We start from the raw sequence: 57,547 nt of genomic DNA on the forward strand, positions 1-57,547 counted from the left end.
GTTTGCGGACAGGAATTCTGAAGACCCTCGCTGCAGGCGGCTCGCGCCGATGGCATGCTGAAGATCCTTGCCGGTAGCGGCTCTCCGGCCAGCCAATGCAGCAGCTTCCCCTGATCGATCCGCAGCCAATCACCGGCGAGGCTTCTGCCGTATCCACGTTCTGCCAGCTCTCCTGAGCGCCGTCGCAGGCCGGACACAGCGGCAACGACACATGCAACAAGGTTGCAACAAAGAGGCTGATGTGTTGAAATCGGCCCATGCCTGCCTCGCCCGCTGAAGCCTCCACCCAGATCGACCGCATCCACGCCGTGGGTGCGCGCGCCACGCCGGCGCGCATCGCGGTGCTGCGCCTGCTGGAAAGTGCAGAAAGCGCGCTGAGCCACCGCGAAATCGAGGAGGCGCTGGCGACAGGGTTTGACCGCGTGACGCTGTATCGCGTGCTGGACTGGCTGGTGGAGAGCGGGCTGGGGCATCGCATCACGGATGGCGAGCGGGTATTCCGTTTCAGTCTGGCCGCACCGGCGAATGCCAGCCATGCCGAGCACGCGCATTTCCGCTGCGAGTGCTGCGGCAAGATGTTCTGTCTGGCGGACATTCCCGTGCCGGCGCCGGCGCTGCCGGCAGGTTTCTCGGGCAAGGCCGTCGAATACTGCGTCACGGGGCAATGCGCCCGCTGCGAAACCGACGTGAGCTCCGACGAAAGCTGAAACAGGTCCCGGCGTGGGCCGGTGATTTTCTCGAACAAGGATTTTTCATGACGCTTTTGTACATCGTGCTGGCGACTCTGGCCGGTGGCATCCTCAGTCTGCTCGCGGCCATGCTGCTGATTGCCGGTTTTCCGCAACGCTGGCTGCCACGTCTGGTGGGTTTTGCAACGGGTGTGCTGCTGGCGGTGGCACTGCTGGATGTGTTGCCGGAGGCGTTCGAGTCGGGCGTCGAGGCGCATGCGCTGTTCACCACCCTGCTCGCCGGCTTGCTGGCTTTCTACGGCCTGGAGCGCATCGCGCTGTGGCGCCATGCCCACGTCGACGAGGAAGGCCACGACCATCATTGCCCGAGCCACGGCCATCACCACCATCATGCCGACACGGTGGGCAGCCACACGGTGGTGTCGGTGCTGGTGGGCGACAGCTTTCACAATTTCGTCGATGGCGTGCTGATCGCAGCGGCCTTCATGGCGAGCCCGGCACTGGGCTGGAGCACGACCTTCGCGGTGGTGGCGCACGAGATTCCGCAGGAAGCCGGCGACTTCGCAATCCTGCGTGCAGCGGGCATGTCGACCAAGCGCGCGCTGCTGTTCAACGGGGTGTCCAGCCTGACGGCAATTGCCGGCGGTCTGATCGGCTATTTCGCGCTGGGCACACTGGAAGGTCTGCTGCCCTACATCCTGACGATTGCCGCGGCGAGCTTCCTGTACATCGCGATTTCAGACCTGCTGCCGCTGCTGCGCCGCGAAGGCCATCGGCATACCTCGATGTGGCAGACCGGCGCGATGGTTGCCGGCATCGCGGTGATTGCCCTGAGCGCAATCGGTCATGGCCACTGACAAGCGTATTCCGGTCGTCCTGCTGACCGGATTTTTGGGCAGCGGCAAGACGACACTGCTGAATTCCATCCTGCGGGCGCCTGAAATGGCAGGGGCGGCGGTGCTGATCAACGAGGTCGGCGCGGTCGGGCTGGACCATCTGCTGGTCGAGCAGGTGTCGGAAGACATCACGCTGCTGGAGTCCGGCTGCCTGTGCTGCATGGTGCGCGGCGATCTGTCGCGCAGCCTGCGCGATCTGTTCATGCGGCGGCTCCGCCGCGAGATCGGCGCGCTGGACCGGGTGGTGATCGAAACCACCGGGCTGGCCGATCCGGCGCCGGTGATTCATACGCTTCTCAAGGATTTCTTTCTCGCCGAGCGGTTCCGCCTAGAGGGCGTGGTCACCACCGTAGACGTACGCCACGTGCATTGGCAGCTCGGCCAGCACAATGAGGCCGTCAAGCAGGTGGCGATGGCCGACCGCATCGTGCTCACCAAGTGTGATCTGGCCGACAGCCTGATGATTGCCGAGGCGGAAGAGCGCGTCGCGACGCTGAATCCGGCGGCCGAAGTCTGGCAGGCCGAGCCGGGCAAATTGCCACCCGGCCTGCTCGAAGGCATGAGCCTGTACGCACCGGAGGGCAAGACGCCGGACGTGACGCACTGGCTGAACGAGGCGGCAATCCGCGAGCAGCAGCGCCTTGCCGCGCGCCAGGGCGTGTTCGGCGGCCCGGCTCCGGTGCCGCTGCATGCCGCCGGGATTGCCACTCACGTGCTGCATTTCGAGCAGCCCTTCGCCTGGGGCGATTTCGCCCGGGCGCTGGATACGCTGCAATCGGTGGTGGGCGACCGGATCCTGCGCATCAAGGGGCTGGTCGCAGTGCAGGGCGAAGCGGCGCCACGGATGATCCACGCGGTGCAGCACGAACGCTATCCGGACACCACGCTGCCAGCGTGGCCGGACGAGGATCGGCGCAGCCGCATCATCTTCATCGTCAATGATCTCCCTCTCAGCGTGCTGGAGAAGGCCTTCAGCGCTTTCTGCAGCGCCACCCCCTGCTGAAAGGCTTGCTGCAGGCAGCTCTCCAGACACCCTGCCCGCAAATACCCGCCAGATGCGGGTCTGCGAGGGGCACTCTCTGGTGCTAAGCCGATTATTGGTCCGGCCCGATGAAGTTTGAACTTTGTACCCTGAAAACCGTTCGTGCCGAGTGCCGGCCGCAGGCCGGTGTATCGAGGCGTGGGCCCCACCCTCGACTTGGCCTGTCCTGAGCTAGTCGAAGGGCGCCCTGCGGGCGCACTCGGCTCGAACGGACTTCAAACAAAACCTGACCGGGTCGCATCAGGGCAATAAACGTGACTTCCGTCACGCTCTGCAGCACATGACAGCCACGTGCCACTCAGGGACCGCGACCCGTGGCCGGCAACGGGCCGCGCACCCTTACGGGCAGCGGCCTCACGCTCAATTTCCCCGCTCAAGGACCGTCAACCATACTGAACGACGAGCCTGTCTGCCGCCGCTGAAATCCGGCCGGCATGACAGTCACCGCATCAACTCATTCAGGTGGCAGCGCATGAACTTCATGCCCGTGAAGGCCAACAGCAGCGTGGATTACAACCAGCCGGCCCAGTGCCATGCGCTGCTCAAACGCATCAATGTGACCGACCTCGAGGAGGCCGGCAGCCTGCTGGCCGCCCTGCTCGAAGGCATGGCAGTGGCTTCACCGCCGCCGCATGGCCACCTGCAGGTGCTGGAAGAGGTTCGCCCGACGCTGGATTACGTGCTCGGCGAGGTCGCCAAACGCTATGCCTCGCGCCCCTTGCCGCCGTCCAGCACGGAAGACGACACCCTGCGCCAGGTGGTTCGCCTGTGGTCACTGATGGCCACCAACTACGGCTTCGTCGCCCAGCGCTATGCGCTGGAAGGCAGCCCGGCGCTGGATCAGCATCGCGCCCTGCTGCTGCAGCGCCGCCTGCGTTATCACGTGCTGGCCATGACCGAGTATTTCCGCGCTCGCCGCGAAATGCCCGAAAACCTGTGGCTGGATCTGCACAAGCTGTTCCTGTCGGCCGAGCGCGCCGGCGTTTCGGGCACGCGCGTGCCCGATGCCCTGAATGAAACCTGGGGCGCGCAGAGCCCGCTGGAGTGCTACGTCTCCATGCTGCTGGCGGATGCGGCCAGCCCTTACAGCCGCACCCCGCGCGAATTTGTCTGGGTGGTGCGCTGGGCGCAGCGTTTCGCGCCGTATTGCAGCCTGCAGGACGGGGCCGGCAGCAGCGGTGCCAATCTCTATCTGCTGGAGCAGGATTCCGACCACGGCCTGCGTCCGGCCGTTTCGGTGCCGGCCGGAGCACTGGTGCGCAGTCTCGACACCAGCAAGCTCGCCACCCACATCCAGGCGGTGGTGAGTCAGCTCAAAACCGGCGTCAGCGCGGCTTCGCTGGGGCTGGGAGATGACTGCGTGCAGCCGGCCTGCGCGCGCCTGATCGTCTCGCTGTACCGCCCGTGGGGTCTGGCTTCGTCGGGACGCAAGTTCTCCCGCAAGCTGATTCACGGCCAGGTGCAGGTGTGCAGCGATCCGGTCGCGGTGGCCTATTTCCTGACCGGCAAGAAGTTCGAGCAGCCGGAAGATCACCAGATCCACTACAACGATTTCACCCGCACCGAGGCCATGCTGGCCCTGGGCGAGCGTGCCGAGGAGTCTGACCCGACCGACGAACAGCTGGAGGCCCGCGCTCTGGCGCTGGGCTATGTGCAGGAACCCTGGGATGTGCTGGATCAATCCGTGGCCGGCTTCCGCCTGATGCGCCAGCAGGGCGAGAGCCGCCTCGATCATCGCCAGCTTATCGGTGTGCGTCCCAGCCCGCATGAGCACATGCTGCTGGCCGAGATCAGCTGGCTGCAGTATCAGCAGAACGGCAACCTGAGCGCCGGCATCTCGTTGATGCCGGGCCCGCCGGTGGTGGTGTCGGTGCGCCTGATCGTGCCGGAACGTCCGAATGCCCGCGAGCGCTTCCGGCTGGGCTTCATGGTCCCGGGAGTGCCGGCCCTGAAAACCTCACCGAGCCTGATCGTGCCGGCCAGCTGGTATGTGTCCGGGCGTCAGATCGAGGTGCAGGGCGAGTCGCCGTGGATTGCGCGCATGACGCACCTGATCACGCGCGGCGCCAATTTCGACCGGATCAGCTTTACGCGCGAGGATGCACCCGCTTCGGTGAAAACCGGGCGGTAAAGCAGCTGCCCTTGCCGGGTTCGCTGCGGATGTCGAGCTGTGCCTGATGGCGCGTCAGGATGTGTTTGACGATCGCCAGCCCCAGACCGGTGCCGCCGGTTTCGCGCGAGCGGCCGCGATCCACGCGGTAGAAACGCTCGGTCAGGCGCCCGATGTGCTCGGCACCGATGCCGATGCCGCTGTCTTCCACTGCAAATTCGGCAGAGCCATCTGCCTTCACGCCCCAGCGCAGATGAATGCTGCCGCCATCCGGCGTATAGCGCACTGCATTGCTGGCGAGATTCGAGAAGGCGCTGTGCAGTTCCTTCTGGCTGCCCAGCAGGCTGGCCGGCGTGCCCGCGTCCAGACTGATCTGGTGACGCCCGCCGGACAGCACCCGGGTTTCATGCAGCACGCTGCCCAGCAGGGCCTGCACATCCACCGGGTCTTCCTCGGCCGGCTCCGACCCGGCCTGCAGGGACGACAGGGTCAGCAGATCCTCGATCAGGTGCTGCATGCGCGTCGACTGATCAAGCGCCAGGCTGAGATAGCGCTGGCGGTCATCGAGGCTGAACTCGTCACCCCCATCGAGCAGGGTTTCGACAAAACCGTTCACCACCGTCAGCGGGGTTTTCAGCTCGTGTGACACGTTGGCCACGAAGTCGCGACGCATCATGTCCAGCCGCTCCAGCTGGGTGATGTCGCGGGCCAGCACCATTTCCAGATTTTCGCCGAAAGGAATCCGCTGGATCGCCAGGCTCAGCCCGTCCTGGCGCTGGCTGTGCAGGATCAGCGGCTCCATCTGGCCGGCATCGTCGTCGGCCTGCATGTAGCGCACGAAATCCGGCTCGCGAATCAGGGTGGTGATCGCCCGGCCAAGATCAGTCTCGGCATTCAGGCCAAAATAGCCGGCCGCGGCCGCGTTCATCCATTCGATGGTGTGATGCTGCGAGAGGTAGATCACCCCATCCGGCATGGCCTGATTGGCTTCGCGAAAGCGCGCCAGATTACGCGCCAGCAGTTCGCGCCGCTCCTGCGCATCGCGTGTCCGGCGGCTGAGGCAGGCGAAAATGTAATCCCACACCCCGATGGAACCCGGCACCGGCGTGCCCAGTGGCTGTCGCGCCCAGGCCGCCATCCGCGCCATGTTGCGCAGATGATGCAGCAGCAGTCCGAGCAGGAGCACACAGAGTACGGCAGCGGCCGTATCCAGATCGAAAACAGCCCAGCACAGTGCGGCCACCCCCAGCAGGGTCAGCAGCGTAGCCAGCGAAGCCAGCCAGATGTAGCGACCGGAAAGAATTTGTCCTGCTCCCGCAATGAATCAGTTGGCCGGCGTGGTTTCGATCTCGGTCGAGAAGCGGTAGCCACTGCCCCGCACCGTCTGCACCAGACGATCATGCAGGCCCGGCTCCAGCGCACTGCGCAGGCGCCGGATATGCACGTCCACCGTGCGCTCCTCGACAAAGACGTGATCGCCCCACACCTGATCCAGCAGCTGCGAACGTGAGTGTACCCGCTCTGCGTGGGTCATCAGGAAATGCAGCAGGCGAAATTCGGTCGGCCCCAGATTGATCGGCTCGCCCGCCGCGGTGACGCGGTGCGTGGCCGGATCGAGACGCAGGCCACCCAGCTCGACCGCGTCTTCGGTCACCTGCGGTGCCCGCCGGCGCAGCACCGCCTTGATGCGTGCCACCAGCTCGCGCGGCGAGAAGGGTTTGGTGATGTAATCGTCGGCGCCGGTCTCCAGCCCCAGCACCTTGTCCTGCTCCTCGCCACGGGCGGTCAGCATGATGATCGGGATGGCGCGGGTGCGTTCGTCACTGCGCAGGCGGCGGGCAAACTCCACGCCGGACATGCCGGGCAGCATCCAGTCCAGCAGCACCAGATCCGGCAAGGCCTCGCGCACGATGCGCTGGCCGGTCTCGGCGTCACCCGCACGCATCACGGTATGCCCGGCGCGCGTCAGGTTGGCCGCAATCAGCTCCTGGATCGCGGGTTCGTCTTCGACAAGCAGGATATTGGCAGGCATGGCGTTTCCCTCTTCAGGTCAGTGGCGCAAGTCTATTGCCGCAGCGTGACGCTTTTGTGACAGGTAACCATTGTGCAATACAACAGGAGACTCGCCACGGTTCATGCTTTTCGGGGTGCCTGCCGTGAAACCCGCTGCTGATCGGCCTCTCCGCCATGCCTGTCTGGAGAAGTCCGCCAGGCGCGGCTTGGCAGGCATGCCCCGCAGCACTCTCTGCCCACGTTACTCGGCCCCGCTTTTAACGGATAATCACCGCTTCCCGCATCCGCCGCACCCGAACCATGTCTGGCCTGAATCGCGACACCCCCATTCCCACCGCCCTGACCCTGCATCAGCGTGCGCGCACCCTCGAAATCAGTTTCGAGGATGGCGTCACCGCGAATCTGAGCCACGAGCTGCTGCGGGTGTACTCGCCTTCGGCCGAAGTGCGCGGGCACGGCGCCGGACAGGAAGTGCTGCAGATCGGCAAACAGAATGTCGAGCTCATCGACATCCAGCAAGTCGGCAATTACGCGGTCAAGCTGGTGTTCTCCGACGGCCACGACAGCGGCCTGTATTCCTGGGATTACCTCTACGAACTGGCCTGCGGCCACGAAGTGCTGTGGGGCAATTACCTGCAGCGTCTGGCAGAGGCCGGCGCCAGCCGCGACCCGGCCGCACCGGTACCTGCCGCCCTGCAACCCAAGCCCGCCGCCAAGGCTTGCGGCAAACATTGATCGAGAGTCAGGACATGAACGACAAGACCACCCACTTCGGCTTTGAGCAGGTTGCCGAAAGCGAGAAGGCCGGCCGCGTGCGCGGCGTGTTCTCTTCCGTCGCACAGAAATACGACGTGATGAACGACCTGATGTCCGCCGGCATGCACCGCGTCTGGAAGGCCTTCACCATCGAACTGGCGAATGTGCGCCCCGGCGAGCGCGTGCTCGACGTAGCCGGCGGCACCGCCGACCTGTCGCTGGCCTTCGCCAAGCGCGCCGGCAAGAGCGGCCAGGTGTGGCTCACCGACATCAACTACGCCATGCTCGACGTAGGCCGCGACCGCACCCTCGACAAGGGTCTCCTGCTGCCGGTGGCGCAGTGTGACGCCGAGAAGCTGCCGTTCCCGGACAATCATTTCGATCTGGTCACCGTCGCCTTCGGCCTGCGCAACATGACCCACAAGGACATGGCGCTGGCCGAGATGCGCCGCGTGCTCAAGCCCGGCGGCCGCCTGCTGGTGCTGGAGTTCTCGCAGATCTGGAAACCGCTGGCCAAGGCCTACGACGTGTACTCCTTCAAGGTCCTGCCCTGGCTGGGCAAGAAGATCGCCAATGATGCGGCCAGCTATCAATACCTCGCCGAATCGATCCGCATGCACCCGAACCAGCCCACGCTCGCCGGCATGCTGACGGCCGCCGGCCTCAAGCGTGTCGAGTATTTCAACCTCGCCGCAGGCGCAGTGGCGCTGCATCGCGGCTACAAGCTGTAACACCAGCAGCCTGAAGAGCCGCACCGGACGGCCTTCTTCAGGCATCTCCCGGATCGCGCGCGACGAAAAAAGACCGTGGCGGGAGGCCCGGCCACGGTCAAAGGGAGGAGACAGCAATCATGACCGGCCAGACTGGCCGGCCGGGTTTACAGCTCGACCTTCTTCATGCCCGGAGCGAGCAGGTGGAAGATCACGAAAGCAACCAGATACGCGCAGGCGCTGATGGTGAACAGGGCCCAGTAGTTGCCGGTTCTCTCCAGCACCACACCGATCACGGTTGAAAACAGCACCCCGCCCAGCGAACCGGCCATGCCGCCGATGCCGACGACCGAACCGACCGCATGCTTCGGGAACATGTCCGAAGCGGTCGTGAAGATGTTCGCCGACCAGCCCTGGTGAGCCGCCGCGGCCAGACCAACCAGAATCACCGCCACCCACAGGCTTTGCACCACGGTGGCGAAAGCGATCGGCACCACACAGCAGGCGCAGAGGAACATTGCCATCTTGCGGGCACGGCTGGAGGTCATGCCGGTCTTCATCAATGCGCCGGAAATCCAGCCACCGCCGACACTGCCGACCGTCGCAAACAGATACACCGCCACCAGGGGCGCGCCCATGTGGGCGAGGTCGATCTGGCGGGTTTCGTTCAGCCACTTCGGCAACCAGAACAGGAAGAACCACCAGATCGGGTCCGTGCAGAACTTGCCAATGGCAAACGCCCAGGTCTGGCGATGGCCGAGCAGGCTGGTCCATTTCACCGTCGGCGGGACCACACTGTTTTCCTCTGCCGTATTGTCCTGACGGATGTGCGCCAGCTCCTCGGCATCCACGGCCGCCATGGCTTCCGGTTTGCCGAAGAATTTTGCCCAGGGCAGCAGCCACACCAGACCCAGCGCGCCGATGATGATGAAGGCGCCGCGCCAGCCGTAGTTCAGCGCAATCCACGGAATCAGGGCCGGCGCAAACACCGCCCCGATATTGGCGCCGGAATTGAACAGGCCGGTCGCCAGCGCCCGCTCTTCCTTGGGGAACCACTCGGCGGTGGCCTTGATCGCCGACGGGAAGTTGCCCGCCTCACCCAGCCCCAGCAGGGCACGGGCCCCGGCAAAGCCGGCCACCGAGCCCACTGCGGCATGCAGCATGGCCGCGCCGCTCCAGAACAGCATGGCGATGCTGTAACTCAGCTTGGTTCCCAGCTTGTCGATCACCCAGCCAAAACCGAGCAGGCCGACGGCGTAGGAAAACTGGAAGGCGTTGACGATCCAGCTGTACTCCATCTGCGTCCAGCCGATGTCCTTCTGCAACATCGGAGCGAGCAGGCCGAGGATCTGGCGATCCATGTAATTGATCGTCGTGGCCAGAAACAGCAAGGCACAGATTGACCAGCGATAGCGGCTCACAGTGCGGGCCGGCTTGGCGGCAAGGGCCGCAGCAGCAGTATTCATGTTTGGTATTCCTCGAAAATCTTGACGAAACCGGACGCGACAGACTGCCGGCTTGTCAGACAACTCTGAACAAGGCGGAACAGCGTGACGTGCGGTCAGCAGGTCTTGCGTGCAAGAAGATCAGGCCGCGCAGGCCGACCGCGGAACACTCGGGAACGAGCGCATCCGCACGGCGCGAGGCGACGTGATCAGGCCACGGGCGGAGGCGTCGCCCAGGCGAGGAATAGCCCGATACGCGAGCGAGGATGGAATTCGTAAGCGGATCGCTGTACATGCCGCAGCTGTGGCGGAGCCCGGGCCAGCGGGGTGGCATGGGCCAGCGCAGGTTTCTCTTCGCTGGACTCGGCGAACGCCAGAATCGCCAGCAACACGGCATCGTCTTCGCTGCGCTCGTCGGGCAGCACGCTCTGATGCGACGGCCCCTTGCGGGCGGAGGAGGCAGGCTTGGGAGCGGGTGTCGCCGCGGCCTGGCTGCGCGCCGGCCTGGAGGCCGCGGCGGCCTCGGCAACCGCATCGTCCGCTGTCGGACGCGAGCGCAGGGATGTGCGCTCCAGACTCGCCAGAATGCCGTTGCCGCCATAGGCAATGGCCGAGCGGGCGTAGCGGTTGCTATGCGTGGCCGGCAACTGGGCGAACATGGTCACGGTGAGCAAGGCTTTGCCCACCACCATACTCAATGCGAAGATAGCCGCCCTGCGGGACGTGCACTCGCGCGGTTTCACCCTTTGATTTTTCCCGAATTCGCGCCGCCAGAACTTGGCAGCAATGGAATTGATTGTCTGACAAGAAATATCAATAGTCCAGCTTTGTAAGGCAAGTCCACCGCGCGCTTAATCCAGATCATCCGCGCAGACTTTTTGCCAGCTATTGAAACCAATCCCCGGCAGCACCATCTAATCCCTTGCCGCGCATTTGCGCGACGTGAGGAAACAACAAACATGCTGAAAAAACTGATTCTTGCCGTGGCTGTCCTGACCGCAAGCCTGACGCTCACCATCAATGCTGCCGAAGCGGCACGCATCGGTGGCGGTCGCTCCATCGGCACCCAACGCTCCATCGCCCCGCGCCAGGCCACGCCGCCAGCAGCCGCGCCACAACAGGCAGCGCGCCCGGCCACAGCCCCCAACACCCCCGCTGCACCGGCCCAGAGCGGCTGGCGCAAGTGGGCCGGCCCGCTCGCCGGCATCGCCGCTGCGGTCGGTCTGGCCGCCATGCTGTCGCACTTCGGCATCGGTGGCGATTTCGCCGGCATCATCCTGCTGGTGATCGGCGGTCTGGTTGCCTTCATGCTGATTCGCAAGCTGCTTGCCGGCAACCGGCCGGCAGAGCCAGCCATGGCGGGCGTTCCCAACGCCTATGCCCGCGAAGCCGCACCGCAGGCCGCTTTCGGTGGTGCTGCCCCGCAGAATGAGGCTGCAAGCCGCTTTCCGGCCGGCTTTGATGTGGAAACCTTTACCCGTCAGGCCAAGCTGAACTTCATCCGCCTGCAAGCCGCCAACGACGCCTGCAACCTTGCCGACATCCGCGAATTCACTTCGCCGGAAATCTTCGCCGAGATCAAGCTGGGTATCGACGAGCGCGGCGGCAAGCAGCAGCGCACCGACGTGGTGATGCTGGAGGCCGAAGTGGTCGAAGTGGTCGAGGAGAACGCCCAGTACATCGCCAGCGTGCATTACTCTGGCAAGCTGCGCGAAGAGGAAGGCGCCGCACCGCAAGACTTCAACGAACTGTGGCACCTGACCAAACCCACTGACGGCAACCGCGGCTGGGTGCTGGCGGGCATCCAGCAGTACAACTGAAGGCCGGGGTGAAACCTGCGGCGCGGGGTCATTGCTGCCCCGCCCGCAATGATTTCCACCCCTGCCCCGGTTTTTTACTGTCAGTACCATGGCCGCCGGGCTAAACTCCGGCGGCCATTCTGTTTGTACCCCCCGGAGTCCTGATGTTTTCTGATCTGCCCCTGTTTTTCATCAACCGCCTGCTCGCCAGCGAGACCTGGGCCAGCGATCTGCTGCGCCCGCACGCCGGCCAGACGGCAGTGCTGGAACTCGGCGGATTCAGCCTGCGTTTCACCGTCTCCGCGGAAGCCCGTCTGCACACTGCGGCGGCAGAGGCCATCGAGACCGTGAGCATCCGGGTGCCGGTCGAAGCCCTGCCGGAGTTGCTCGACAGCCCGGAAAACCTCACCCGCCATGCCCACATCGAAGGCAACGCGGCGTTCGCTGAAACGCTGGCCCGGCTGCTGCGCCATCTGCGCCCCGATCTGGCCGCCTGGCTCGCCCCGCAACTCGGCGACGTACTCGCCACCCGCGTCGCTCAGGGCGTTCATAGCGTCGGCAGCACCGCGCTGAACGCCGGCAGGAAGCTTGGCGACGCCACCCTCAGCCTGCTCCGCGACGAAGCCGGCGTGCTCGTCAGCCAGGCCGAGCACGACGCATTCCAGCAAGACCTTGCCGAACTCAGCGCAGGCATCGAAGCGCTGCAGAAACGCGTCGCCCAGCTGAGCAACAGCGCGCAGCCAGAAGCCTGAAAACAACTATAGGTAGTAGCCAGCATCAAGACCACGCCTATATACAGGTCTTGTTTTGCTTGTCAGTGCCGCCTCCGCCGGGTTAGAGTCTGCCCCGCGACGGTTCCATTGCGATCTGTTCCGATGCAGATCGCAAGGGTGAAAAGGGAATCCGGCAAGGTGCCAATGCGCCCCATCCGGAGCTGCCCCCGCAACTGAAGGCGATGAGCCGATACCACTTCGACCACTGGGCGAGCACAAGTCCGGGAAGGTTCGGTATCGACAATGATCCGCCAGCCAGGAGACCTGCCGTCGAAGAACAGTTCCAGCCAGAGGCGGGGTGCCTCGGGCGGGTCACGGATGCACTTTCCTTGCATGAGAGGGCATCCGTGAGCCGGCCGGTGTACCTCTCCTCAGAACAAAAACCAACGAGAGAGAGCCCGCCATGCTAGCCGACAGCCTTGTCACGCCTGCCCTGCCGTCCACGCCCGAATCCGCCGATCTGGCCAACGCCTCCAGCTCCTTCGAGGTCATCCGCCGCAATGGCGCCGTCGTGCGCTTCACGCCGGACAAGATCGCCACCGCGCTGGGCAAGGCCTTCCTTGCCGTCGAAGGCAGCCAGGGCGCAGTGTCCGCGCGCCAGCGCGACCTGATCGCCCGCCTGACCGATTCGGTGGTGCAGGCCTTCACGCGCCGTCTGCCCGGCGGTGGCACCCTGCACATTGAAGACATCCAGGATCAGGTCGAGCTGGCGCTGATGCGCTCCGGCGAACACGACGTCGCCCGCGCCTACGTGCTGTACCGCGAGCGCCGCGCCGCCGAGCGCGCTGCCGCTGCGCCGGTGGAGGCCGAACTCGCCGCCGACACTCCGGTGCTGCATGTACTGGACGGTGATCGCCGCCTGCCGCTGAACCGCGCTGCCCTGCTCGCCCAATGCCGCGAAGCCTGCGCCGGCCTCACCGATGTGTCTGCCGACAGCGTGCTGGAACACGCCCTGCACAATCTGTATGACGGCGTGCCGATGGCCGCCGTGCGCCAGTCGCTGGTGCTCTCGGCGCGCACCCTGATCGAACGCGAACCCGATTACTCCAAGGTCGCCGCGCGCCTGCTGCTGCGCAGCCTGCGTCTTGAAGTGTTGGGTGAAGAGCTGGACCACGCCGACATGGCTACGCGCTATGCCGAAGTATTCCCCAAGCTGATCAAGCGCGGCGTCGAAGCCGAACTGCTCGACGCGCGCATGAAGGAATACGACCTGGCAAAACTGGCCGCCGCGCTCACCGCCGACCGCGACCTGCAGTTCGACTACCTCGGCCTGCAAACGCTGTATGACCGCTACTTCCTGCACATCGAAGACGTGCGCATCGAGCTGCCGCAAACCTTCTTCATGCGTGTGGCGATGGGCTTGGCGCTGAACGAGATCGACCGCGAAGATCGCGCCATCGAGTTCTACCACCTGCTCTCGAGCTTCGATTTCATGAGCAGCACGCCGACCCTGTTCAACAGCGGCACGCGCCACTCGCAGCTCTCGTCCTGCTACCTGACCACGGTGGAAGACGATCTGGAAGGCATCTATCAGGCCGTGAAGGAAAACGCGCTGCTGCAGAAATATGCCGGCGGCCTGGGCAACGACTGGACCCCGGTGCGCTCGCTGGGTGCGCGCATCAAGGGCACCAATGGCAAGAGCCAGGGCGTGATCCCCTTCCTGAAGGTGGTGAATGACACGGCGCTGGCGGTGAATCAGGGCGGCAAGCGCAAGGGCGCGGTGTGCGCCTATCTGGAAAGCTGGCACCTCGACATCGAGGAGTTCCTCGAGCTGCGCAAGAACACTGGCGACGAGCGCCGTCGCACCCACGACATGAACACCGCGAACTGGATTCCGGATCTGTTCATGCGCCGCGTGATGGAAGGCGGCGAGTGGACCCTGTTCTCACCGAACGACACGCCGGATCTGCACGAGAAATTCGGCAAGGCTTTCGAGATGGCCTACGTCGCCTACGAAGCCAAGGCGGATCGTGGCGAACTCAAGCTCCACAAGCGCATTCCCGCCGTTCAACTGTGGCGCAAGATGCTCACCATGCTGTTCGAGACCGGCCACCCGTGGGTCACTTTCAAGGATGCCTGCAACCTGCGTTCGCCTCAGCAACATGCCGGCGTCGTGCATAGCTCCAATCTGTGCACCGAAATCACCCTGAACACCTCCGACACCGAAACCGCCGTGTGCAACCTCGGCTCGGTGAACCTGCCGGCGCATCTGGTACAGGTGGATGGCGCATGGATCATCGATCAGCCCAAGCTGGCCCGCACCATCCGCACCGCCATGCGCATGCTCGACAACGTGGTCGACATCAATTTCTACGCCACGCCGAAAGCGCGCAACTCCAACCTGCGCCACCGCCCGGTGGGCCTCGGGATCATGGGTTATGGCGACTGCCTGCACCGCATGGGTCTGGCCTTCGCCTCGATGGAAGCCGTCGAGTTTGCCGACCGCTCGATGGAAGCCGTCTGCTATCAGGCCTATGCCGCCTCCAGCGCCTTGGCCGAAGAGCGTGGCGTGTATTCCAGCTACCGTGGCAGCCTGTGGGATCAGGGCATTCTGCCGCTGGATTCGCTGCGCCTGCTCGAAGAAGCGCGCGGCGGCTATCTGGAAGTGGATCGCAGCAGCACGCTGGACTGGGACGCCCTGCGGGCCCGCATCCAGAAACACGGCATGCGCAATTCCAACTGCGTGGCGATTGCGCCGACGGCGACGATCTCCAACATCATCGGCGTTTCGGCCTGCATCGAGCCGGATTATCAGAACCTCTACGTGAAATCCAACCTCTCCGGCGAGTTCACCGTGGTCAATGCCGATCTGGTGCACGACCTGAAGGCGCTGGGCCTGTGGGACGAAGTGATGATCGCGGATCTCAAGTATTTCGACGGCTCGCTGGCCCAGATCGACCGCATCCCGGCACATATCAAGGCCTGCTACGCCACCTCGTTCGAGATCGACCCGAGCTGGCTGATTGAAGCCGCCTCACGGCGTCAGAAATGGATCGATCAGGCGCAATCCCTGAACCTCTTCCTCGCCGCCCCGTCCGGCAAGAAGCTCGACGAAACCTACAAGCTCGCCTGGCTGCGTGGCCTGAAGACCACTTACTACCTGCGCACCCTCGGCGCCACTGCCATGGAGAAAACCAGCGCACCGGTCGCCGAAGCTGCGCCGAAGTTCTGCTCCATCGACAACCCGGATTGCGAGTCTTGCCAATGAGTACCAACCTCAATTTCGACGACTGGGACAGCCCCGCGACGCCGGCTACCTCATTGCCGCAGAGCCGCGCTCCGCTTGCCTCTGCAAGCATCGGCAATGAAGAAGTCCGTGCCGCGCGGGTCTCCGAGCATGCCACGCCAATCGCCTCGCCAGCCGCGGCTTCCGGCGCAGGCGGCTTTGCCAGCACATTGAGCGCCGCCACCGCCGGTGCCTCGCTGGCGCCGGTGAACGCGCAGGACAAACGCATCGTCAACGGCCAGGCGGACATCAACCAGCTCGCGCCCTTCAAATACCCCTGGGCCTGGGAGTTCTTCCTCAACGCCAACAAGAACCACTGGACGCCGCTGGAAGTCTCGATGGCGCAGGACGTGCACGACTACAACCACAAGCTCACGCCCGCCGAGCGCCATGTGTTTGAAAACGTGCTGGCCTACCTGACCACCTCTGACATCCTCGCCATGCGCAACATCGGCCTGGCGGTGATGGAAAAGATGAGCGCACCCGAGCTGCAGATCTACCAGGCCCGTCAGGTCTATGAAGAAGCCCTGCACACCTGGACCTACCAGCACTGCATCGAGACCCTGGGCATCGACCAGCAGGAGATCTACAACCGCTACCGCGTGGTGCCCGCCATTCACGGCAAGATCGCGTTGGCCAATCGCAGGCTGGAGCGCGTAATGCGCTCGGACTTCGACCTGCGCGACCGCGACAACCTGCACGAATTCGCGCTCTCCTACATGTTCTTCGCCGGCATCTTCGAAGGCTGCTGGTTCTACAACGGCTTCACGCCGATCTTCGCCCTGCAGCGCCGCGGCCTCATGAAGGGCACGGCCGAGCAGCTGCAGTACATCATGCGTGACGAAGTACTGCACTGCGCCTTCGGCATCCGCGTGGTGCGCGAGCTGCTCAAGGAAGAGAACCTCACGCTCGACCCGGTGCAGGTCAAAAAGCTGTGGGAAGAAGCCGAGGCCGCCGAATCAGCGTATGCAAAATACATCCTGCGCGAACCCATCCTCGGCTACAACTCCGAGCTGCACAGCGCCCAGTTCCGTTTCATCGCCAACCGCCGCGCCCGCCAGATCGGCCTCGCCGAACCCTTCCCGGGTGCCGAGAACGTCCTGCCCTGGCTGGACGAGCAGGCCAACATGCGCAAGGAGAAGAACTTCTTCGAAACGCGCGTGACGGAATATCAGACCGGTGGCGCGCTGAGTTGGGATTGAGTTTTTGCAGCGTGTTTGAATGAAAAAGGCCTCGCGCGATGCGAGGCCTTTTTTTTGCTGCGGCGACTTTCGACCCTAAGGTGAGGGTAGGAGTTATCGGAAGCGGACGTTTTAACGTATGAACTCACCGGCCTGGCAAGGCTTGCCGCGACAGATCCGGTGGAATGGTGGGTTGGGCGTCGCGAATCACTGCCTCGGACGCAGACCGAATTCGAAGCCACATAGCGAACCCACCAATATGGTCGTATTCGAACGGACGGCCATGAAGAGCAGCGAGATCAAGGGAGAGAGGTACGCCGGCTGCGGAAAGTGAGAGCAGTCGGGCATGCTCCTTTCCACGCGCCTCCCATAGAGGTAGGGCTGGATTGTGTGCGAACGCACAGCGAACCATATAGACAAGCGTTCGTAATTCGTCGTTGGGTTGCCGTGACTGGGGTTTACGTTTCAGATTGGCCACGTCGAAAGCGGCATCGAGGACCATTGCCGACGTGCCAAAAGCCATACCGACCAATGCTTGCGATGCGGGGACAACTGCTTCAATCGTTGCAAATGTACCCGACGGAAAGCCCACATTTTCTCGCTCGAACAAGATTGCTAGGTCGGTGTCTAGGCAGTGCAAGTCGAGATGGCCCAACTCGCAGTAGCACATGAGACGGATAGCAAATTCAAGATGCCGAAATGCGTAATCGACGTCAGCGAGTGCTTCAGTAGTGGTGTTCATGACGCCAACGTTCGATTTGAACAGCAATATTGCGCCCCAACTTGCCAGTTTTCTGCATAACCTACCGGGTGTAAATTCATGGAGATCGGCTCAGTGTCAACGTCTCCGCGATACATTTCTACATCTATTGGCTTACTAAGTTGGTGGCAGAAAAAGCAGCACACGCGAAAGACGGCTCTTGAGCGGCAGGCTCGACCATCCGCTCCCGGCCGACACTTGCCTTCCATGTTATCCGCATGACGGTTGTTCAGGGAAATGGAGGCTTTGTGCGGCATCAACGGGAGCTTCCTGAGCCTATAGGGGCGCTCAGCCTTGTAGGGTGCGCACCGCGCACGCGGAACCCACGTTCATAGCTTCACACACGATCCAATTAGCCGCCGGAATCTCGGGATTTTGGAATGGTGCGCGATGCGCACCCTACGTTCTGCCGTCACGGGCGCGGCGCGCCTGTCTCATGCTCAGGTACTTCGCGAATGCTCTCGCCTTCGATCACCATGCCGTCGTCGTTCGCCGCCGGGCTGCGCGTGGCGAAGGGTGCCTGCTGCATCGAGGGCTGTTCGCGCAGGGCGCGACGCAGCGCACGCGTCTTCCACCAGAAATAGCCGAGGAACACGGCACCCCCGACCAGCAGCACGCCCACGGCCACCACCGAGAACATCAGCAAGGCCACGACGGCCGCCAGCGTGAAAACCCCGGCGAGCAGCCGTGCCAGGAAACCGGTCGGGGTGTGCGGGCGCGAGGAAGGGATGCGGATGAAAATGGGTGAAACCATGGCGGATGATCCTTGTGGCCAGCGTGCCGGCCGCGTGTGAAGGGAGTGAAGCGTCAGAGCGCGAATCCGCAAAAAGATTCCCCGGCCAGACGGCCGGACGAGCGCCCATTATCCTGATATGGGGGAGACTGCTGAAGTTTCAATGTGCAGCACACAGCAGGGCGCACTGAGCGAGGCGAACTGCGCCGTATGCCAAATTGCCGGACGGGACTCAAACCGTCCGGCGCGGCCCGCGTCTGAGCGGTTTAAAGCCGCAGGAATCATGGCGGCATCGTCTGTGCCCCTGCGATGGTCTGCCTGTAGAGCCGCGCGGAGCCTGCCTGTGCGGGCAATATGCGTGAAGAAGCTTGCTGGGCGCGGCTCTTCAGCATTCGAAGCCCGGGCGCGGCGTTCTGGAAGTAACGAGCCTGTCCAGTGTCGAGGAAACAGACCCAAGAGCCTCCCACGTCCGCGTGAGTGAGGGCGTCGCTCCCACAGGTCGTAAGCCGCCTTGCCTGAATAGCCGCGCCTGTCCTTGCTCTCCAGCATACATGCTTGAAGATCAGCCACCCTTCTTGATTTTCGGCATGCCTGTCTGGAGATGCACGCCCATAGAGGCTCTTCAAGCAGGTGTTCCAGATTTGCGTTTCCGTTACTTGAGAGGCAAGTCTTGATTCGAAAGCAGAGTGGGACAGCACAGAGCCTCCACCCTTTCGTGCTGGAAAGGGTAGAGGCTCAACTGCCGAAAATTACTTCAGGTTCTTGCCGAAGAAGTCGGCAATCGCATCGAAAGGGATCTTGCCGGCCTTGTTGTCATACAGATCGACGTGACTGGCGCCCTTGACGATCAGCAGTTCCTTCGGCTCGGCGGCGGCCGCGTAGGCGGTTTCGCTGAAGTAGCGCGAGTGAGCGTTCTCCCCGTGGATGAAGAGAATGGGGCGCGGCGAGATTTCCTTGATGTAGCTAAGGATCGGCATGTTCATGAAAGACAGGGGCGTGGTCTGGGTCCAGGCGTTGCCGGAGTTGACCGCGCGCGGGTGGTAGCCACGCGGCGTGCCGTAGTAGTCGTAGTAATCAACCATGAACTGCGCTGCGCCGCTGGCCGGCTTGCTGTTGTACGCCGGCTGGTAAGCGGGGCTGCCTTTTTCGGCATCCACCCAGCGCTGGCGGCTCATCTGCTCCAGCGCTTGCGTGCGCTGTTCGAGCGTCATGCTGTCGTTGTAGCCTCTGGACATCACACGGGTCATGTCGTACATGGTGCTGGTGACGACCGCCTTGATGCGCTTGTCCACCGCCGTGGCATTCAAAGCCATGCCACCCCAGCCACAAATTCCGATGATGCCGATGCGCTCACGATCCACCGCCGCATGCAGCCCGAGGAAGTCCACGGCAGCACTGAAGTCTTCGGTGTTGATGTCGGGTGAGGCGACATTGCGCGGCTCACCGCCGCTCTCGCCGGTGTAGGAGGCATCGAAGGCCAGCGTGGCAAAGCCGCGCTCGGCCAGGGTCTGCGCGTACAGGCCGGAAGACTGCTCCTTCACCGCGCCGAACGGGCCGCCCACCGCCAGTGCGGGCAGTGGCTTGTTGCCGCGATCTCTGGGCAGGTAGAGGTCAGCCGCCAGCGTGATGCCGTAGCGGTTCCTGAAAGTGACTTTCTGATGATCGACCTTGCTGCTCTTCGGGAAGGTCTTGTCCCATTCCTGCGTAAGTTTCATGGCGTTCTCCTGTTTGACAACGGGAGTGCCCTGAGCAAGCGCCGGCGGGACGCTGACGAACAGGGCCGCGCAAGCCAGGGCGGCGCTCTGCAGGAATTTCTTGCGTGAAATCAGGGTGTTCATGGGCAATTTCTCCGTGATCGGGGGCGTGCATGCCCGGCGCCGCGCCGGCTGGATTGCGGCGTCTGGGGCGCTGAAAGCATGGAGAAAGTCTAGGCAGCCACGCGGGCTTGCCGGTATCACGGTCCAGCGGATTTCTTGCCTGATCCTGCGGCGCCACGCAAACACATGGCGTGTGCTACGCATGTCATTCGTGTAGTGGCCTCGGCGGGCCAGCGAGTTCAGCAGAGCTTGCTGAACTCGCGAGACGCGGTTTTCTCAGACCGGATCAATCGCCGGATGCAGCCGCCACCCTGGCTCGCGCCGCGTGGAGTTTCCTGTAGCTGTCGATCAGGCGCTGGTGCCGGTCGAGCCCTTCGAGTTTCATGCTCGTTGGCGTCAAACCGAAGAAGCGTACGCTGCCGTCCACCGAGCCCATTGCCGCATCCATGCGCGGGTTGCCGAACATGCGGCGGAAGCTGGCTTCGTAATCGGCCAGTTCCAGCTCGTCGTCCAGCAGCACCTCCAGCACCACATTCAGGGCTTGGTAGAACAAGCCGCGTTCGACGGTGTTTTCGTTGTACTGCAACCAGGCTTCCACCAATTCCTTGGCCTCTTCAAACTGCCGCAAGGCAAGCTGGATCAGCAGCTTCAATTCCAGAATCGTGAGCTGGCCCCAGTCGGTGTTTTCGTCGAATTCGACGCCGATCAGGCTGATGATGTCGGTGTAATTATCCAGCTCGCTGTCTTCCAGCCGCTCCAGCAGGGCTTCGAGCGCGGCATCGTCGAGGCGGTGCAGGTTCAGGATGTCTTCACGGAAGGCCAGCGCCTTGTTGGTGTTGTCCCAGATCAGATCCTCCAGCGGATAGATTTCCGAGTAACCCGGCACCAGGATGCGGCAGGCGGTGGCGCCGAGCTGGTCATACACGGCCATGTACACTTCCTTGCCCATGCCTTCGAGGATGCCGAACAGGGTCGCGGCCTCCTCGGCATTGGAGTTTTCACCTTTGCCGGAGAAATCCCATTCGACGAATGCATGATCCGTCCTGGCGCTGAAGAAACGCCAGGACACCACGCCGCTGGAGTCGATGAAGTGCTCGACGAAGTTGTTCGGCTCGGTCACCGCGTTGCTCTCGAAGGTGGGCCGCGGCAGATCGTTCAGACCCTCGAAGCTGCGCCCCTGCAGCAATTCCGTCAGGCTGCGCTCCAGCGCCACTTCGAAGCTCGGGTGGGCGCCGAAGGATGCGAAGACGCCGCCGGTGCGCGGGTTCATCAGGGTCACGCACATCACCGGGAACACCCCGCCCAGCGAGGCATCCTTCACCAGCACCGGGAAACCCTGCTCTTCCAGCCCCTGAATGCCGGCCAGGATACCGGGATATTTTGCCAGCACCTCCTGCGGCACATCCGGCAGGGCGATCTCGCCTTCAAGGATTTCGCGTTTCACGGCGCGCTCGAAAATTTCCGACAGGCATTGCACCTGCGCTTCGGCCAGCGTATTGCCGGCGCTCATGCCATTGCTGAGGAACAGGTTGTCGATCAGGTTGGTCGGGAAGTACACCACTTCGCCGTCCGACTGGCGCACATACGGCAGCGCGCAGATGCCGCGCTCGATATTGCCGGAGTTGGTGTCGTAAAGATGCGAGCCACGCAGTTCGCCATCAGCGTTGTAGATCGCGAGGCAGTAGTCATCCAGCATGCCTTTCGGCAGCGCATCGCGGCGCCCCGGCTTGAACCAGCGCTCGTCCGGGTAATGCACGAAGGGCGCGTTGGCGATCTCCTCGCCCCAGAACTGATCGTTGTAGAAGTGATTGCAGTTCATCCGCTCGATGAATTCGCCCAGCGCCGACGCCAGCGCACTTTCCTTGCTCGCACCCTTGCCATTGGTGAAGCACATCGGCGAGTGCGCGTCGCGGATATGCAATGACCAGACGTTGGGCACGATATTACGCCAGGAGGCGATCTCGATCTTCATGCCCAGCTTCGCCAGCACACCCGACATGTTGGCGATGGTCTCCTCCAGCGGCAGATCCTTTCCGAGGATCCGGGTACTTGAGTCAGAGGCCAGATTCGGCAGCAACAGCGCCTGCGCATCGGCGTCGAGATTCTCCACCTCCTCGATCACGAAGTCGGGCCCGGTCTGCACCACCCGTTTCACCGTGCAACGCTCGATGGAACGGAGAATGCCCTGCCGGTCCTTGGCGGAGAGATCCGCCGGCAGCTCGATCTGGATCTTGAAGATCTGCTTGTAACGGTCGTGCGGGTCGACCATGTTGTTGTGCGACAGACGGATGTTCTCGGTGGAGATATTGCGCGTGTCGCAGTACAGCTTCACGAAGTAAGCCGCACACAGGGCCGATGAGGCCAGAAAGTAATCGAAGGGGCCCGGTGCCGAGCCGTCACCCTTGTAGCGGATGGGCTGATCGGCGATGACCGTGAAGTCGTCAAACTTCGCCTCGAGACGAAGCTTGTCGAGAAAATTGACCTTGATTTCCATGTGGGAATTCCGCAATAACGTTCAAAAACAGATTGGCCGCTATTGTCAGGCTTTCCCCGGAGAAAAACCGTACTTCTGAACGTTCCGGCTTTCCGTGACTGGAGGCGCTCCCGGGGCACCGCTACTCCGCGCGCTCGATCAGCACCGGCTGTTTGCCCGGCGACCGGAGCACGTCGACGCCGGATTCAATCCGCCCCAGGCTCACCAGCCCGCTGGAATAACGAAAGCCTTTGTGGAACAGCGCAAGGTTGCCCCATGGCGCGTACCAGGTGATGTCGCCCGCCGAGGGGGCGAAGCCTTCTGGCGCGCCGGTGCTGCTGAGCTTGCGCGGGAGATAGGCGATTTTCTCCGTCGCGGCATAGTCTTCCAGCGTGAGACGAAGCGGCAGCATGGCGTAGAAGTCGCGCGCACTGGCGTTGTCGTCGAGCGTTGCGGGCAGGACCTTGTCCTTGATGATCAGGCGGATTTTCATCGTGCGTGTGCTCTGCTCGGACGTTGCGGGAGATTGTGCCGGGGCGACGGAAAGTGTCGCGGCCAGCAGTGCGATGCTGAGAACCATAAGTTGAAGTCGACGGCGGGCAGGCATGACCATCACGCTCTCTCGCTTGCAGGAGTCGCCTTCATCAGGCCAGGGCAGCGGATGCGGAGGCGCTCCGGGAATGGCCCTGACGCAGCCCTTCGATATCCCGTCTGGGCGGTGCGCCAAACAGGCGGCTGTACTCGCGGCTAAACTGCGAGGGGCTTTCATAGCCGACCTGGAACGCCGCGCTCGCTGCGTCCAGCTGCTCGTTGAGCATCAGTCGCCGCGCTTCGTTGAGGCGCAGCCATTTCTGGTATTGCAGCGGGCTCATTGCTGTCAGCTGGCGGAAATGGGCATGCAGGGTCGAACTGCTCATCTGCACCCGTGCGGCCAGATCATTGATGCGCAATGGCTCGGTGTAATTCGTTTTCAGCCAGTCGACTGCCTTGGCAATGCGCTGACTCTGGCTGCCTGCAGAGACGATCTGCCACAGGCGGGCAGCCTGATCGCTCATCAGCAGGCGGAAGTGGATCTCGCGCTGGATCAGCGGCGCAAGTACGGGAATGGTGGCAGGCTCGTCGAGCAGATCCAGCAAGCGCTTGAGCGGATCGAGCAAGAGCAGGGTCAGCGTCCCGATGGCCACGCTGCGATCGGCGGGGCGTTCGTCGGGTGGCACCAGGCCACCCTGCGCGATCAGCTCGGCCATGATGCGCAGATCCAGTTTCAGCACGAGGCCGACGCAAGGCTTCCCGGGGCTGGCCTCGATGACCTGCGAGCTGGCGGGCAAATCGATGGAATTGATCAGGAAGTGATCCGGATCGTAGGGATAGGCTTCCTCGCCCACCAGCATCTGCTTTGCGCCTTGCGCCACCAGCACCACGCTGGGTTCCACCATGCAGGCGCAAGGCCGGGTGATCTGTTCGCGCCGGAAAAAAAGCAGGCCCGGAATCTCCGTTTCACGATCCTCCTCGCCCTGCGTGCGTTGCGCAATCGCATTCGCCAGAGCGGCCTGCAAGACGTTCTGCTGCGCCCGTGCTGCGCTTGCGTGAATCGGCGGGGAAGCCATGCCGGTCTCCTTTCCTGTCCTGTCCGTGATCTTTCAAAGCTAGCCCAAGTCTGGCAGACACACGCCATGAAAACCGCCGGCCAGGAGAATCAGGCAAGAAAGGCGCAGGAATGTGCATGCCGGCATGGTCTGGCCGACGCCACTCAGCCCGCCTCGGCCAACCTCGCGCTGATGAGCTCCGCCAGCCAGCGCATGAATACCTGCACGCGGCGCGGCAGGTGGCGACGATTGGCGTAAAGCAGGGTGATGGGCATGGGCGGAGCGCTGAACTCCGGGAGGATCTCGATCAGCCGCCCGGCTTCGAGGTGGCCGCGCATGCCCGCACGTGGCACCTGGATGATGCCCAGTCCGGCAAGGCAGGCACCTTCGTAGGCGAAGGTGGCGTTGACGGTGAGTACGGCAGGCATCGGCAGGCTGTGCAGGACACCATCCGCGTCCACATGCTCGAAGCCGCCGGGGCGGCCGCCCAGGGTCGGCATGTAATGGATCAGACGGTGCGCGGCCAGATCACCGAGCGTGTGCGGCGTGCCATGCTGCGCAAGGTAGGCCGGGCTGGCGCAATTGACCATGTTGTAGCTGCCGATGGGCCGGGCAATCAGGCTGGAATCGACCAGGCTGCCAACGCGCAGCACGCAGTCAAAGCCCTCGCGCACGAGGTCGACCCGGCGGTCGGTTGAAGACAGCTCCACCTCCAGCCCGGGATGCGCGTCCAGAAAACCCGGCAGCTGCGGAATCACCAGATCGCGCGCGATGGCCTGCGGCATGTCCACACGCAGGCGGCCACGCAGCTCCGCAGGCCCGGCGTGGAAAAGGCCTTGCAGCTCCTCCATGTCCGCCAGCATGTCGCGACTGCGTTCGTAGAAGACCTGGCCATCCTGCGTCATCTGCACGCGCCGGGTGGTCCGGTGCAGCAGGCGGGTGCCAAGCTGGTTTTCGAGCTGTTGCACGGCGGCGGAAACGCTGGCCTTGGGCAGACCGAGCTGCTCGGCCGTGGCGGTGAAGCTGGCAAGTTCGGCCACGCGGACATAGATGCGCATGGCGTCGAGCTGGTTCATGAGTGGCTCCGGACTATTGTTCGTTTTGTGTGAACAGTTTAGACACAACAGCGACGTTTATCTTGTTTATGCGCCGCAATAGACTCGCTTCACCTGCCCGGAACCACCGGGTTTTCCGACAAGGAGTCTGTCATGCACAACAAGATCGCCCTCATCACCGGTGGCAGCCGTGGCCTCGGCCGCGATGCCGCACTCAAGCTCGCCGCGCGCGGCGTGGATCTGATCATCACTTATCAGCAGCAGGCGGCTGCGGCCGACGCCGTGGTGGCAGACGCCATTGCGCTGGGCGTGCGCGCCGTGGCGCTGCAACTGGACGCCGGCAACAGCGCCGGCTTTACCGATTTCGCCGCACGCGTGCAGGACGCGCTGCACACTCACTGGCAGCGCGAGCATTTCGACTATCTGCTCAACAATGCCGGCGGCGGCCTGCACGCCAGCGTCGCGGAAACCAGCGAAGCCCAGTTCGATGAACTAGTGAGCGTGCATCTGAAGGGCGTGTTTTTCCTGACCCAGAAACTCCTGCCGCTGATCGCAGACGGCGGTCGCATCCTCAACGTGTCGTCCGGGCTGGCGCGTTTCTCGCTGCCAGGCTCCTCGGCTTACGCCATGATGAAGGGCGGCATCGAGGTGTTCACGCGCTACCTGGCCGTGGAACTGGGGCCACGCCGGATTGCGGCGAACGTGATCGCGCCCGGCGCGATTGCCACGGATTTTCGTGGCGGTGCGGTGCGCGACAATCCACAGATCAACGCGATGATTGCCGGCCAGACCGCGCTAGGACGCGTCGGCCAGCCGGACGACATCGGCAAGGTAATGGCCTTCCTGCTCTCCGACGAGGCCGGCTGGCTCAATGGCCAGCGCGTCGAAGCCTCCGGCGGCATCCATCTCTGAGCGGCTTCAGGCTCTTCTTCAACAACACCTGTCTGGAGAGCCGCATCTGGCGTGCCTCTCCAGGCAGGCATCGCCAAGCGCCAGACAGCACGCGGCACTTGCCGCATGCCTCGTAAAAACCCTTGCCAGAAGCGCGTCTTCGAGCTTCCTCTGCCTGGTGTCCGCGTCAGGAAACGGCTTGGGGCGCGTTGGCGTGATGAGACGAAGGGTCAGCAGGCGGATCCGCGAATAGACCCCCAAGCCATCCGATCGCCAGCGCTTTTTGCGCGGCCGGCAGAGCGCGGACACGCTCGCGATGTGCGATGAGTTTGGGATAGGCGGAAGGGTCGACACCATCCCCCTCCAGCCATTGCGCCACGGTAAACAGGTAGAAGTCGCTGATGCCCGGTCGGTCGCCGAAAACCCAGGCATCGGGCCGCAACTGTGCTTCGATCAACGCGAAACAGGCACCAACACTCTGCGGCACCTTGCGCTGCATCGCTTCGATGGCGGCGGGATCGTCAGCCCAGCGGCTGCCACGGAAACGGTGAGCATGCGCCACATGCAGCGTCGAGCAGATATAGCTGTTGAAGGCTTGTACCTGAGCCAGCGCAAAGGGGTCGTCCAGCGGCGCCAGGCCTGCAGCGGGGTAGCTCTGCGCAATGTAGAGCAGGATGGCCGGCGTCTCGGTGAGCACGCCGCGCCCGCTTTTCAGAGCCGGTACACGGCCATTGGGATTGAGTGCCAGAAAGTCCGGGCTGCGCTGCTCGTTGCGCGATAAATCGACTTTGTGGACCGTGTAATCGGCACCCGCGTATTCCAGGGCAATCAGCGAAGCCAGCGAGCAGGTGCCGGGGCAATGAAAGAGTGTGTACATGGGGGTTCCTCATCGGCGATTGGCGGGACGAAACATCGTGCCACGCATGCCCCCACCCGTCCAAACATTCGTGGGTCCGGCGCTGTTGTATCGCCCGATCCCGTTTCAACCAATGCCTTGCCGCGTGCATGCCTGCAGCGCCGCATCTGACGGACTTCTTCAAACAGGCATCGCCAGGCGCAAGGCAGCACGCGGCGCTTGCCGCATGCCTCCTTAAAACCCTTGCCAGAAGCGCGTCTTCGCGCCCCCTCTGCCTGGTGCCCGCGCGGCTCAGCCCAGGCTGGCGGTCGCCAGCTTCACACCGAAACCCAGAAACACCCCGCCCACGCTGGCCGTACCCGCTGCTGCCAGACGCTTACGGCGGCGGAACTGGCTAGCCAGATACGCGCCGCCGAAGATCAGCGCGGAGAGATAGAGCGCGCTGAGGACCTGCAGGATCACGCCGAGGATCAGGAAGGCCAGCGCCGGCTGCGCGGCCTGCGGATCGACGAACTGGATGAAGAAGGAGATGAAGAACAGGATGGCCTTCGGATTCATCAGGCTGATGATCAGCGCGCGGCGGAACGGTCTGGACGCTTCTTCCGCCTGTCCGCCGGCGGCCCCCGCCTTGCCGCGCCAGTTCGCCAGCGCCTGGCGCAGCAGGCCCAAGCCGACCCAGCCGAGATAGGCCGCGCCGACGTATTTCACGAGCATGAACAGCGCCGGATGCGTCTTGAGCAGCGAGGCCGCGCCGGCGGCGGAGAAAATCATCAGCACGGTATCGCCAAGAAACACCCCACAGGCGCCGCGATAGCCTGCCTTCACCCCCTCGCGCGAGGCCACGGCCATCACGTACAACGAATTCGGCCCCGGCAGCAGCACGATGAAGAGCGCGCCGAGCGCGTAAGTCCAGATATCAGTCACGCCGTAAAACATGGGTCAGGCACCTGTGCAGGCAGAATCGAACTGAAAGTCTACGCCTTTGCCCGCCTCAAGGCAGCAGGCACGATCCGCTCGAACATCGGATTCCGCTCCCTGCGGGCCGCGCCTGCGGGATATGCTGTCGGCTGTATTGATCCGATGCGGCAGCAAAATCATGAAGTTCAGGAATCGCAGGAATGAGTGTGTGACGACCGCCGACGGCCGCGAGATCTGGGTCTCGCGCAGCGTCACGGTGGTGGTGTGCATCGTGCTGGTGCACGAAGGACGAGCCTATATCCTCGTCAACCAGCGTGGCCCGGGCGTACCGGATTGCCAGGGCCTGTGGAACCTGCCCTGCGGCTATCTGGATTACGACGAATCCACTCCCGAGGCGGCGCTGCGCGAGGTGTGGGAGGAGTGCGGCGTGAATGCGCTGGAGTTGCTGGACATTGCCGATTGCGAATTCTTCAGCGCGCCCTGGGATGTGGGTTCCGTACCGCACGATGCGCGCCAGAACGTGAATATCCACCACGGCCTGCATGCGCAGGTGACGACACTGCCGGCAGTGAGCAATGCACACAACGAGCCGGGCGAAACAGCGGACATCCGCTGGCTGCCGCTGACGGACCTCGACACGCTGGAATTCGCCTTCAACCACCGCGAGCGCATCGCGAAGTTTCTGGCGCATCTCGCCAGCGTGGCGGGGATTCGCTACACCGTCTGACGCGTGAATAGCCTGAAGACCCGCTTCTGGCGGACTTCTTCAGGCATGCCAATCCAGAATCAAGGCAGGTAGCGATTCGCCAGCCTGCCTGCTTCAAGATCCTTGTCAGAAGCGGCTCTTCAGCCGCTCTTGCGCAGGCTTGCCAGCGTCAGGCTGCCGTCGGCGTGACGATCCGCGTTGGCCCAGGCCAGCGGACGGGTCCGGTCGCTACGGCTCGCCGTGAGACGCAGCGTGTAGTCACCGGCCGCCAGCGCAGGCAGATTCCAGTTATGGATGAAGTTCTGCTCCGAGCCATTGCCGGGGCTTTGCTGCAGGTCGAGCATGAGCGGGCTGCTGGCGCGCAGCTGGCCCTGACTGTCGATGAGCTGCACGCTCAGTTGCCAGGCTTCGTAAGCCGGCGCATTGCCCAGATTGCGCAACACGCCTTGCAGCAGGAGCTGACCATCGGCCGCGACACTGACGGCGGTGTTCCCAAGTGCGTAGCGGTAGCCGGCTTCACGACCCAGCGCCAGCATGTCCGCCTGCTCGGCGGGGGTGAGCGCGGCAAAGCGCTGACCCACCGGCTGGCTCAGGGCGAAATTGCCATTGCCGACGAGACTCATGTGCCAGGCCGCGACCTGACTGCGTGCAAAAGCCGGATTGATGAGCATGTTGCCGGACTCGAAGGGGCAGAACTCGGCAATGAAAGGCGCCTTCTGCCACTGATCGCGGATCACCGCATGGTCGGCCGGATGGTGGGTCCATTGATCAAAGAAATCACCCTTGGCCAGGCAGTCGGTACGCAGGCCGACGGCCTGCTGGGTGATCGTCTGGCTGAAGGCCCAGCCCAGCGTCGTCACATTGCTGCGCAGGGCAAACATGAGCTGGCGCACTTCCGGAAACACCTCGAAATGCATGCGCGCCCAGACCTGTTTCGACGCGTCGCTGGCTGCGCTGATGCCGGCCGGCGGGCTGGCATACACGGCGCCATCCACCGCCCATTCGCCATACTGGCCGTAGAGGCCGACATCGATCCACGCAATGCGCGCCAGCGCGCCCTGCGCCACGATCTGCGCGCGGATCTGCTCCAGCAGCTTGCGCCCGCGAGCCTGCAGCCAGGGATCGTTCCAGTCCGGCACGAAAGTGCCCAAGGCACCCACCGGTGCCGTGAAGCCGCAAGCGGCGACGCAGTTCGCATGCCCCACAAGGTAGTCCGGCAGGTATTTTTTCCCGTCGCCATAGCCGTGCATCATGCGGATGCGCAGGGCCAGCTTGCGCCCGGTGGCACTGGCGGTCTTGATGTCGGCGGCGATATCGTCGAGGTCGTATTGGTCCTCCGCCAGCTCCAGCCCTTTCCAGTCATAGCGCCGGTACCAGTCCGGCGCTGCGGCCGCTTGCGGCACCTCCTCCTGTGAATCCCAGCGGTAATAGCCGCGCCCCGGATTCACGCGGGTGTCGCTGGCCACCGGGATGTCGGGGTGGCTGGTGGTGGCTCCGCCGAGTACCGACCAGCCCGAGACGGGCGCCAATGGGCCACCCGCACCGCTATCACCGCCACTGCCTGCACCCCCGCCCCCACCGCTGCAGGCAGCGAGGTGCAGAAGGGCGCAGAGCAGGCTGGCGTGTCGAAGGAGCGAGGCCACGTCACTTCCAGAAAATGTTGCCGCCGATAACACTCACGGGGGTGCTGGCGTCATTTGTGCTGTTGTTGCCGAGCAAATAGGAGAGCCCCCAGCAGCGCGTGCCACCATCACTCAGCAAGGAACAGGCCCCGTTGCCATTCGCAGAAAGGGCCGCCACCCCACCAAGGCCGGTAACGGCGACAGGTACGTTACTGTCACTGGTGCTACCATTGCCCAGACGCCCGTAGTTTCCCCTACCCCAGCACATCACGCCGCCTGTGGCGCGCAAAGCACAGCCGCGGCTCAGGGCAACGACATCATTCAGGCCAGACACCGCAACCGGCGACAGGGCATTGGTATTGCTGCCATTGCCGAGCTGCCCTCGATCATTGAGCCCCCAGCATGCCACGCTCTTGTCAGCCTTCAGGGCACAGGCTCCGCCGTCGAACAAGCGGATATCCGCAACGCCCGTCAAACCGCTGACTGTTACAGGGGTGTAGCTGTGTGTAGTGGTGCCGTTGCCAAGCTGGCCCTCGCCGTTGTAGCCCCAGCACTTCACAGAACCGCCCGCTATCAGCGCGCAGCTGTTGATGTAGCTGAGTGAAATACCCACTGCATTGCTGAGCCCGGATACTGCCACTGGCGTCAGGCGGTTCGTAGTTGTACCGTCACCAAGTTGGCCCCAGCCATTCTTGCCCCAGCACACCACAGTGGTGTCACTCTTGAGCGCACACGCTTGGGTCTGACCTACACTGACAACCAGCACACCGGAACCCAGACCGCTGACCTGAACAGGCTGGTTGCGATTCGTTGTCGTGCCGTCCCCGAGCTGCCCTTGGCTGTTATCGCCCCAGCACCAGACCGAGCCGTTGCTGCGCAGCGCGCAGAATGATATCCCCGAGTAGCCCCCACTCAGGGCCACGACGTTGCTCAGACCGCTGACAGTAACGGGCTGGAAGCTGTTCGAGCCATCGTTGGCACTGCCATCGCCAAGTTGCCCGAAGTCATCTGATCCCCAGCATTTGACCGTTCCATCGGTCAGCAAGGCGCAACTGGTGCTATTGGCTAACGCAACAGGATCGCCGTACACAGCCACGGCCTTGGTCGCCGACAGAGTGCCGTAAGCCGTGGTATCCACATTCACCGTCGTGGTATAGCTGCCGGGCTTGCGGAACATCTTTTCAGGGGGGTTGCCGGTGCTGTTGGCCGAGCCGTCGCCCCACACCCAGGTGATGCCGTTGGCCGGGTGCGCCGGGGTGAGCGAGACACTGAAGTCATCGTAGAAAGTGGTGGTCAGCACGCGCGCGGGTCCTGCAATGCTGGCAACCGGGGCGGAGCCGCCGCTGCTGGAACTGGACGACGAGCTGCTCGACGAAGAACTGCTGGAAGATGAGCTGCTGGAGGCGCCGCCGCTCGATGATGAACTGGAACTGCTGGAGGAAGAGCCCCCGGAGCTGCTGCTCGACGATGAACTGGTGCCGCCCGCCGCTGGACTGCCTCCGCCGCCACCGCCGGAGCCGCCGCACGCAGCCAGCAGCGTGAGAACAAGGGCCAGTGCAGAAGCGCCGAAAGGCGTCAGGCGGAAACGGGTCTTTCGCCCGGTATCAGGATGCGAGGACATGAAGATCTCTCCGAAACTAGTGTGGGGAGACCCGAATTTAGGGGGCCCGCCGCAGGTCGGCCATCCGTCACCTGAAGGATGGTGAGCACTATTTGCATCCCCTATCCTTCAGCTGGCGGATAAAAAAAGACCTGTCGCCTCAACAAGAGAGAGCCCCGGATTGAACACCTCGCTGGAATTGCTTTACGACACGATCGGTCAGCCGGTGAACTGGCATGCCGCGCTGGAGAAATACGCCGCCAGTTTCGACGCCGGCATCGGCTCTGCGGCGCTGGGGCCGGATCTGGAGAGCGTGATCGGCGGCTATACCCGCCTGCTGCAGAATCCCGGCAGCACCAGTCTCATGCCCGAGGCGCTGGATTCTGCAGAGCCTGCTTTCCTCGGTGTCGGCATGCCCATGTCGATGGTGTCAGCGTACTGCGAGCACTACTGGCGCATCGATGAACTGACCCGGCACATTGCCGCAGGCATGACCCAGAAGTCGCGGGGAACGCTGTGTGACGGGCAGTTCAACCGAAGCCGGCAGTATCAGGAATCCGCGTTTTACCGGGAGTTCATGCAGCCCGTCGGCTTTGGCGGGCGGGTGTTCGGCTGGGAACACAACCCGCTGCATGGGCAGCGGCACTTCACGCTTTCGATGCTGAAACGAAATGCGCTGGCGGTGTTCAGTCAGGATGAGCTGGCGCAATTCCAGCAGGCCATGCCCCACCTGCAGCGCGCGGCCTATCTGCACGTGCACACCACCTTGCTGCAGCAGAAGGTGCTGGGCCTGGAACGGGTCATGGATGCCTTCCCGGTCGGGATGCTCTTCGTGGATACGCGAGGCCGGCTCAGGCACGCCAACCGGCGCGCCCGTGCCTTGCTCGACAGCGCGATCCATGCCGATCTGCATGGTTTCCTGCGCGCCGGGCTGAACCAGAGCAACACGCCCGTACCCATCCGCAAGGTGTTCCAACAGGCACTGGCCGGGCACTGCGCGTGCGCCAGCCTGCCGGCGCAGGGCGCAGCGCCGGAACTCACCCTGCTGGCGCTCAGCGTGCGTGATCTGGCCGATGTCGGTCTGCATCTGGACGCGCCGGGCGTGGCTTTTCTGCTCGTCGAACGCGAGGTGAATCCCGCCGCTGCGGTTGCCATGGCGACCCAGGCCTATCGCCTGAGTGCGGCGGAGGCGGCCTTGCTGATGCATCTGATTGATGGCGGAACCCCGCCGGAATTTGCCGAAAGTCGCGGCGTGAAGATTTCGACCGTGCGGACCCAGCTCAGCAATCTGCTGGCCAAAACGCGTACCCAGCGCCAGCAGGATCTCGTCGGCCTGGTTGCACGCCTGATGCTGGTGGTGCCGCGCTGATCCCGGGCGCTGCATGACCCGAACGCCTCGCAGCCACCTTACGGGAAGCCGCTCCCGGCAATGTTTTTCAGGCATGCCGGCTGTCGAGCAGCGTCCATTCTTGATCTGCAAGCACACAGTCTGAAGAAGTCCGTCGGAAGCGGCTTTGCGGGCATCTACCGGTTATGCCTCGAGCAGACAGTCATGCCGGCATGTTTTACTCAAGCTGGGAAAGACCGCGCCGTAAATAGGGTTTACCTTGACTCGCCGGCCTGCCGCCATGACTCTCAGAACCCGTCTCATCCTGTTCGTTTCCGCGCTGGTCACGGCGACCATCCTGATCGTATCGGCCACGGCCTATTTCCGCATGAAAGCGGAGATCAGTGCCGGGGTGGAGCGCGAAATCCAGGCGGCGGTGACCGGCAGTGGCGAGGCGCTGAGCCGCTGGGCCGGGCAGCGCAGCGATGCGATCCAGGCGGCGGCCAGTCGCGTGACGCCAGCGGCTGAGCCTTACCTGCCGCTGCAGATGGCGAAGGATGGCGGGCGCTTTGACCAGACCTTCGCCGGCTTTGCCGACAAGCAGATGAAGTATTTCAACCCGGAGAAGAAGCCGGCCGAGGGCTACGACCCGACTTCGCGCGCCTGGTACAAGAAGGCCAGCGAGGAGAAAACCACCGTGCTGACGGCACCGTATGTGTTCTCCTCCACCAAGAAGCTGGGCGTAACCTTTGCCGCGCCGGTGATGGAAAACCAGATGGTTGTCGGCGCAGTCGGCGGCGACATTGCGCTGGAAGACATCATCAAGCTGACCCAGGAGATCCGGCTGAATGGCGATGGCTATGCATTTCTGGTCACGCGGGACGGCAAGATCGTGGCCCACCCTGCCCCCGACACCACCCTGAAACCGGTGAACGAAGTCCTGTCGGGCCTGAGCGTGGACGATCTGACGCGCATGGCCGGCACGAAAAAGCTGGAGGAATTGCAGATTGATGGCCGCGCCACGCTGGTCAGCGCAACTCCGGTGGCGGGCACGGACTGGCTGCTGGGCACGGTGATTGACCGCAACAAGATTCTGGCGCCGCTGAATGGCATGCTGATGCTGCTGGTGTTCCTGGGCGTGGTGCTGGGCGCCGTGGCGGTGGTGATCGCCAATCTGGCGCTGGCGCGTTTGCTGAGCGGGCTGAACCGCCTGCGCGATGCGCTGACGGAGATCGCCTCCGGCGGGGGCGACCTGACCCGCACGCTGTCGATCGGCAACCACGATGAAATCGGGCTGACGGCGCTGGCCTTCAACAGGTTTGCGGCCAGCCTGCGCGAAATGTTCCTGGCCGTGCGCAAGCAATCGGAGCAGATGGGCGCCGAGCTTCACAGCCTGGATCAGGTGACCCGCACCCTGTCGGCGGATTCGCTGCGACAGGCCGACCTGTCCAGTGCCACCGCGGCGACGATCGAGGAAATCACGGTCAGCATCAATCACATTGCCGACAACGCACAGGAAGCGGAGAACACCGCCATCGAGACCGGACGCATCTCCAAGGAATCCGCGGCGGCGGTGGACGAGCTGGCGGCGGGGATCGACCGGATTTCCGGTTCGGTACAGCAATTGTCCGCCACGCTGGAGCGCCTGGGCGTGAGTTCGACGCAGATCACCGGCATCGTCGGCGTGATCAAGGAGATTGCCGGGCAAACGAACTTGCTGGCCTTGAACGCCGCCATCGAGGCCGCACGCGCAGGCGAGCAAGGCCGCGGTTTCGCGGTGGTGGCCGACGAAGTGCGCAAGCTGGCAGAGCGCACTTCGAAGGCGACGGTAGAGATCGGCCAGCTGATTGAATCCAACCATGCCGAGATCGCCTCGGCGATGGGCGACATGGACAGCACGCGCCGCTCGGTGATCGAGGGGGTGGACACCTCGCATCAGGTGGCGCAGCGCATGGCCGGCATTGATGCACAGATGAACCATGTGGTGCGCAGCATCCGTGACATTGCAGAGTCGACCCGGGAGCAATCGGCCGCCACCAACGAAATGGCGCGCGCGACCGAACAGGTGACCCGGATGACCTCGGAAACCGACGTAGCGGTTCAGTCTGCGGCCCGCACGACCACCGAGCTGCACCAGCTTTCGCAAACACTGCAGTCGCTGGTTGCACAGTTCAAGCTGTAAACCAGCATGGCCCGCCTGGTCCGGAAGGATGAAACGTCAGGCGGTCGCTGGAAACCAGCATGGAGCAATGGTTTCCAGCCTGCATGCCTGAAGAACCGCCAGGTACGCGCCTTCTGGCGGATGCCGCCTGAAGGCCCAGGTGAGGGGCGGCGCTGCAGCATGCTGCAGTTCATGGCCGGCTCTCACCACGTCACGGACGCGTATCGGCTCAGTCACTGCGCCGACGGCGAATGACCGGCCATGCAGGCAGGCGCCTTTTGCTTGTGCCCCACAATCCGCCCGGTGCCTGCGGCACGAACCCTTGCTGGCCGTGCATCACTCACCGCTCATGCGATCGATTACCAATTAATAAACAACTCGAAGTATCCTTCTGCTCCTGAAGCAGGACTTGCGGATCCTGCCCTTTAAAGGCACGAATGATGAGCGCCCCACTGATCAGCGCCTACCTTATTTCCGTTGGCATCCTGCTGATGGCGGCAGCCCATGCCGCCATTCTCGCGCGTGGCAGCGGTCATTCACACACGAACTGGTCATTCGCCGCCATCTGCCTGGGCTTTGCAGGTTTCCAGTTCTTCAACGCCATGCAGTATTCGGCACCGGATCAGGCCAGCGCGCTGGCTGCGCACAGATGGGTCAATCTCTTTTCGATTGTCGTCATCCCGCTGATTGCGCTGGCGGCAGCATCACTGGATACGCGGAAACGCCCGCTGCGCATCTTTGTCTGGCTGGCCGCGCTGGCAGGTCTGGCCGTCTGCTACAACTTCCTCTCGCCATTCGGCTACCGGTTTTACGCACTCGACCCTGATCAGGTGTTGACGCTTCCCTGGGGAGAGCATCTGCGGATCATCCAGGGCCAGCCATCATTGGTGTATCGCCTGACCCGGCTGGTTTCACTGATTGTGATGATTTACACGATGGGCATCGCTCTCTCGCTCATGCGGATGAAGGAACGGCTTTCAAGTACCCTCATCTGGACGGGACTGGTGATCATGCTGCTCACGACAGGACTCGCCAGCATGTCGGATTCCGGCGTCATTACCATGCCTTACCTGGGCGGTTTCGGCTTCGTCTTCATGGCCGGGGCCTTCTCGATTCTGGTAAGAAAGGAAATGCTGGCCCGCGAGCTGCAGGAAAAGCTCATCACACGAGCCCTGGCCAAGGAGGTACAGGGTCGCCGCAAAGCGGATGCGCGGGCCAACCAGCTCCTTCATCACGACGCTCTGACCGGCTTGCCGAACCGGGCCGGATTTTTCCTTCGTCTTGAAAGTCTGCTTGAATTGAACCACCAGCAGGGCACGAAGATCGCAGTCGTGCTGTTCGATATCGATCGGCTCGGCGGCGTCAAAGGCACGCATGGTCTTGCCACCAGCGATGAGGTGCTGCGCAGGCTCAGCCAACGACTGAGTGGCCGGATCCGCGACAGTGATGTGCTGGCCCGCACACGCAGCGATGGTTTCGCGCTGATCGCCAGCCATATCAAGACGGATGCGGGCATCGGCGTGTTCTGTGAAAAGCTTGCGGGAAGCTTCGAGGAGCCCTTCGAGATTGAGGGCACCCAGTTCAAGCTCACCGCCAGCAGCGGCATGGCCATTTACCCCGATGATGCTGCGACGGCCAGCGAGCTTCTGGCGGCCGCCGAGCTGGCACTGCATGATGCGAAGAACGCCGGGACGAACCAGATGCGGACGTTCCGTCCCGCACTGAAGGAAGACTTCCGCCAGCGTATCGACCTTGAATCGGCGTTGCGCGAGGCCCTCGGGAAGCGGCAGTTTTTCCTCTGCTACCAACCCCAGGTTTGCGCCACCAGCGGTCGCACGCTGTCGATGGAAGCGCTGATCCGCTGGCAGCACCCGGAGTACGGGCTGGTCTCGCCACAGGACTTCATTCCGCTGGCCGAGGCCTCAGGTCTCATCATCCATATCGGCGGGTGGGTCATCCATACCGCTTGCGCCCAGCTCGCGGCCTGGCGAAAGGCAGGACACGACTCCCTGCGCATGGCCGTCAATCTTTCTGCTGCGCAGCTGCTAGACCCCTATCTTGAGGAGACCCTCCTCGGTGCACTCGCGCGTACAGGTCTCCAGCCTGCAGATCTTGAGCTGGAGATCACCGAATCCGTCCTGATCCAGGACCCGGAGCGTACGGTCGAGCGCTTTGCAGCCCTGCGAAATCTCGGCCTGCGACTGTCCATCGACGATTTCGGTACGGGCTACTCATCCCTCAGCTATCTGCGAATCCTGCCGGTACAGGCGTTCAAACTCGATCGCAGCTTTGTGGACGGCATGGACAAGGACGAAACCAGCCGCGAGATTTGTGCCAGTGCGATCCGGCTGGCGAAAAACCTCAAGCTGGATATCGTTGCCGAAGGTGTCGAGACGGAAGAACAGGCGCACCAGTTGCGCAAACTGGACTGCCCGATATTCCAGGGCTACCTCTTCTCACGCCCACTCAACGCCGAGGCAGCAGGGCAATACCTGCAAAACAATCATCACCCGCTCCACGTCATGCCTGTCATGCAGTTCGGACAAACCCCGGCAGTATCCTGAGGTTCCTCAGAACATCTCCAGTGCCCGTCGGGTAATGAAACCCTTCACGGCTTTCGACTGCTCGGTAATCCGGCGCAGAAAACGGGCCTTCTCGTGCGGAGAGATGAGGATGTGGACAGGCTCGATGACGAGCCTCTTCTCGGCATGCGCGCTGGTAGCCAGATCCGGAGCGATGGCATTGGCGAAATCGAGGGCTGTTTTCTGATCTTCGATCATGCAATGTGCCGAGTAATCACCCACCGCACCATTGGCTGAAAGGTAACGACACTCGCTCAGGCGAGGCGGACGCTTTTGTTTGACGGGCTCCGGTTTATGGCAACCGATAGTCCAGTAATTGATGCTTTCTTTCATGCTTCCGGAGAATCTCGTTGCACGGGAGATTTTGGCAGATGAGCGGTACGGGCACCAGCTCTCTGATCATCTGCTGCGAATTTTCCCACCGCTGGAGCCCGACAGTTTTGCGCCAGCGCAGAGCGTGAAACGATCATCCCGGCATCCAGAGACAAGGGAAATCCGGCAGGCTTCCCATCCGGACGCCCATGCTTGCAAGGTGTGCATGAAGCCTTTCGAGGGGCGCCAGCACAATCCTGTATATAGTTGCCTATCGTCAAATCAATACTATATGTAGTCGAAAATGCCTTGTGTGTGCCGGCGCCAAAGCGCTAAAGTCGCGGCTCACGATGGTTCCCGCACGGGATCAAAAGGGAATCCGGCGGGCACTCATCGCCTTGACCGGAGCTGCCCCCGCAACTGTAGGCGCGGAGTCGTTCGCCACTTTCTGCCACTGGGCCCTGCCCCGGGAAGGCCGGCTAACGACATGGATGCGTCAGCCAGGAGACCTGCCGTCGCAATGATCGAATACCCGCAAGGGTGTGTGTAACCGGGGCGGGGTGCCTCCCGGCGGATCGCGCCGCAGCTTCTGTCTGACGGTGCTTTTCCCGTGATGCATCCCCGTCTTGATTCCTTGCATCCAACAAGAAATCCCTGTCCTTGGAGAGCCTCGATGCTTAACGTCCTGAAACGCGATGGAACGACTGCGACATTCGATATCCTGAAGGTAGCCGTGGCTTGCCAGAAGGCCGCTGCGGCTGCGCACGTGGAGAACCCCAGCGCAGTTGCCCTGGGCGTTGCGGCAGAGGTTGAAGAACAGTGCCGACGTCACTCCAGGGACGTTCTCGACATACCGACCATCCAGCTGTTTGTCGAGAACGCCCTGATGCGTTCCTGGCCCGAAGTTGCCCGCCTGTATATCGAGTATCGCCATGATCGCGACAGCATTCGCGTACGCGGGTCCGTGCTGCATGCACAGCTCATGGGCCTGGTCGACAAGACCGATGAAGAAGCTGTGACGGAGAACGCCAACAAGGATGCCAATGTTTTTCCGGTCATGCGCGACCTGATGGCAGGAATCGTCTCCAAGCAGTTCGCCAGCAACTTCCTCACCAAGGATGTGCTGCAAGCCCACAACAGCGGCGATCTGCATTTCCACGACATGGACTACTCGCCTTTCCTGCCGTTCACCAACTGCTGCCTGGTGGATCTGCAAGGCATGCTGGGGAACGGCTTTCACCTTGGCAATGCGGGTATCGAGAGTCCGAAGTCCGTCGGCGTAGCCTGCGCAGTGACTGCCCAGATCATTGCTCAGGTGGCGAGCCATCAGTACGGCGGCACGACCATTCCAAACATCGATCAGACGCTCGCGCCGTATGTACAGAGGAGCTACGAGAAGAATCTGGAGATTGCACGCCAGTACAGCATCGCCGAGCCGGAGCGCTATGCGCGTGAACGTACGGAGAAGGAAACCTACGACGGCATCCAGGCCTGCGAGTACGAAATCAACACGCTGTTTTCCTCCAATGGTCAGCAGCCCTTCGTCACTTTCTCCTTTGGCATGGGCCGCAGCTGGCAGGAGCGTGCAGTGCAACGCGCGATCCTGCAGGTGCGCATCAAGGGTATGGGCAAGGAAGGCATCACGCCAGTCTTCCCCAAACTGGTGTTCTTCATTGAGGAAGGGCTCAATCTCAAGCCGGAAGACCCTAACTACGATATCAAGCAGCTAGCGCTGGAATGCGCTTCGAAACGCATGTACCCGGACATCATTTCGGCGAAACTCAATCGCGAATTGACCGGTTCATCGATTCCCGTTTCACCGATGGGCTGCCGCAGCTTCCTTTCGGTGTGGCATGACGAGCAGGGACGCGAGGTACTGGCTGGACGCAATAACCTCGGCGTGGTCAGCATCAATCTGCCACGCATCGCCATCGAAGCACAGCAGAATCAGGATCGTTTCTTCGAGATCCTCGACGAACGCCTGGAGCTGGCACGCAAGGCATTGATGATTCGCATCGAGCGCCTCGAAGGCGTGAAGGCCAATATCGCCCCCATCCTCTACACCGAGGGTGCCTTCGGCGTGCGCCTGAGGCCAGATGACGACATCCTGCCTCTGTTCAAAGATGGCCGCGCCTCGATTTCACTGGGCTACATCGGTCTGCACGAAGTCGCCCTGATCATGTCGGGCGGCGAACACCCTTTTGACAATCCCGCTCTGCAGGATTTCCTGCATCGCGTCGTCGCCTATCTCGGCGAAGCCGTGCAGCGCTGGAAGGCCGAGTCTGGCTGGGGCTTCTCGCTCTACTCCACCCCCAGCGAATCGCTGTGTCACCGTTTCTGCAAGCTGGATGTAGCGCGCTACGGCGAAATGCCAGGAATCAGCGACAAGGGTTATTACACCAACTCTTTCCATCTCGACGTGACGCGCAAGGTGGGCCCTTTCGAAAAGATCCAGTACGAGAAGGGCTTTGCTGATGCGGCCTCGGGCGGGCATATCACCTATGTCGAACTGCCCAACATGCGCCACAACCTCAAGGCGCTGGAGCGCATCTGGGATCACGCCATCGAGCACGTGCCCTATTTCGGCACCAATACTCCGGTGGACTCCTGCGGAAAATGCGGTTTCATGGGCGAAACCCTGGCCACGGCAGATGGCTTCACCTGCCCCGAATGCGGCAACCATGACAGCGCCAGTCTCTCGGTCACGCGTCGGGTGTGCGGTTACCTTGGCAGTCCCAATGCGCGGCCCTTCAACGCCGGCAAGCAGAAAGAAGTCATGCGCCGTGTGAAGCATCTCGCCACGCCCGCGCCAGAAACGGACCTGCTCGTCGAACGCTGCGACCGCCTGCTCCAGCCCGAACCTCTGGTGGCATGAACTACGACCGCTACTACACCTGCGACGTGGTCAACGGTGAAGGTCTGCGCGTCACTCTGTTCGTCACCGGCTGTGCGCACGCCTGCCCCGGCTGCTATAACCGAGCCACCTGGGACCGGCGTGCCGGCCAGCCCTTCACCGAGGACGTCCGCGAGCAGATCCTTGATCTGTGCGCGAACCACGATGGCCTGAGCCTGTCAGGTGGCGATCCGCTGCTCCCTGCCAATCGTGAAGCAATTGCTGATCTGTGTCGGCGTTTCAAGCAACGCTACCCGGCCAAGGACATCTGGCTATGGACGGGTTATCTGCATGAAGAAGTACAGCATCTGGAACTGCTGCGTGATGTAGACGTATTGATCGACGGCCCCTATCTGCAAGATCAGCCAAGCACCAAACCCTGGCAGGGCTCAGAGAATCAGCGGGTCATCCATCTGGCGTCAGGCCGTTCATCTTGAGTGCCGGGTCCGTTTCGTCCTGACGGTCGTTTGCAGCTTGAGCAGTTGCCCCGTACTTGAAACAGAAAAGGCACCCCAAGGGGTGCCTTTGTCATTGTTGCGCAGCAGCGATCAGTGCCCGCGATGGCGGAATCTCTCGATCGCAGCCAATTGGGCAATAGCTTCAGCCAGTTCGGCCTGAGCAGCAGCGTAGTTCACTTCCTGCTGCTTGTTGGCCATGGCTTCTTCGGCACGTTTCTTGGCCTCCATCGCCTTGGCCTCATCCAGATCGCGACCGCGGATGGCAGTATCTGCCAGCACGGTAACGAGATTCGGCTGCACTTCAAGCATGCCACCGGCGACGAAGATGACTTCTTCTTCGGTCTGGTTCGGCACGCGGATGCGCACGGTGCCCGGGCGAATGCGTGTCAGCAACGGAGCGTGGCCGGGCAGGATGCCCAGATCGCCCGACTCGCCCGGCAGAGAGACGATCTCGGCCAGCCCGGAGAAGATTTCCTCTTCTGCGCTGACGACATCGACGTGTACGGTCATTGCCATTGTGTTTCTCCGTAAGTGGAGAGCAGGGAGCCGGAAGCGGGAAAACCGTCAGGCACGAGCGCCCCGGACTCTCCATTCCTCACTCCCAGCTCCCGGCCTTATTGCAGCGTCTTGGCCTTCTCGATGGCTTCGTCGATGGTGCCGACCATGTAGAACGCCTGCTCGGGCAGGTGATCGTAGTCGCCGGCAACAATGCCCTTGAAACCCTTGATGGTGTCTTTCAGGCTGACGTACTTGCCCGGCGAGCCGGTGAACACTTCAGCAACATGGAAAGGCTGGGACAGGAAACGCTGGATCTTGCGAGCGCGGCCCACGGCCAGCTTGTCTTCCGGCGCCAGTTCATCCATGCCAAGAATCGCGATGATGTCACGCAACTCCTTGTAGCGTTGCAGGGTCTGCTGCACGCCACGCGCCACGTTGTAGTGCTCTTCACCTACGATCAGCGGGTCAAGCTGGCGGCTGGTGGAGTCGAGCGGATCGACCGCCGGGTAGATGCCCAGTGCGGCGATGTCACGCGAAAGCACAACGGTCGAGTCCAAGTGCAGGAAGGTCGTGGCAGGCGACGGATCGGTCAAGTCATCGGCAGGCACATACACGGCCTGGATCGAGGTGATCGAGCCGACCTTGGTGGAGGTAATGCGCTCTTGCAACTTGCCCATTTCTTCAGCCAGCGTCGGCTGATAGCCCACAGCAGAAGGCATGCGGCCCAGCAGTGCGGACACTTCGGTACCAGCCAAGGTGTAACGGTAGATGTTGTCCACGAAGAACAGGATGTCGCGGCCTTCGTCGCGGAACTTCTCGGCCATGGTCAGGCCCGAGAGAGCCACGCGCAGACGATTGCCCGGCGGCTCATTCATCTGTCCGAAAACCATCGCAACCTTGGATTCCTTCAGGTTGTCGAGCTTGATGACGCCGGCTTCGGCCATCTCGTGGTAGAAGTCGTTGCCTTCGCGGGTACGCTCGCCCACACCGGCAAACACCGACAGACCGCTGTGCTGCTTGGCGATGTTGTTGATGAGTTCCAGCATGTTCACGGTCTTGCCCACGCCGGCACCGCCGAACAGGCCGACCTTGCCGCCCTTGGCGAACGGACACACCAGATCGATCACCTTGATGCCGGTCTCGAGCAGATCCACGGAAGGCGAGAGCTCGTCGAACTTCGGCGCAGGCTGGTGAATTTCGCGACGCTCGTCGCATTCAACCGGGCCGACTTCGTCGATCGGGCGACCCAGCACGTCCATGATGCGGCCCAGTGTGCCGTGGCCGACCGGTACGGTAATGCCGGCACCGGAAGCGTTGACCTTCATGCCGCGGCGCAGACCGTCGGCCGAGCCCATCGCGATGGTGCGGACGATGCCGTCACCCAGCTGCTGCTGAACTTCAAAGGTCAGGCCTTTTTCGACCAGCGGATTTTCTTCGGAAACATCGAGTTGCAATGCTTCGTAAATCTTGGGCATGCCGTCGCGGGGAAACTGGATGTCCACCACCGAGCCGATACACTGAACAACGGATCCTTGACTCATTGTCATATCCTCAAATAACTAAATTCAAACCGCTGCGGCGCCACTGACAATTTCCGAAATTTCTTTCGTGATCGCCGCCTGACGCGTTTTGTTGTAGACCAGCTGGAGTTCCTTGATGACCGTACCGGCGTTATCGCTGGCAGCCTTCATTGCCACCATGCGGGCACTTTGCTCGGAAGCAATGTTTTCGGCCACCGACTGATACACCAGAGCTTCGACGTAACGCAAAAGCAACTCGTCAATGACGGTCTGCGGGTCTGGCTCATAGAAGTAATCCCAGCTGTGAGTCGGAGTCCCCAGACGCTCGCCGCACAAGGGCAGCAGCTGCTCAATGACCGGCTCCTGACGCATGGTGTTCACGAAACGCGTGTAGGCGATGTAGACCGCATCGACTTCACCTGCAAGGTACTTGTCGATCATGACCTTGACCGGCCCGATCAGCTTGTCCAGATGCGGCATGTCACCCAGGTGGGTCAGGTGTGAAACCACACCGGCACCCATGCGCTGCATGAAGCCATAGCCCTTGTTGCCAATCGCGGTGACTGGAACTTCCTTCACACCTTGAGCCTGCCACTCGCGCATCGTGCTCACCACCATCCGCAGGATGTTGGTGTTCATTGCGCCACACAGCCCCTTGTCGGTGCTTACCAGCACCAGTCCGACTGCGTTGCGGGTATCGCGTTCAGTCAGGAAAGGATGCTGATAGTCAGCGATGTTGGCATGCGAGAGATTGGCCGCCAGACGACGCACCTTCTCGGCGTAGGGTCGGGCGTGCCGCATCTTGTCCTGCGCCTTGCGCATTTTGGATGCGGCCACCATCTCCATGGCCTTGGTGATCTTCTTGGTGTTCTGGACACTCTTGATCTTGGTCCGGATTTCTTTTCCGCCAGCCATGATGATGTCCTGGTTAGTTCCAGCTCTTCTTGAAATCGACGATGGCTGCCTTCAGCGTTGCTTCGGCATCTGCGTCGACATCCTTGCTCGAATCGATCTTTTTCATCAGATCTGCGTAGCCACTGCGCAGGAACTGGTGCAGTGCTGATTCGAAAGGCAGGATGCGCTTGACATCGACATCATCGGTGTAGCCACGGGTCACTGCATACAGGGTGACAGCCATTTCGGCCACTTGCAGCGGAGAATACTGGGGCTGCTTGAGCACTTCCACCACGCGACGACCACGCTCCAGCTGCTTGCGGGTCGCGTCATCAAGATCGGAGGCAAACTGCGCGAAGGCAGCCAGCTCGCGGTACTGCGCGAGATCGGTACGGATACCGCCGGAGAGTTTCTTGATCGCCTTGGTCTGCGCCGCACCACCGACGCGCGACACCGAGATACCGGCGTTGATGGCGGGACGGATACCGGCGTTGAACAGATCGGTCTCAAGGAAGATCTGGCCGTCAGTGATCGAGATCACATTGGTCGGCACGAATGCAGAAACGTCACCCGCCTGGGTTTCGATCACCGGCAAAGCGGTCAGCGAACCAGTCTTGCCCTTGACTTCGCCATTGGTGAATTTCTCGACGTAGTCTTCATTCACGCGGGCAGCACGTTCAAGCAGACGCGAGTGCAGATAGAACACATCGCCCGGATAAGCTTCGCGGCCCGGCGGACGGCGCAGCAGCAGCGAGATCTGACGATAGGCCCAAGCCTGCTTGGTCAGATCGTCATAAATGATCAGGGCGTCCTGACCGCGATCACGGAAGTACTCACCCATGGTGCAACCGGCGTAGGCTGCGATGTACTGCATCGCAGCGGAGTCCGATGCCGAAGCCGCGACCACGATGGTGTATTCCATCGCGCCATGCTCCTGCAGCTTGCGCACCACGTTATTGATGGTGGAGGCTTTCTGACCGATAGCCACATACACGCAGAAGAGGTCTTTGCCCTTCTGGTTGATGATGGTGTCGACCGCAACAGCGGTTTTGCCGGTCTGGCGGTCGCCGATGATCAGTTCGCGCTGACCACGGCCCACTGGAACCATCGAGTCAATAGCCTTGATACCAGTTTGCACTGGCTGCGACACCGATTTGCGCCAGATCACGCCCGGGGCGACCTTTTCGATCTTGTCGGTGATCTTGGCGTTGATCGGACCCTTGCCATCAATCGGCTGGCCCAGCGCATTCACCACGCGACCGATCAGTTCGGGACCCACCGGCACTTCCAGAATGCGGCCGGTACATTTGACCGTATCGCCTTCGGAAATGTGTTCGTATTCGCCCAATACCACGGCACCCACGGAGTCACGCTCCAGGTTCATGGCCAACCCGAACGTATTGTTCGGGAATTCGAGCATTTCGCCCTGCATCACGTCGGTGAGGCCATGGACGCGGCAGATGCCGTCAGTCACCGTGACAACGGTACCTTCGTTGCGCTCGGTTGCCCCGAGCTGCAGGCTCTGAATGCGGCTCTTGATGAGATCGCTGATTTCAGAAGGATTGAGTTGCATGAATGTGCTCCTAGTTCTGTAGCGCGGCGGCCATGGTGGCGAGCTTGCCGCGCACCGAGGCATCGATCACTTCGTCACCCACGGCGATACGCACGCCCCCGATCAGTTCGGGATCGATCTGCACCGTGACACGCACCTTCGATTTGAAGTGCGCCTCGATATCGGCAGTCAGGCGGGTCAGCGTCGCGTCGTCAATGGGGAATGCAGAGGCCACGATGGCCTCCTTCACGCCTTCATGCGCGTTCTTGAGCTGCTCGAACAAGGCAGTAATTTCGGGCAGGAATTGTGCGCGGTCGGCTTCGACCAGCACCTGTACGAAATTCGCCTGCTCGCTGCCGGCAGCAATGCCCGCAGTTTGCAACAGCAATTGCACGACCTGTGACAAGGTGGCGCGCGGATTGCCAAGACACTCCAGCACTTGCGGGTCGGCCACGACGGCAGACAACCCGGTGAGTGCCGACGCCCAGCCAGTCAGCGTGCCCTGTTCACGGGCCAACGCGAAGACGGCCTCGGCGTACGGACGCGCAAGGGTGACGTTTTCAGCCATGGCTCAGCTCAGTTCCTGTTTCAGGTTGGACAGCAAGTCGGCATGGGCCTTGGCGTCGATCTCGCGTCGCAGGATGCGCTCGGCACCAGCGACCGCCAGCTCGGCGACTTGTCCGCGCAGATCTTCCTTGGCTCGTTGCACGACAGCAGCGGCTTCGACCTCGGCAGCTGCACGCGCGGCGGCGACAATGCGCGCAGCCTCGGCACGGGCTTCCTCGACAATGGAAGTAGCCTGCTTCTCGGCGCCGCCACGTACATCGGCCGCTGATTCGCGAGCTTTCTTCAATTCCTCGCCAACGCGCTTTTCAGCCAGCGTCAGGTCGGTCTTGGCCTTGTCTGCTGCCGCCAGGCCATCAGCGATCTTCTTGGCACGCTCGTCGAGTGCTTTTTCGAGGGGAGGCCACACGAATTTCATCGTGAACCAGGCCAGCACGAAAAACACGACGATCTGCGCGACCAGGGTTGCGTTCAGATTCACCGTAAGACTCCGGTCAGGTGGTGGGGAGAGCGGATGCTCTGGATCAGCCGACGACTGCGAACGGGTTCACGAATGCGAACAGCAGGGCCATACCAACACCGATCAGGTAAGCCGCATCGATCAGACCAGCCAGCACGAACATCTTGATCTGCAGGGCGTTCATCAGCTCGGGCTGACGGGCCGATGCTTCGAGGTACTTGCCGCCCATCCAGGCCACGCCGATACAGGCGCCGATGGCACCCAGACCGATGATGATGCCGCAAGCCAGTGCTACAAGACCCATTACGTTTGCCATGACAACAACTCCTGATTTGATTAATGAGGTTGGTTAAAACCGGGTAAAAAAAGTACTGCGGAAATTCTGGTCAGTGGCCCTCGTGAGCCTGACCGACATACACCAGTGTCAGCATCATGAAGATGAATGCCTGCAGCAGGATCACCATGATGTGGAAAATGGCCCAGGCCGAACCGGCAACTACACCCGCCAGCCACAGAGCGATGCTGCCTGCATTGGGGCCGGTCCAGGCCGCGCCCAGCAGCGCGATCAGCATGAAGATCAGTTCGCCGGCAAACATGTTGCCGAACAGACGCATGCCATGCGATACGGTTTTGGCGAGGAATTCAATCATCGTCAGCGCGAAGTTGAAGGGAGCAAGAAACCATTTGTCCCCAAACGGCGCAGCGATCAGTTCGTGAGCAAAACCGCCCAGCCCCTTGATTTTCACGTTGTAGTAGAGCGTCACCAGCAGCACGCCGATCGACATGCCCAGAGTGCCGTTCAGATCAGCCGTTGGCACGACGCGCTGGTAGGCATGGTGAGGATCAATACCGAACACCGGACCAACCAGATCACTCCAGATGCGCGGCAGCAGATCCACCGGCAGGAAATCCATGGCGTTCATGAACAGGATCCACATGAACACGGTCAGGCCCAGCGGAGCGACAAATTTGCGCGACTCACGACTGTGGATCAGCGACTTGGCCTGGTCGGCAACCATTTCGAAGAGCATTTCGACCATGCTCTGGAAGCGCCCTGGCACACCGGAAGTGGCTTTGCGCGCAGCAATCGCCATCAACAGCACGGCAATCAGGCCGACCGACGCCGAATAGAAAACCGTGTCGTAGTTGATGATGTGGAAATCAACCAGCTTTTCCTGCTTGTGCCCGCTGGAATTGAAGTGCACAAGGTGGTGCTTGATGTAATCGCTGGCGTTGGGGCCTTGAGCCTCGTTTTCGGTTGCCATCTTTATAGTTTCACCAAGAATGCAAAAAAGTTCGCTTGCAGGGTGATGATCAGCCCCATCACCACCGCCCCCCAGTGTGCGCCGGAAAACAGCAGCCCCACCGAGACCAGAATTCCAATTGACAAGACAGTCTTGACCGCCTCGCCCACAAAAAACGCCATGACCTGCGCGCGTCCGTGGCGCTGCGTCACATACGTCAGGTAGCAGGCAAACAGCAGACTGGGCAGGACACAAACCAGACCGCCAAGCCCCGCCCATATTGCGCCGCGCAAACCGAAGAACAGAAGCCCGCAGAGCACAGCAACCAATGCCGCACATGCTTGAAGGCGAACGAGCTTGAACATCGCGTCAGGACGGGCTCCAGAGAGCTTCGCCGGGTTAAAAAACCGCACAATCTTAGGAGCCCATCCGCTGCAAGTCAATCATGCTGCACCGCAGGAAAACCCTAGGAATACGGCTTCGCAGGCAATTCCGGCCGCGAAAGCCTCTATCGGCGCGAAACGCACGCTCCCGCAGACTGATTTGAAACCGCTTCAACATTTCCTTGATTGTGCGCAACAGCATGCAATATTTCGCTTGCGCCAGATCACACAAAACCACTTTTAAAACATGGCATTTGTGGCGCAAACAAATAAACAGACCCTTTTGCATGCGTAAGCAAACATTACGCCATCGGGTAAAAACGTCACCTTGCGGTTTTCCCGCCTAGTCACTCGGCGGGCCCTGCTATCAAGGCAGTGCCACAACAGCAGGATTACGCTCTTGCTGCGCCGCAGCGCAGCCATACGCCCCAGTTTGCGCTACAGTCGCGCGCTCGGCTTGCCCGTCTTGTGGCATTGCCGACAAAGGATTGAGGAGATTCACCCCATGAGTCTGGCCAAGCAATTCGGCCTTGTCGCCCTGCGAACGCTGACCCGCGTGCTGTTCCGCATCGAAGTGCGTGGCAATCCCCGGGTGTTTTCCAGCAAGCTGCTGATCATCGCGAACCACGAGTCCTTCCTTGATGGCCTGCTGCTCGCCGTCAGCCTGCCTCAGCATCCGCTGTTCGTGGTGCACACGGGCGTGTCGCGCAGTCTGTTTTTCCGCATCCTGCTCAAGGCGGTGGACTATCTGGCCGTCGACCCGACCAGCCCGATGGCCATGAAGACAGTGATCCGCGTCATCGAAAGCGGCCGCCCGGTAGTGATCTTCCCCGAGGGACGCATCACCACGACTGGCAGCCTGATGAAGACCTACGATGGCCCGGCCTTCGTCGCCGCCAAGACCGGGGCAACCATCCTGCCGGTGCGTATCGACGGCGCTGCACGAACCTACTTCTCACGCCTTTCTGGCAAGCATCCGCACCACCTGCTGCCGCGCATCACCATCAATGTGCAGCCCACCACTCGCATCGAGATGCCCAAGGCGGCAACGGCCCGCGAACGCCGCCGCATTGCCGGCGAAGCCATGCGTCGTCTGATGCAGGAGATGATTTTCGCCAGCCGGCCACGCCAAACGCTGTATGAAGCCCTGCTTTCGGCCCTGTCAATCCACGGTCGCTCCTGGCGTCTGGTCGAGGACATCAAGCAGATCGAGTACAGCTATGGCGACCTTCTCAAGATGACGCTGGCACTGGGTCGTCTGGTATCGCGCAAATGCGTGGAAGGCGAGCGGGTCGGCGTGCTGCTGCCGAATCTGGCGCCTACGCTGGGCCTGATCTTCGGCCTGTCGGCGTTCCGCCGCGTGCCGGCACTGATGAATTACACCTCGGGCGCCGAGGGCATGATTGCCGCCTGCGAGGCGGCCACGATCAAGCGCATCGTCACCTCGCGCGCCTTCATCGAACAAGGCAAGCTTGAAGACAAGATTGCCATTCTCGCCCAGACCCGTCAGATCATTTATCTGGAAGACCTGCGCGCCGAAATGACGGGCTGGGACAAGGCCTGGCTGATCCTGTGGGCGCTGCGTTTTCCGGGACTGGCGGTGCCTTCGGGAGACGCCGAAGACCCCGCCGCTGTGCTGTTCACATCGGGCTCGGAAGGCAAGCCCAAGGGAGTGGTGCTGTCGCACCGCGCCCTCCTTGCCAACATCCAGCAGGCGCGGGCGGTGGTCGATTTTTCGTCCGAAGACAAGCTGCTCAACGCCTTGCCACTGTTCCATTCCTTCGGCCTGACCGTGGGCGGCCTGCTGCCGGTGATATCCGGTGCGAACGTGTTCCTGTACACCTCGCCGCTGCATTACCGCGTCATTCCGGAGCTGGTGTATGACCGCAACTGCACCATCCTGCTCGGCACCAGCACCTTCCTGTCGAACTACGCCAAGCATGCACACCCGTACGACTTCTATCGTCTGCGCTATGTCATTGCCGGCGCCGAGAAGCTGACCAATACGGTGCGAACCAACTGGTTCGAGAAATTCGGCATCCGCATCCTCGAAGGCTACGGCGCCACCGAATGTGCGCCAGTGCTGGCGGTGAACACCCGCATGGCCTACCGCACCGGCTCGGTGGGGCAGTTGCTGCCCGGCATGCAGGCGCGTCTGGTACCGGTGCCCGGCGTGGACGTTGGTGGAGCACTGCACGTCTCCGGGCCGAATGTGATGAGCGGCTATCTGCGCAGCGAGAATCCCGGCGTGCTGGAACCACCATCCTCCGAAGTCGGCCCGGGCTGGTATTCCACCGGCGACATCGTGGACATCGACGCCGACGGCTACCTGTACATCGTCGGGCGCATCAAGCGTTTCGCCAAGATCGCCGGCGAAATGATTTCGCTCGAGTCAGTCGAACGCCTCGCCACCCAAGCCTCCGACAAGGGCACGCACGCGGCGACCAGCCAGCCGGATGCCACGCGCGGCGAGAACATCCTGCTGTACACCACCGACAAGACCCTCGCCCGCGATCAGCTGCAGGCAGCCGCCCGCGCTGGTGGCTGGCCGGAAATTGCCGTGCCGCGCAAGATCATCGTGGTCGACGAATTGCCGGTACTGGGGTCGGGCAAGACCGATTACGTGACGCTCAAACAATGGGCAGAAACAGCCTGATTCAGCCTGTCTGAAGAACCGCGCGGGACGGGCCTCTTCAGGCAGGCATGCCGAAGAAGACCGCCACATGCGGCTTTACAGCAGACGAACGGATTAGTTTGAAATCAATACCGGCGCCCCCGAACTGTGTCACCGTGTGCGCCACACCAGAAGAGTGCGTGGAGACCGAATGTTGTTGCGTCTGATCATCAAGGGCCTGCTGCGCCCGTTTTTCCGCATCGTGTTCCGGGTCCGGGTGCACGGCAACCCGAAGATCAAGGCCGAGCGCCTGCTCATCGTGGCCAACCACGAATCTTTCCTCGACGAACTGCTGCTCGGCCTGTTCCTGCCGCAGCGGCCGGTCTTCGTGGTCTACACCACCGCCACCCACAAGCGCCTGCTGCGTTTGTTCACGCTCGGTCTGGTCGACTATCTGGCCATCGACCCGAACAACCCGATGGAGATGAAGTCGGTCATCCGCCTGATCGAATCCGGCCGCCCGGTACTGATCTTCCCCGAGGGCCGCATCACCACCACCGGCAACCTGATGAAGACCTACGATGGTCCGGGCTTCATCGCCGCCAAGACCGGCGCCACCATCCTGCCGGTGCGCATCGATGGCGCCGCGCGCAGTTACTTCTCGCTGCTGCAGGGCAATTTCCCGCATTACCTGTTCCCGCGCATCCGCCTCTTCGTGCAGGAGCCGACGAAGATCGAAACCCCGCAGGCTGCCCACGGCGAACAGCACTACCTCGCCGGTCAGGCCATGCATCGCGTGATGACCGACATGATGTTCGCCGGTCGTGCCGAGCAGACCCTGTTCCAGTCCCTGCTCGAAGCCGCGCGCATCCAGGGCCGCAAGTGGCGCGTGGTCGGTGACGTCGAGCACGTCGATTACTCCTATGCCGAAATCATCCGCATGAGCATGCTGCTGGGCCGCGAACTGGCCCGCCGCAGCATCGACGGTGAGCGCATCGGCGTGCTGCTGCCCAATGTGGCGACCCTGCTCGGTCTGATCTTCGGCCTGACCGCCCAGCGCCGTGTGCCGGCCATGCTCAATTTCACTGCCGGGGCGGACGCCCTGCAGGCCGCCTGCAGCGCCGCCTGCGTGCGCACCGTCGTCACCTCGCACAAGTTCGTCGAGCAATTCAAGCTCGCCGACAAGCTCGCCGCCTTGCAGGGCGTGGAGTTCCTCTATCTCGAAGACCTGCGCGCCAACGCCCGTCTTTCCGACAAACTCTGGTGGCTGCTGTGGGCGCGTTTCCGCCCGCTCGCCAGCTGCCCGCCGGCCTCGCCCGAAGACCCCGCGCTGGTGATGTTCACCTCCGGCTCCGAAGGCAAGTGCAAGGGCGTGGTGCTGTCGCACCGGGCGATCCTGTCAAACGTCTCGCAGATGCGCTCGGTGCTGGACTTTTCGGTCAACGACGTGATCCTCAACGCCCTGCCGCTGTTCCACTCCTTCGGCCTCACCTGCGGCGGCCTGATCCCGCTGCTGTGCGGCGCCAAGGTCTTCCTTTATCCCTCGCCGCTGCATTACCGCGTGATTCCGGAACTGGCCTACAACGCCTCCTGCACCATCCTGTTCGGCACCAACACCTTCCTCACCAACTACGCCAAGCACGCTCATCCCTTCGATTTCTACCGCCTGCGCTACGTGGTGGCCGGCGCCGAGAAGATCACCGACTCGGTGCGCCAGCTGTGGTTCGAGAAGTTCGGCGTGCGCATCTTCGAGGGTTACGGCGCCACCGAATGCGCGCCGGTACTCAGCGTGAACACCCAGATGGCCTATCGCTCCGGCAGCGTCGGCCAGTTCCTGCCCAGCATCCAGTACCGCCTGGTGCCGCTGGCCGGCGTCGAGTCGAAGGACGGCAATCCCTGCGGTCAGTTGCATGTCAGTGGGCCAAACCTGATGAGTGGCTATCTGCGCTTCGACGCGCCGGGCATCCTGCAGCCGCCGGTCTCCGACATCGGCCCCGGCTGGTATGACACCGGCGACATCGTCGAAATCGATGGCGAGGGCTTTGTGCATGTCATCGGCCGGGTCAAGCGCTTCGCCAAGGTCGCCGGCGAGATGGTCTCGCTGGGCGTGGTCGAGCTGATCGCCGCCAAGGCTTCACCCGGCTTCCAGCACGCCGCCACCGCGCGGCCGGACGAAGCGCGCGGCGAAGCCATCCTGCTGTTCACCACCCAGCCGGATCTGGCCCGCGAGGCCCTGATCGCCGCCGCCCAGGCCGAAGGCTTTCCGGAGATTGCCGTGCCGCGCAAGATCATTCCGGTGGAGGCCCTGCCGCTTCTCGGCTCCGGCAAGATCGACTATGTGGCGCTCAAGCAGTGGGCTACGGCTGACTGAAGAGCCGCATGGGACGGGTATCTTCACGGGGCCTGCCCGAAGAAGCCCGTTGATGGCGGACGAGCGGGCAGGATAGCTGTAGAAGCCCGCCAGTAGCGGGTCTCCAGAGGCTCTGCCTGACAAACCGCCCCGTGCACTAAAACATGACTCAGCGGGCGATGAAGCGCCGCACCGCCGCGCGGGCACCCTGCGGATCGTCGCTGAAGAAGCCGTCGATACCGGCGCGCAGGTAGGCATCAATCTCGTCAGCCATGTTGCCGCGCGCAGTCAGCGACGCTGATTCGGCGCTGCGCAGTTCGACGGGCAGGAAGGGATTCTCCGGACGCAGCGTCCAGACGTGCACGCCCAGGCCGGCAGCATGCGCGTCGGTCACGAAACTGGTCGGCACGCCGAGACGGTTGTCGGCGCTACGCGGGATGACGATTTCCTTGTACGGCCCCACCGCGTCGGCGTAGCGGGCGATCTCGCGCAGGCCGGCTGGAGTGGTGAGATCGGCATAGCTGCGCTTGTCACCACTGGCAATGAAGTCCCACGGCGCATTGCGCGGCGTGCCGTTGGCAGCAGGCGGATTCTTCGGATTGTCGAGCAGCTGGACCAGCGGCAGATCGGTGAGCGTGCGCAACTGCTTGAGATTGCCCACTTCAAAGCTCTGGATGAAGACCGGCGCGTGACGCCCGTGGTAACCGGCGGCATGCAGGGTGGCGACAAGCTTTTCTTCGAGCGGCAGACCGATGCTGCGGAAGTAACTCGGGTGCTTGGTCTCCGGGTAGATTGCAATGACACGCCCGGTCTTGCGAGCATAGGCCTGCACCAGCGCGATGACTTCCTGCAGGGTTGGCACTTCGAACTGGCCGTCATAGGTGGTGTTGGCCGGGCGGTTGGCAGGAATGCGTTCGCGGGCGCGCAGGGTCTTCAGTTCGGCCAGCGTGAAGTCCTCGGTGAACCAGCCGGTGACAGGCACGCCGTCAATGCTCCTGGTGGTCTTACGCGCGGCGAATTCGGGGTGCTTGGCCACGTCCGTGGTGCCGCCGATCTCGTTTTCGTGGCGGGCGACCAGCGCACCGTCACGCGTGCTGACCAGATCCGGCTCGATCACATCCGCCCCCTGCTCGATGGCCAGCTGGTAGCCGGCCAGCGTGTGCTCGGGGCGATACGCACTGGCACCGCGATGGGCAACCACCAGCGGCTGGCCCTCCGCCGTGCGGCCGAGACGAACCGTACCCGGGGCACAGGCGGGAAGAATCAGGGTGGCCAGCAGAGCCGGCAGAAAGCGCAACATGACAGGGACTCCGCGGCAGGGACAGGACGTACGAGTGTGCTGCGCCTCGATTTCAGGGCGATGACAGTCGCAAGCAAGGCGTCCTTTGCGCTATCCTCAGCCCCACACTCCGCGCTGAATGCCCCATGTCCACCGATCCCTCCCGCTCCACCCCGCAACTGCTCACCGCACGCCGTTTCGGCCCGCTGTTTCTGACCCAGTTCTGCGGCGCCTTCAACGACAACCTGTTCAAGAACGCGCTGATCCTGCTGGTGGCTTTCCACACCGGCAAGATCATGGGCATGGAACCGGCGATGATCGTGCAGCTCGCAGCGGGGCTGTTCATCCTGCCGTTCTTCCTGTTCTCGGCAATGGCCGGTCAGCTCGCCGACAAGTACGACAAGGCGCGCCTGATCCGCATCATCAAGCTCATCGAAATCGGCATCGCCGCCGTGGCAACCTTTGGTTTCGCCACCGCGCATGGCGAATTGCTGCTCGCCGCACTGTTCATGATGGGGCTGCATTCAACCTTCTTCGGCCCGCTCAAATACTCGATCCTGCCGCAGCACCTGCATGAGGACGAACTGGTTGCCGGCAATGCCTGGGTGGAGAGCGCAACCTTCGTGGCGATCCTCGCCGGCTCGCTGATCGCCGGGCCGCTGATGGCCATCAAGCCCAATGGCGCGGTGTATGCCGGTGCCACCTGCGTGCTGATAGCCATTGCCGGCTATGTGGCCTGCCGCGGCATTCCCGATGCACCACCGGCCGCGCCGGATCTGCGCATAAGCCTCAATCCGCTGACCGAGACCTGGCGCAACATCCGCCTCGTGTATCGCAACCGCACTGTGTTCCACTCGGTGATGGGCATCTCGTGGTTCTGGTTTTACGGCGCGCTGTTCCTGACCCAGTTCGCGCCCTACGTGAAGGAAGTGCTCGGCGGCAACGAGCTCATGTATTCGACCCTGCTCGGCACTTTCATCGTCGGCATCGCACTGGGCTCCTTCCTGTGCGAGCGTCTGTCCGGCAAGCATGTGGAAATCGGTCTGGTGCCGCTGGGCTCGATCGGTCTGACCCTGGCGGGTATCGATCTGTGGCTGGCCAGCCCCACGGGGGCGCCGACGCCCACGGATCTGGCCGGCTTCGTCAGTCACTTGGCGAACTGGCGCATCCTTGCCGATCTGGTGCTGATCGGCATCTCCGGCGGCTTCTTCACGGTGCCACTGTACGCGCTGATCCAGAGCCGCTCGGAGCCCGGCGAACGCTCGCGAGTGATCGCTGCCAACAACATTCTCAATTCAGCCTTCATGGTCGTCTCGGCAGGCTTCGCCGCCGTCGCCCTGGGCAACGGCCTGTCCATCCCGCAGATCTTCCTGATCACGGCACTGATGAACGCCATGGTGGCCGTGTACATCTACGGGCTGGTGCCGGAGTTCCTGATCCGCTGCATCGTGTGGGTACTCATCAAGACGGTGTACCGCCTGCGCGCCAGCGGTCTCGAACACGTGCCGGAAAAGGGTGCCGCGCTGATCGTGTGCAACCACCCGAGCTTCATCGACGCGCTGATCATCTCGGCCATGTGCCGCCGGCCGATACGCTGGGTGGCGGACTACAACATGTACGCCAAGCCCGGCCTGAACTACTTCTTCCGCACCATCGGAGCGATTCCGATGGCGGCGGCCCGCGAAGATCGCAGCGTGCTCGTCCAGGCCTACGACCGTATCGCCGCCACGCTCGAATCCGGCGAGCTGGTCGGCATCTTCCCGGAAGGCCGGGTCACCGATACCGGCAACATCGAGCCTTTCAAGGGCGGCATCAACAAGATCCTCAAACGCAATCCGGTGCCGGTGGTGCCGATGGCACTGCGCGGCATGTGGGGCAGTTTCTTCTCGCGCAAGGACGGACCAGCCATGAGCAAGCCGCTGCGCCGGGGCTTCTTCAACCACATCGAGCTGATCGTATCCACCCCGGTAGCGCCGGAAAACCTTACCCCTTCTGCACTGCATGACATCGTGCAGGGGCTGCGCGGCGCACAGCCATAAGCCCTGCTGCGGCCCGCCAAAACCGTTCATGATCCTGCGACAGGATCATGAACGGACGGCTCAGCGTTTGGGCTTCTTCTGGTAAGTACCTTCCATCGAGCCCATTGCGCGCACACCACAATGAGCGTCACAGCGTCTGGTCGAGATGCTCAGACGGTCTCCCTCGAAACGCAGCTCGGCCGAGCAGGTATCGGTCTTGTCCTCAGGTGTGAAGGTCGCGCGGGTCGCATCGATCAGCAACGCCTGCCCCTCCAGGCCGCAGCTGCTGGGCATCGAACTGGAGCCGGCCACGGCATTGATCGTGAATTCCACATTCTGGCCGCGCTGGCGAATCACGACTTCGCCATTGGATTTGGTGTACTTGCCACTGACATCGGCGTGCGCGTTCGCCGCGAGCACCAGCAGGCTGATCACGAACAGGGTCTTCTTCATCACTACTCCTCCTTGATTTATCCGGTCCGTCTCGCGCGTCTCCGGGTTGATCGGCACGCGCTGCGCAGACTCTTAGGTCGCGAAGCATGCGATGGATCAGACGCTGAAGAAAGCGCAATCGGATGTGCGGTTCGAGAGAGTGAAGCAGTACTGGCTGAAGAACCGCATGTGGCGGCACTTTAACAGCAGGCATGCCGCTCAGGCGTGCTCCGCGCTGCTTTGCAGACCAGCACTTCGCAAAACGCCGTCAGGAGACGATCTCCCGGCAGGCGACTTTTGCTGCGCTGCGTGATAGGGTTAGGGTACATGCTTTCAAGCGGCACGCCAC

Annotated in this window: 48 protein-coding genes and 2 riboswitches; of the genes, 21 read left to right on the top strand and 27 right to left on the bottom strand. The window is 62.4% G+C overall.

What is annotated here, in order from left to right:
* Window positions 1–257: 257 nt before the first annotated feature.
* The 4 genes from Q9Q94_RS04560 to Q9Q94_RS04575 all read left to right on the top strand — a co-directional run bounded on the left by Q9Q94_RS04560 (window position 258) and on the right by Q9Q94_RS04575 (window position 4,758).
* On the top strand, window positions 258–707 hold the full coding sequence (locus Q9Q94_RS04560; protein WP_305978834.1) for a Fur family transcriptional regulator: 450 nt from the start codon (window positions 258–260) through the stop codon (window positions 705–707).
* Window positions 708–754: 47 nt separating this feature from the next.
* The gene (locus Q9Q94_RS04565; RefSeq protein ID WP_305978835.1) at window positions 755–1,546 is read left to right on the top strand and encodes a ZIP family metal transporter; all 792 of its coding nucleotides are present in this window, start codon (window positions 755–757) and stop codon (window positions 1,544–1,546) included.
* Window positions 1,536–2,588 (top strand): GTP-binding protein, encoded by a 1,053-nt coding sequence (locus tag Q9Q94_RS04570; RefSeq protein WP_305978836.1) that lies wholly within the window; start codon window positions 1,536–1,538, stop codon window positions 2,586–2,588. Before Q9Q94_RS04565 ends, Q9Q94_RS04570 begins: the two co-directional genes overlap by 11 nt.
* A 511-nt stretch (window positions 2,589–3,099) precedes the next feature.
* Complete coding sequence (locus Q9Q94_RS04575) at window positions 3,100–4,758, top strand: hypothetical protein (RefSeq protein ID WP_305978837.1); 1,659 nt, start codon at window positions 3,100–3,102, stop codon at window positions 4,756–4,758.
* Here Q9Q94_RS04575 and phoR read toward each other — a convergent pair.
* Both phoR and phoB read right to left on the bottom strand, forming a co-directional pair.
* The gene (phoR, locus tag Q9Q94_RS04580; RefSeq protein WP_371929827.1) at window positions 4,715–6,058 is read right to left on the bottom strand and encodes a phosphate regulon sensor histidine kinase PhoR; all 1,344 of its coding nucleotides are present in this window, start codon (window positions 6,056–6,058) and stop codon (window positions 4,715–4,717) included. The genes Q9Q94_RS04575 and phoR overlap by 44 nt on opposite strands.
* 3 nt (window positions 6,059–6,061) lie before the next feature.
* On the bottom strand, window positions 6,062–6,769 hold the full coding sequence (gene phoB / locus Q9Q94_RS04585; protein ID WP_305978838.1) for a phosphate regulon transcriptional regulator PhoB: 708 nt from the start codon (window positions 6,767–6,769) through the stop codon (window positions 6,062–6,064).
* 281 nt (window positions 6,770–7,050) lie between these two features.
* Between phoB and Q9Q94_RS04590 the strand changes: the two genes are divergently transcribed.
* Window positions 7,051–7,485 carry a DUF971 domain-containing protein gene (locus tag Q9Q94_RS04590; RefSeq protein ID WP_305978839.1) on the top strand — a complete coding sequence of 145 codons (435 nt, stop codon included), beginning with the start codon at window positions 7,051–7,053 and terminating at the stop codon, window positions 7,483–7,485.
* Window positions 7,486–7,499: 14 nt separating this feature from the next.
* On the top strand, window positions 7,500–8,237 hold the full coding sequence (ubiE, locus tag Q9Q94_RS04595; protein WP_305978840.1) for a bifunctional demethylmenaquinone methyltransferase/2-methoxy-6-polyprenyl-1,4-benzoquinol methylase UbiE: 738 nt from the start codon (window positions 7,500–7,502) through the stop codon (window positions 8,235–8,237).
* 146 nt (window positions 8,238–8,383) lie between these two features.
* Here ubiE and Q9Q94_RS04600 read toward each other — a convergent pair whose 3' ends face one another.
* Both Q9Q94_RS04600 and Q9Q94_RS04605 read right to left on the bottom strand, forming a co-directional pair.
* Window positions 8,384–9,682: an MFS transporter gene (locus Q9Q94_RS04600; protein WP_305978841.1), complete on the bottom strand. Its 1,299-nt coding sequence runs from the start codon at window positions 9,680–9,682 to the stop codon at window positions 8,384–8,386.
* 188 nt (window positions 9,683–9,870) lie between these two features.
* Window positions 9,871–10,347, bottom strand: coding sequence for a hypothetical protein (locus Q9Q94_RS04605; RefSeq protein ID WP_305978842.1), 477 nt, complete (start codon window positions 10,345–10,347; stop codon window positions 9,871–9,873).
* A gap of 273 nt (window positions 10,348–10,620) precedes the next feature.
* On the opposite strand from Q9Q94_RS04605, the gene Q9Q94_RS04610 reads away from it, so the two are divergent.
* The 4 genes from Q9Q94_RS04610 to Q9Q94_RS04625 all read left to right on the top strand — a co-directional run bounded on the left by Q9Q94_RS04610 (window position 10,621) and on the right by Q9Q94_RS04625 (window position 16,661).
* On the top strand, window positions 10,621–11,481 hold the full coding sequence (locus Q9Q94_RS04610) for a Tim44 domain-containing protein (protein WP_305978843.1): 861 nt from the start codon (window positions 10,621–10,623) through the stop codon (window positions 11,479–11,481).
* Between the two features lie 143 nt (window positions 11,482–11,624).
* Entirely contained in the window at window positions 11,625–12,212 is a 588-nt protein-coding gene (locus Q9Q94_RS04615) for an SCP2 domain-containing protein (protein ID WP_305978844.1), read from the top strand.
* An 83-nt stretch (window positions 12,213–12,295) separates the two neighbouring features.
* Window positions 12,296–12,520, top strand: a riboswitch (cobalamin riboswitch).
* A 116-nt stretch (window positions 12,521–12,636) separates the two neighbouring features.
* Complete coding sequence (locus tag Q9Q94_RS04620; protein ID WP_305978845.1) at window positions 12,637–15,441, top strand: ribonucleoside-diphosphate reductase subunit alpha; 2,805 nt, start codon at window positions 12,637–12,639, stop codon at window positions 15,439–15,441.
* Window positions 15,438–16,661, top strand: coding sequence for a ribonucleotide-diphosphate reductase subunit beta (locus Q9Q94_RS04625; protein ID WP_305978846.1), 1,224 nt, complete (start codon window positions 15,438–15,440; stop codon window positions 16,659–16,661). Before Q9Q94_RS04620 ends, Q9Q94_RS04625 begins: the two co-directional genes overlap by 4 nt.
* Window positions 16,662–16,785: 124 nt before the next feature.
* Here Q9Q94_RS04625 and Q9Q94_RS04630 read toward each other — a convergent pair whose 3' ends face one another.
* From Q9Q94_RS04630 to Q9Q94_RS04660, 7 genes are all read right to left on the bottom strand, one after another.
* Window positions 16,786–17,382 carry a hypothetical protein gene (locus Q9Q94_RS04630; RefSeq protein WP_305978847.1) on the bottom strand — a complete coding sequence of 199 codons (597 nt, stop codon included), beginning with the start codon at window positions 17,380–17,382 and terminating at the stop codon, window positions 16,786–16,788.
* 430 nt (window positions 17,383–17,812) lie between these two features.
* On the bottom strand, window positions 17,813–18,154 hold the full coding sequence (locus tag Q9Q94_RS04635; RefSeq protein WP_305978848.1) for a hypothetical protein: 342 nt from the start codon (window positions 18,152–18,154) through the stop codon (window positions 17,813–17,815).
* 728 nt (window positions 18,155–18,882) lie between these two features.
* Window positions 18,883–19,971: an alpha/beta hydrolase gene (locus Q9Q94_RS04640; RefSeq protein ID WP_305978849.1), complete on the bottom strand. Its 1,089-nt coding sequence runs from the start codon at window positions 19,969–19,971 to the stop codon at window positions 18,883–18,885.
* 265 nt (window positions 19,972–20,236) lie between these two features.
* Window positions 20,237–22,444: an OsmC domain/YcaO domain-containing protein gene (locus tag Q9Q94_RS04645; RefSeq protein WP_305978850.1), complete on the bottom strand. Its 2,208-nt coding sequence runs from the start codon at window positions 22,442–22,444 to the stop codon at window positions 20,237–20,239.
* A 121-nt stretch (window positions 22,445–22,565) separates the two neighbouring features.
* Complete coding sequence (locus Q9Q94_RS04650; RefSeq protein ID WP_305978851.1) at window positions 22,566–22,916, bottom strand: cyclophilin-like fold protein; 351 nt, start codon at window positions 22,914–22,916, stop codon at window positions 22,566–22,568.
* Between the two features lie 151 nt (window positions 22,917–23,067).
* Window positions 23,068–24,030, bottom strand: a complete 963-nt coding sequence (locus tag Q9Q94_RS04655) for an AraC family transcriptional regulator (protein WP_305978852.1) — start codon at window positions 24,028–24,030, stop codon at window positions 23,068–23,070.
* Between the two features lie 143 nt (window positions 24,031–24,173).
* A complete protein-coding gene (locus tag Q9Q94_RS04660) occupies window positions 24,174–25,085 on the bottom strand; it encodes a LysR family transcriptional regulator (RefSeq protein ID WP_305978853.1) in 912 nt (303 codons plus the stop codon).
* A 132-nt stretch (window positions 25,086–25,217) separates the two neighbouring features.
* On the opposite strand from Q9Q94_RS04660, the gene Q9Q94_RS04665 reads away from it, so the two are divergent.
* The gene (locus Q9Q94_RS04665) at window positions 25,218–25,976 is read left to right on the top strand and encodes an SDR family NAD(P)-dependent oxidoreductase (protein WP_305978854.1); all 759 of its coding nucleotides are present in this window, start codon (window positions 25,218–25,220) and stop codon (window positions 25,974–25,976) included.
* A gap of 166 nt (window positions 25,977–26,142) precedes the next feature.
* Here Q9Q94_RS04665 and Q9Q94_RS04670 read toward each other — a convergent pair whose 3' ends face one another.
* Both Q9Q94_RS04670 and leuE read right to left on the bottom strand, forming a co-directional pair.
* Window positions 26,143–26,832, bottom strand: coding sequence for a glutathione S-transferase family protein (locus Q9Q94_RS04670; RefSeq protein ID WP_305978855.1), 690 nt, complete (start codon window positions 26,830–26,832; stop codon window positions 26,143–26,145).
* Window positions 26,833–27,102: 270 nt separating this feature from the next.
* A complete protein-coding gene (gene leuE, locus Q9Q94_RS04675) occupies window positions 27,103–27,747 on the bottom strand; it encodes a leucine efflux protein LeuE (protein WP_305978856.1) in 645 nt (214 codons plus the stop codon).
* Window positions 27,748–27,937: 190 nt separating this feature from the next.
* On the opposite strand from leuE, the gene Q9Q94_RS04680 reads away from it, so the two are divergent.
* Entirely contained in the window at window positions 27,938–28,456 is a 519-nt protein-coding gene (locus Q9Q94_RS04680) for an NUDIX hydrolase (protein ID WP_305978857.1), read from the top strand.
* A gap of 119 nt (window positions 28,457–28,575) precedes the next feature.
* Here the strand turns inward: Q9Q94_RS04680 and Q9Q94_RS04685 are convergent, their stop codons facing one another.
* Window positions 28,576–30,078 (bottom strand): hypothetical protein, encoded by a 1,503-nt coding sequence (locus Q9Q94_RS04685; RefSeq protein WP_305978858.1) that lies wholly within the window; start codon window positions 30,076–30,078, stop codon window positions 28,576–28,578.
* Window position 30,079: 1 nt separating this feature from the next.
* Window positions 30,080–31,357: an RCC1 domain-containing protein gene (locus tag Q9Q94_RS04690; protein WP_305978859.1), complete on the bottom strand. Its 1,278-nt coding sequence runs from the start codon at window positions 31,355–31,357 to the stop codon at window positions 30,080–30,082.
* Window positions 31,358–31,373: 16 nt separating this feature from the next.
* Here Q9Q94_RS04690 and Q9Q94_RS04695 point away from each other — a divergent pair, with 16 nt between their 5' ends.
* The 4 genes from Q9Q94_RS04695 (at window position 31,374) to Q9Q94_RS04710 (ending at window position 37,709) form a co-directional block, all read left to right on the top strand.
* Window positions 31,374–31,763, top strand: a complete 390-nt coding sequence (locus Q9Q94_RS04695; protein WP_305978860.1) for a hypothetical protein — start codon at window positions 31,374–31,376, stop codon at window positions 31,761–31,763.
* Window positions 31,764–31,838: 75 nt separating this feature from the next.
* Window positions 31,839–33,026 carry a PAS domain-containing protein gene (locus tag Q9Q94_RS04700; RefSeq protein ID WP_305978861.1) on the top strand — a complete coding sequence of 396 codons (1,188 nt, stop codon included), beginning with the start codon at window positions 31,839–31,841 and terminating at the stop codon, window positions 33,024–33,026.
* A 259-nt stretch (window positions 33,027–33,285) separates the two neighbouring features.
* A complete protein-coding gene (locus tag Q9Q94_RS04705; RefSeq protein WP_305978862.1) occupies window positions 33,286–35,166 on the top strand; it encodes a methyl-accepting chemotaxis protein in 1,881 nt (626 codons plus the stop codon).
* Window positions 35,167–35,585: 419 nt separating this feature from the next.
* Complete coding sequence (locus tag Q9Q94_RS04710; RefSeq protein ID WP_305978863.1) at window positions 35,586–37,709, top strand: bifunctional diguanylate cyclase/phosphodiesterase; 2,124 nt, start codon at window positions 35,586–35,588, stop codon at window positions 37,707–37,709.
* 6 nt (window positions 37,710–37,715) lie between these two features.
* On the opposite strand, the gene Q9Q94_RS04715 is transcribed toward Q9Q94_RS04710, so the two are convergent.
* On the bottom strand, window positions 37,716–38,060 hold the full coding sequence (locus Q9Q94_RS04715; RefSeq protein ID WP_305978864.1) for a hypothetical protein: 345 nt from the start codon (window positions 38,058–38,060) through the stop codon (window positions 37,716–37,718).
* Window positions 38,061–38,373: 313 nt separating this feature from the next.
* A riboswitch (cobalamin riboswitch) is annotated at window positions 38,374–38,571 on the top strand.
* Between the two features lie 141 nt (window positions 38,572–38,712).
* Here Q9Q94_RS04715 and nrdD point away from each other — a divergent pair.
* Both nrdD and nrdG read left to right on the top strand, forming a co-directional pair.
* On the top strand, window positions 38,713–40,914 hold the full coding sequence (gene nrdD / locus Q9Q94_RS04720) for an anaerobic ribonucleoside-triphosphate reductase (protein ID WP_305978865.1): 2,202 nt from the start codon (window positions 38,713–38,715) through the stop codon (window positions 40,912–40,914).
* Window positions 40,911–41,369 carry an anaerobic ribonucleoside-triphosphate reductase activating protein gene (nrdG, locus tag Q9Q94_RS04725; protein WP_305978866.1) on the top strand — a complete coding sequence of 153 codons (459 nt, stop codon included), beginning with the start codon at window positions 40,911–40,913 and terminating at the stop codon, window positions 41,367–41,369. Before nrdD ends, nrdG begins: the two co-directional genes overlap by 4 nt.
* Before the next feature lie 111 nt (window positions 41,370–41,480).
* Here the strand turns inward: nrdG and Q9Q94_RS04730 are convergent, their stop codons facing one another.
* The 9 genes from Q9Q94_RS04730 to Q9Q94_RS04770 form a co-directional block, all read right to left on the bottom strand.
* A complete protein-coding gene (locus tag Q9Q94_RS04730; protein WP_305978867.1) occupies window positions 41,481–41,906 on the bottom strand; it encodes a F0F1 ATP synthase subunit epsilon in 426 nt (141 codons plus the stop codon).
* A 98-nt stretch (window positions 41,907–42,004) separates the two neighbouring features.
* Window positions 42,005–43,429, bottom strand: a complete 1,425-nt coding sequence (gene atpD, locus Q9Q94_RS04735; protein ID WP_305978868.1) for a F0F1 ATP synthase subunit beta — start codon at window positions 43,427–43,429, stop codon at window positions 42,005–42,007.
* Window positions 43,430–43,453: 24 nt separating this feature from the next.
* A complete protein-coding gene (gene atpG / locus Q9Q94_RS04740) occupies window positions 43,454–44,323 on the bottom strand; it encodes a F0F1 ATP synthase subunit gamma (protein ID WP_305978869.1) in 870 nt (289 codons plus the stop codon).
* Window positions 44,324–44,336: 13 nt separating this feature from the next.
* Window positions 44,337–45,875, bottom strand: a complete 1,539-nt coding sequence (atpA, locus tag Q9Q94_RS04745; RefSeq protein WP_305978870.1) for a F0F1 ATP synthase subunit alpha — start codon at window positions 45,873–45,875, stop codon at window positions 44,337–44,339.
* Window positions 45,876–45,885: 10 nt separating this feature from the next.
* The gene (locus Q9Q94_RS04750; protein ID WP_305978871.1) at window positions 45,886–46,422 is read right to left on the bottom strand and encodes a F0F1 ATP synthase subunit delta; all 537 of its coding nucleotides are present in this window, start codon (window positions 46,420–46,422) and stop codon (window positions 45,886–45,888) included.
* A 3-nt stretch (window positions 46,423–46,425) separates the two neighbouring features.
* Window positions 46,426–46,899, bottom strand: coding sequence for a F0F1 ATP synthase subunit B (locus Q9Q94_RS04755; protein WP_305978872.1), 474 nt, complete (start codon window positions 46,897–46,899; stop codon window positions 46,426–46,428).
* 43 nt (window positions 46,900–46,942) lie between these two features.
* Window positions 46,943–47,194, bottom strand: a complete 252-nt coding sequence (gene atpE / locus Q9Q94_RS04760; RefSeq protein WP_305978873.1) for a F0F1 ATP synthase subunit C — start codon at window positions 47,192–47,194, stop codon at window positions 46,943–46,945.
* 70 nt (window positions 47,195–47,264) lie between these two features.
* The gene (atpB, locus tag Q9Q94_RS04765) at window positions 47,265–48,143 is read right to left on the bottom strand and encodes a F0F1 ATP synthase subunit A (protein WP_305978874.1); all 879 of its coding nucleotides are present in this window, start codon (window positions 48,141–48,143) and stop codon (window positions 47,265–47,267) included.
* 2 nt (window positions 48,144–48,145) lie between these two features.
* Window positions 48,146–48,487 carry an ATP synthase subunit I gene (locus Q9Q94_RS04770; RefSeq protein ID WP_305978875.1) on the bottom strand — a complete coding sequence of 114 codons (342 nt, stop codon included), beginning with the start codon at window positions 48,485–48,487 and terminating at the stop codon, window positions 48,146–48,148.
* 523 nt (window positions 48,488–49,010) lie between these two features.
* Between Q9Q94_RS04770 and aas the strand changes: the two genes are divergently transcribed.
* A complete protein-coding gene (aas, locus tag Q9Q94_RS04775; protein ID WP_305978876.1) occupies window positions 49,011–51,161 on the top strand; it encodes a bifunctional acyl-ACP--phospholipid O-acyltransferase/long-chain-fatty-acid--ACP ligase in 2,151 nt (716 codons plus the stop codon).
* Window positions 51,162–51,330: 169 nt separating this feature from the next.
* Window positions 51,331–53,490 (top strand): AMP-binding protein, encoded by a 2,160-nt coding sequence (locus Q9Q94_RS04780; protein ID WP_305978877.1) that lies wholly within the window; start codon window positions 51,331–51,333, stop codon window positions 53,488–53,490.
* Window positions 53,491–53,638: 148 nt separating this feature from the next.
* On the opposite strand, the gene Q9Q94_RS04785 is transcribed toward Q9Q94_RS04780, so the two are convergent.
* Window positions 53,639–54,769, bottom strand: a complete 1,131-nt coding sequence (locus tag Q9Q94_RS04785) for a glycerophosphodiester phosphodiesterase (RefSeq protein WP_305978878.1) — start codon at window positions 54,767–54,769, stop codon at window positions 53,639–53,641.
* 125 nt (window positions 54,770–54,894) lie between these two features.
* On the opposite strand from Q9Q94_RS04785, the gene Q9Q94_RS04790 reads away from it, so the two are divergent.
* On the top strand, window positions 54,895–56,787 hold the full coding sequence (locus Q9Q94_RS04790) for an MFS transporter (RefSeq protein ID WP_305978879.1): 1,893 nt from the start codon (window positions 54,895–54,897) through the stop codon (window positions 56,785–56,787).
* 60 nt (window positions 56,788–56,847) lie between these two features.
* Here Q9Q94_RS04790 and Q9Q94_RS04795 read toward each other — a convergent pair whose 3' ends face one another.
* Window positions 56,848–57,219 carry a hypothetical protein gene (locus tag Q9Q94_RS04795; protein ID WP_305978880.1) on the bottom strand — a complete coding sequence of 124 codons (372 nt, stop codon included), beginning with the start codon at window positions 57,217–57,219 and terminating at the stop codon, window positions 56,848–56,850.
* Between the last annotated feature and the right edge of the window lie 328 nt (window positions 57,220–57,547).

The sequence above is a fragment of the Uliginosibacterium sp. 31-16 genome, assembly GCF_030730865.1.
Classification (GTDB): domain Bacteria; phylum Pseudomonadota; class Gammaproteobacteria; order Burkholderiales; family Rhodocyclaceae; genus Uliginosibacterium.

Coding starts and splice junctions, on each gene's coding strand:
- Q9Q94_RS04560 (WP_305978834.1), top strand. CDS start 258: ATGCCTGCCTCGCCCGCTGAAGCCTCCACCCAGATCGACCGCATCCAC.
- Q9Q94_RS04565 (WP_305978835.1), top strand. CDS start 755: ATGACGCTTTTGTACATCGTGCTGGCGACTCTGGCCGGTGGCATCCTC.
- Q9Q94_RS04570 (WP_305978836.1), top strand. CDS start 1,536: ATGGCCACTGACAAGCGTATTCCGGTCGTCCTGCTGACCGGATTTTTG.
- Q9Q94_RS04575 (WP_305978837.1), top strand. CDS start 3,100: ATGAACTTCATGCCCGTGAAGGCCAACAGCAGCGTGGATTACAACCAG.
- phoB (WP_305978838.1), bottom strand. CDS start 6,769: ATGCCTGCCAATATCCTGCTTGTCGAAGACGAACCCGCGATCCAGGAG.
- Q9Q94_RS04590 (WP_305978839.1), top strand. CDS start 7,051: ATGTCTGGCCTGAATCGCGACACCCCCATTCCCACCGCCCTGACCCTG.
- ubiE (WP_305978840.1), top strand. CDS start 7,500: ATGAACGACAAGACCACCCACTTCGGCTTTGAGCAGGTTGCCGAAAGC.
- Q9Q94_RS04600 (WP_305978841.1), bottom strand. CDS start 9,682: ATGAATACTGCTGCTGCGGCCCTTGCCGCCAAGCCGGCCCGCACTGTG.
- Q9Q94_RS04610 (WP_305978843.1), top strand. CDS start 10,621: ATGCTGAAAAAACTGATTCTTGCCGTGGCTGTCCTGACCGCAAGCCTG.
- Q9Q94_RS04615 (WP_305978844.1), top strand. CDS start 11,625: ATGTTTTCTGATCTGCCCCTGTTTTTCATCAACCGCCTGCTCGCCAGC.
- Q9Q94_RS04620 (WP_305978845.1), top strand. CDS start 12,637: ATGCTAGCCGACAGCCTTGTCACGCCTGCCCTGCCGTCCACGCCCGAA.
- Q9Q94_RS04625 (WP_305978846.1), top strand. CDS start 15,438: ATGAGTACCAACCTCAATTTCGACGACTGGGACAGCCCCGCGACGCCG.
- Q9Q94_RS04630 (WP_305978847.1), bottom strand. CDS start 17,382: ATGAACACCACTACTGAAGCACTCGCTGACGTCGATTACGCATTTCGG.
- Q9Q94_RS04635 (WP_305978848.1), bottom strand. CDS start 18,154: ATGGTTTCACCCATTTTCATCCGCATCCCTTCCTCGCGCCCGCACACC.
- Q9Q94_RS04640 (WP_305978849.1), bottom strand. CDS start 19,971: ATGAACACCCTGATTTCACGCAAGAAATTCCTGCAGAGCGCCGCCCTG.
- Q9Q94_RS04645 (WP_305978850.1), bottom strand. CDS start 22,444: ATGGAAATCAAGGTCAATTTTCTCGACAAGCTTCGTCTCGAGGCGAAG.
- Q9Q94_RS04650 (WP_305978851.1), bottom strand. CDS start 22,916: ATGAAAATCCGCCTGATCATCAAGGACAAGGTCCTGCCCGCAACGCTC.
- Q9Q94_RS04655 (WP_305978852.1), bottom strand. CDS start 24,030: ATGGCTTCCCCGCCGATTCACGCAAGCGCAGCACGGGCGCAGCAGAAC.
- Q9Q94_RS04660 (WP_305978853.1), bottom strand. CDS start 25,085: ATGAACCAGCTCGACGCCATGCGCATCTATGTCCGCGTGGCCGAACTT.
- Q9Q94_RS04665 (WP_305978854.1), top strand. CDS start 25,218: ATGCACAACAAGATCGCCCTCATCACCGGTGGCAGCCGTGGCCTCGGC.
- Q9Q94_RS04670 (WP_305978855.1), bottom strand. CDS start 26,832: ATGTACACACTCTTTCATTGCCCCGGCACCTGCTCGCTGGCTTCGCTG.
- leuE (WP_305978856.1), bottom strand. CDS start 27,747: ATGTTTTACGGCGTGACTGATATCTGGACTTACGCGCTCGGCGCGCTC.
- Q9Q94_RS04695 (WP_305978860.1), top strand. CDS start 31,374: ATGCTGGCAACCGGGGCGGAGCCGCCGCTGCTGGAACTGGACGACGAG.
- Q9Q94_RS04705 (WP_305978862.1), top strand. CDS start 33,286: ATGACTCTCAGAACCCGTCTCATCCTGTTCGTTTCCGCGCTGGTCACG.
- Q9Q94_RS04710 (WP_305978863.1), top strand. CDS start 35,586: ATGAGCGCCCCACTGATCAGCGCCTACCTTATTTCCGTTGGCATCCTG.
- Q9Q94_RS04715 (WP_305978864.1), bottom strand. CDS start 38,060: ATGAAAGAAAGCATCAATTACTGGACTATCGGTTGCCATAAACCGGAG.
- nrdD (WP_305978865.1), top strand. CDS start 38,713: ATGCTTAACGTCCTGAAACGCGATGGAACGACTGCGACATTCGATATC.
- nrdG (WP_305978866.1), top strand. CDS start 40,911: ATGAACTACGACCGCTACTACACCTGCGACGTGGTCAACGGTGAAGGT.
- Q9Q94_RS04730 (WP_305978867.1), bottom strand. CDS start 41,906: ATGGCAATGACCGTACACGTCGATGTCGTCAGCGCAGAAGAGGAAATC.
- atpD (WP_305978868.1), bottom strand. CDS start 43,429: ATGAGTCAAGGATCCGTTGTTCAGTGTATCGGCTCGGTGGTGGACATC.
- atpG (WP_305978869.1), bottom strand. CDS start 44,323: ATGGCTGGCGGAAAAGAAATCCGGACCAAGATCAAGAGTGTCCAGAAC.
- atpA (WP_305978870.1), bottom strand. CDS start 45,875: ATGCAACTCAATCCTTCTGAAATCAGCGATCTCATCAAGAGCCGCATT.
- Q9Q94_RS04750 (WP_305978871.1), bottom strand. CDS start 46,422: ATGGCTGAAAACGTCACCCTTGCGCGTCCGTACGCCGAGGCCGTCTTC.
- atpE (WP_305978873.1), bottom strand. CDS start 47,194: ATGGCAAACGTAATGGGTCTTGTAGCACTGGCTTGCGGCATCATCATC.
- atpB (WP_305978874.1), bottom strand. CDS start 48,143: ATGGCAACCGAAAACGAGGCTCAAGGCCCCAACGCCAGCGATTACATC.
- Q9Q94_RS04770 (WP_305978875.1), bottom strand. CDS start 48,487: ATGTTCAAGCTCGTTCGCCTTCAAGCATGTGCGGCATTGGTTGCTGTG.
- aas (WP_305978876.1), top strand. CDS start 49,011: ATGAGTCTGGCCAAGCAATTCGGCCTTGTCGCCCTGCGAACGCTGACC.
- Q9Q94_RS04780 (WP_305978877.1), top strand. CDS start 51,331: ATGTTGTTGCGTCTGATCATCAAGGGCCTGCTGCGCCCGTTTTTCCGC.
- Q9Q94_RS04785 (WP_305978878.1), bottom strand. CDS start 54,769: ATGTTGCGCTTTCTGCCGGCTCTGCTGGCCACCCTGATTCTTCCCGCC.
- Q9Q94_RS04790 (WP_305978879.1), top strand. CDS start 54,895: ATGTCCACCGATCCCTCCCGCTCCACCCCGCAACTGCTCACCGCACGC.
- Q9Q94_RS04795 (WP_305978880.1), bottom strand. CDS start 57,219: ATGAAGAAGACCCTGTTCGTGATCAGCCTGCTGGTGCTCGCGGCGAAC.